Source organism: Pseudomonas sp. FBCC-B1667 (genome assembly GCF_059133255.1).
This window is the reverse complement of sequence record NZ_CP101437.1, coordinates 4421076-4477120: the sequence shown is the minus strand read 5'-3', so window position 1 is coordinate 4477120 and position 56045 is coordinate 4421076. Positions and strand designations below refer to the sequence as shown.

53 protein-coding genes, 4 tRNA genes and 2 pseudogenes (2 of these 59 cut by a window edge) are annotated in these 56045 nt (G+C 57.7%); 34 read left to right on the top strand and 25 right to left on the bottom strand.

Annotated elements, in window-relative coordinates; genetic code table 11:
- On the bottom strand, positions 1 to 1233 hold the 5' portion of the coding sequence (locus NL116_RS20700; RefSeq protein ID WP_494373812.1) for an FAD-dependent oxidoreductase. It extends 303 nt beyond the left edge of the window; the window shows 1233 of its 1536 coding nt (coding positions 1-1233); its start codon is at positions 1231 to 1233; the stop codon falls past the left edge of the window.
- Positions 1234 to 1418: 185 nt separating this feature from the next.
- Between NL116_RS20700 and NL116_RS20695 the strand changes: the two genes are divergently transcribed.
- Complete coding sequence (locus NL116_RS20695; RefSeq protein ID WP_494373811.1) at positions 1419 to 2513, top strand: DUF1615 domain-containing protein; 1095 nt, start codon at positions 1419 to 1421, stop codon at positions 2511 to 2513.
- Between the two features lie 83 nt (positions 2514 to 2596).
- Here the strand turns inward: NL116_RS20695 and NL116_RS20690 are convergent.
- Positions 2597 to 2878, bottom strand: a pseudogene (locus NL116_RS20690) (hypothetical protein); the annotation flags it as partial.
- A 261-nt stretch (positions 2879 to 3139) separates the two neighbouring features.
- Between NL116_RS20690 and NL116_RS20685 the strand changes: the two are divergent.
- Positions 3140 to 3763, top strand: coding sequence for a glutathione S-transferase N-terminal domain-containing protein (locus NL116_RS20685; protein ID WP_494373810.1), 624 nt, complete (start codon positions 3140 to 3142; stop codon positions 3761 to 3763).
- 140 nt (positions 3764 to 3903) lie between these two features.
- Here the strand turns inward: NL116_RS20685 and NL116_RS20680 are convergent, their stop codons facing one another.
- Complete coding sequence (locus NL116_RS20680) at positions 3904 to 4344, bottom strand: CBS domain-containing protein (protein ID WP_494373809.1); 441 nt, start codon at positions 4342 to 4344, stop codon at positions 3904 to 3906.
- Positions 4345 to 4566: 222 nt separating this feature from the next.
- Between NL116_RS20680 and NL116_RS20675 the strand changes: the two genes are divergently transcribed.
- Positions 4567 to 6927, top strand: a complete 2361-nt coding sequence (locus NL116_RS20675; protein ID WP_494373808.1) for a DNA polymerase II — start codon at positions 4567 to 4569, stop codon at positions 6925 to 6927.
- Here NL116_RS20675 and NL116_RS20670 read toward each other — a convergent pair.
- Both NL116_RS20670 and NL116_RS20665 read right to left on the bottom strand, forming a co-directional pair.
- Positions 6892 to 7362 carry a DUF1810 domain-containing protein gene (locus NL116_RS20670; RefSeq protein ID WP_494373807.1) on the bottom strand — a complete coding sequence of 157 codons (471 nt, stop codon included), beginning with the start codon at positions 7360 to 7362 and terminating at the stop codon, positions 6892 to 6894. The two genes, NL116_RS20675 and NL116_RS20670, sit on opposite strands and share 36 nt — an antisense overlap.
- A 30-nt stretch (positions 7363 to 7392) precedes the next feature.
- Positions 7393 to 8214: an aldo/keto reductase gene (locus NL116_RS20665; RefSeq protein ID WP_494373806.1), complete on the bottom strand. Its 822-nt coding sequence runs from the start codon at positions 8212 to 8214 to the stop codon at positions 7393 to 7395.
- A 233-nt stretch (positions 8215 to 8447) separates the two neighbouring features.
- On the opposite strand from NL116_RS20665, the gene NL116_RS20660 reads away from it, so the two are divergent.
- Together NL116_RS20660 and NL116_RS20655 are read left to right on the top strand one after the other, a co-directional pair.
- On the top strand, positions 8448 to 9197 hold the full coding sequence (locus tag NL116_RS20660) for a hypothetical protein (RefSeq protein WP_494373805.1): 750 nt from the start codon (positions 8448 to 8450) through the stop codon (positions 9195 to 9197).
- Between the two features lie 225 nt (positions 9198 to 9422).
- Positions 9423 to 10208, top strand: a complete 786-nt coding sequence (locus NL116_RS20655) for a sulfite exporter TauE/SafE family protein (protein WP_494373804.1) — start codon at positions 9423 to 9425, stop codon at positions 10206 to 10208.
- Between the two features lie 20 nt (positions 10209 to 10228).
- Here the strand turns inward: NL116_RS20655 and NL116_RS20650 are convergent, their stop codons facing one another.
- Positions 10229 to 10597: a VOC family protein gene (locus NL116_RS20650; RefSeq protein WP_494373803.1), complete on the bottom strand. Its 369-nt coding sequence runs from the start codon at positions 10595 to 10597 to the stop codon at positions 10229 to 10231.
- A 180-nt stretch (positions 10598 to 10777) separates the two neighbouring features.
- Here NL116_RS20650 and NL116_RS20645 point away from each other — a divergent pair, with 180 nt between their 5' ends.
- Both NL116_RS20645 and NL116_RS20640 read left to right on the top strand, forming a co-directional pair.
- Complete coding sequence (locus tag NL116_RS20645) at positions 10778 to 11350, top strand: DUF4174 domain-containing protein (RefSeq protein WP_494373802.1); 573 nt, start codon at positions 10778 to 10780, stop codon at positions 11348 to 11350.
- Between the two features lie 377 nt (positions 11351 to 11727).
- Positions 11728 to 12096, top strand: a complete 369-nt coding sequence (locus tag NL116_RS20640; RefSeq protein ID WP_494373801.1) for a DUF6124 family protein — start codon at positions 11728 to 11730, stop codon at positions 12094 to 12096.
- A gap of 85 nt (positions 12097 to 12181) precedes the next feature.
- Here NL116_RS20640 and ampC read toward each other — a convergent pair whose 3' ends face one another.
- A complete protein-coding gene (ampC, locus tag NL116_RS20635) occupies positions 12182 to 13348 on the bottom strand; it encodes a class C beta-lactamase (RefSeq protein ID WP_494373800.1) in 1167 nt (388 codons plus the stop codon).
- Positions 13349 to 13510: 162 nt separating this feature from the next.
- On the opposite strand from ampC, the gene NL116_RS20630 reads away from it, so the two are divergent.
- The gene (locus tag NL116_RS20630) at positions 13511 to 14401 is read left to right on the top strand and encodes a LysR family transcriptional regulator (protein ID WP_494373799.1); all 891 of its coding nucleotides are present in this window, start codon (positions 13511 to 13513) and stop codon (positions 14399 to 14401) included.
- A 94-nt stretch (positions 14402 to 14495) separates the two neighbouring features.
- Here the strand turns inward: NL116_RS20630 and gudD are convergent, their stop codons facing one another.
- On the bottom strand, positions 14496 to 15839 hold the full coding sequence (gudD, locus tag NL116_RS20625) for a glucarate dehydratase (protein WP_494373798.1): 1344 nt from the start codon (positions 15837 to 15839) through the stop codon (positions 14496 to 14498).
- 24 nt (positions 15840 to 15863) lie between these two features.
- A complete protein-coding gene (locus NL116_RS20620; RefSeq protein WP_494373797.1) occupies positions 15864 to 17210 on the bottom strand; it encodes an MFS transporter in 1347 nt (448 codons plus the stop codon).
- 270 nt (positions 17211 to 17480) lie between these two features.
- Here NL116_RS20620 and NL116_RS20615 point away from each other — a divergent pair, with 270 nt between their 5' ends.
- Positions 17481 to 18197 carry a FadR/GntR family transcriptional regulator gene (locus tag NL116_RS20615; RefSeq protein WP_494373796.1) on the top strand — a complete coding sequence of 239 codons (717 nt, stop codon included), beginning with the start codon at positions 17481 to 17483 and terminating at the stop codon, positions 18195 to 18197.
- Between the two features lie 3 nt (positions 18198 to 18200).
- On the opposite strand, the gene NL116_RS20610 is transcribed toward NL116_RS20615, so the two are convergent.
- Complete coding sequence (locus NL116_RS20610) at positions 18201 to 18428, bottom strand: hypothetical protein (protein WP_494373795.1); 228 nt, start codon at positions 18426 to 18428, stop codon at positions 18201 to 18203.
- Positions 18429 to 18555: 127 nt separating this feature from the next.
- Positions 18556 to 19881 (bottom strand): prephenate-dependent tRNA uridine(34) hydroxylase TrhP, encoded by a 1326-nt coding sequence (gene trhP / locus NL116_RS20605; protein WP_494373794.1) that lies wholly within the window; start codon positions 19879 to 19881, stop codon positions 18556 to 18558.
- Between the two features lie 177 nt (positions 19882 to 20058).
- On the opposite strand from trhP, the gene NL116_RS20600 reads away from it, so the two are divergent.
- On the top strand, positions 20059 to 21120 hold the full coding sequence (locus NL116_RS20600; protein WP_494373793.1) for an AI-2E family transporter: 1062 nt from the start codon (positions 20059 to 20061) through the stop codon (positions 21118 to 21120).
- On the opposite strand, the gene NL116_RS20595 is transcribed toward NL116_RS20600, so the two are convergent.
- The 3 genes from NL116_RS20595 to NL116_RS20585 form a co-directional block, all read right to left on the bottom strand.
- Positions 21117 to 21299, bottom strand: coding sequence for a hypothetical protein (locus NL116_RS20595; protein WP_483842681.1), 183 nt, complete (start codon positions 21297 to 21299; stop codon positions 21117 to 21119). The two genes, NL116_RS20600 and NL116_RS20595, sit on opposite strands and share 4 nt — an antisense overlap.
- Before the next feature lie 101 nt (positions 21300 to 21400).
- The gene (locus tag NL116_RS20590; protein WP_494373792.1) at positions 21401 to 21595 is read right to left on the bottom strand and encodes a hypothetical protein; all 195 of its coding nucleotides are present in this window, start codon (positions 21593 to 21595) and stop codon (positions 21401 to 21403) included.
- A gap of 230 nt (positions 21596 to 21825) precedes the next feature.
- Entirely contained in the window at positions 21826 to 22203 is a 378-nt protein-coding gene (locus NL116_RS20585) for a hypothetical protein (RefSeq protein WP_494373791.1), read from the bottom strand.
- 245 nt (positions 22204 to 22448) lie between these two features.
- Here NL116_RS20585 and NL116_RS20580 point away from each other — a divergent pair, with 245 nt between their 5' ends.
- Positions 22449 to 23267, top strand: a complete 819-nt coding sequence (locus tag NL116_RS20580; protein ID WP_494373790.1) for a shikimate 5-dehydrogenase — start codon at positions 22449 to 22451, stop codon at positions 23265 to 23267.
- A gap of 11 nt (positions 23268 to 23278) precedes the next feature.
- Complete coding sequence (locus NL116_RS20575) at positions 23279 to 23797, top strand: cupin domain-containing protein (RefSeq protein WP_494373789.1); 519 nt, start codon at positions 23279 to 23281, stop codon at positions 23795 to 23797.
- A 123-nt stretch (positions 23798 to 23920) separates the two neighbouring features.
- Here NL116_RS20575 and NL116_RS20570 read toward each other — a convergent pair whose 3' ends face one another.
- On the bottom strand, positions 23921 to 24568 hold the full coding sequence (locus NL116_RS20570) for a YceH family protein (protein ID WP_494373788.1): 648 nt from the start codon (positions 24566 to 24568) through the stop codon (positions 23921 to 23923).
- Between the two features lie 311 nt (positions 24569 to 24879).
- On the opposite strand from NL116_RS20570, the gene NL116_RS20565 reads away from it, so the two are divergent.
- From NL116_RS20565 to NL116_RS20545, 5 genes are all read left to right on the top strand, one after another.
- Positions 24880 to 25620 (top strand): glycosyltransferase family 2 protein, encoded by a 741-nt coding sequence (locus NL116_RS20565; RefSeq protein ID WP_494373787.1) that lies wholly within the window; start codon positions 24880 to 24882, stop codon positions 25618 to 25620.
- A complete protein-coding gene (locus NL116_RS20560; RefSeq protein ID WP_123432412.1) occupies positions 25617 to 25895 on the top strand; it encodes a lipid-A-disaccharide synthase N-terminal domain-containing protein in 279 nt (92 codons plus the stop codon). The genes NL116_RS20565 and NL116_RS20560 overlap by 4 nt, the downstream gene beginning before the upstream one ends.
- 3 nt (positions 25896 to 25898) lie before the next feature.
- Entirely contained in the window at positions 25899 to 27308 is a 1410-nt protein-coding gene (locus NL116_RS20555) for an ArnT family glycosyltransferase (protein ID WP_494373786.1), read from the top strand.
- 117 nt (positions 27309 to 27425) lie between these two features.
- On the top strand, positions 27426 to 28631 hold the full coding sequence (locus NL116_RS20550) for an ISL3 family transposase (protein WP_494373785.1): 1206 nt from the start codon (positions 27426 to 27428) through the stop codon (positions 28629 to 28631).
- A gap of 86 nt (positions 28632 to 28717) precedes the next feature.
- Positions 28718 to 29227 (top strand): DUF1993 domain-containing protein, encoded by a 510-nt coding sequence (locus NL116_RS20545; RefSeq protein WP_027925391.1) that lies wholly within the window; start codon positions 28718 to 28720, stop codon positions 29225 to 29227.
- Between the two features lie 60 nt (positions 29228 to 29287).
- On the opposite strand, the gene NL116_RS20540 is transcribed toward NL116_RS20545, so the two are convergent.
- Positions 29288 to 30493 (bottom strand): ISL3 family transposase, encoded by a 1206-nt coding sequence (locus NL116_RS20540; RefSeq protein ID WP_494373355.1) that lies wholly within the window; start codon positions 30491 to 30493, stop codon positions 29288 to 29290.
- A 135-nt stretch (positions 30494 to 30628) separates the two neighbouring features.
- Positions 30629 to 31861 carry a serine/threonine transporter SstT gene (gene sstT, locus NL116_RS20535; protein WP_494373784.1) on the bottom strand — a complete coding sequence of 411 codons (1233 nt, stop codon included), beginning with the start codon at positions 31859 to 31861 and terminating at the stop codon, positions 30629 to 30631.
- A 301-nt stretch (positions 31862 to 32162) separates the two neighbouring features.
- Here sstT and NL116_RS20530 point away from each other — a divergent pair, with 301 nt between their 5' ends.
- Positions 32163 to 33317 carry an MFS transporter gene (locus tag NL116_RS20530; protein ID WP_027925389.1) on the top strand — a complete coding sequence of 385 codons (1155 nt, stop codon included), beginning with the start codon at positions 32163 to 32165 and terminating at the stop codon, positions 33315 to 33317.
- A 4-nt stretch (positions 33318 to 33321) separates the two neighbouring features.
- On the opposite strand, the gene nhaR is transcribed toward NL116_RS20530, so the two are convergent.
- The gene (gene nhaR / locus NL116_RS20525) at positions 33322 to 34221 is read right to left on the bottom strand and encodes a transcriptional activator NhaR (protein ID WP_494373783.1); all 900 of its coding nucleotides are present in this window, start codon (positions 34219 to 34221) and stop codon (positions 33322 to 33324) included.
- 135 nt (positions 34222 to 34356) lie between these two features.
- Between nhaR and NL116_RS20520 the strand changes: the two genes are divergently transcribed.
- On the top strand, positions 34357 to 34599 hold the full coding sequence (locus tag NL116_RS20520) for a hypothetical protein (RefSeq protein ID WP_123432408.1): 243 nt from the start codon (positions 34357 to 34359) through the stop codon (positions 34597 to 34599).
- Positions 34600 to 34625: 26 nt separating this feature from the next.
- Positions 34626 to 35375: a TerC family protein gene (locus NL116_RS20515; RefSeq protein ID WP_494373782.1), complete on the top strand. Its 750-nt coding sequence runs from the start codon at positions 34626 to 34628 to the stop codon at positions 35373 to 35375.
- Between the two features lie 76 nt (positions 35376 to 35451).
- On the opposite strand, the gene NL116_RS20510 is transcribed toward NL116_RS20515, so the two are convergent.
- A complete protein-coding gene (locus NL116_RS20510; protein ID WP_494378170.1) occupies positions 35452 to 35610 on the bottom strand; it encodes a hypothetical protein in 159 nt (52 codons plus the stop codon).
- A gap of 178 nt (positions 35611 to 35788) precedes the next feature.
- On the opposite strand from NL116_RS20510, the pseudogene NL116_RS20505 reads away from it, so the two are divergent.
- The 3 genes and pseudogenes from NL116_RS20505 to NL116_RS20495 all read left to right on the top strand — a co-directional run bounded on the left by NL116_RS20505 (position 35789) and on the right by NL116_RS20495 (position 37050).
- Positions 35789 to 36516 (top strand): annotated as a pseudogene (locus tag NL116_RS20505) (cysteine peptidase family C39 domain-containing protein).
- A gap of 94 nt (positions 36517 to 36610) precedes the next feature.
- Entirely contained in the window at positions 36611 to 36817 is a 207-nt protein-coding gene (locus tag NL116_RS20500; RefSeq protein ID WP_494373781.1) for a DUF6021 family protein, read from the top strand.
- A 17-nt stretch (positions 36818 to 36834) separates the two neighbouring features.
- Complete coding sequence (locus tag NL116_RS20495) at positions 36835 to 37050, top strand: hypothetical protein (RefSeq protein ID WP_494373780.1); 216 nt, start codon at positions 36835 to 36837, stop codon at positions 37048 to 37050.
- Positions 37051 to 37326: 276 nt separating this feature from the next.
- On the opposite strand, the gene NL116_RS20490 is transcribed toward NL116_RS20495, so the two are convergent.
- The 3 genes from NL116_RS20490 to folD form a co-directional block, all read right to left on the bottom strand.
- Positions 37327 to 38352 carry an IS110 family RNA-guided transposase gene (locus tag NL116_RS20490; RefSeq protein ID WP_494373779.1) on the bottom strand — a complete coding sequence of 342 codons (1026 nt, stop codon included), beginning with the start codon at positions 38350 to 38352 and terminating at the stop codon, positions 37327 to 37329.
- Positions 38353 to 38462: 110 nt separating this feature from the next.
- Positions 38463 to 39401: a D-alanyl-D-alanine endopeptidase gene (gene pbpG / locus NL116_RS20485; protein ID WP_494373778.1), complete on the bottom strand. Its 939-nt coding sequence runs from the start codon at positions 39399 to 39401 to the stop codon at positions 38463 to 38465.
- Between the two features lie 225 nt (positions 39402 to 39626).
- Entirely contained in the window at positions 39627 to 40481 is an 855-nt protein-coding gene (gene folD / locus NL116_RS20480; RefSeq protein ID WP_494373777.1) for a bifunctional methylenetetrahydrofolate dehydrogenase/methenyltetrahydrofolate cyclohydrolase FolD, read from the bottom strand.
- A 274-nt stretch (positions 40482 to 40755) separates the two neighbouring features.
- Here folD and NL116_RS20475 point away from each other — a divergent pair.
- The 4 genes from NL116_RS20475 (at position 40756) to NL116_RS20460 (ending at position 41234) form a co-directional block, all read left to right on the top strand.
- Positions 40756 to 40832, top strand: a tRNA-Arg gene (locus NL116_RS20475).
- Positions 40833 to 40864: 32 nt separating this feature from the next.
- Positions 40865 to 40940, top strand: a tRNA-His gene (locus NL116_RS20470).
- Between the two features lie 56 nt (positions 40941 to 40996).
- Positions 40997 to 41081, top strand: a tRNA-Leu gene (locus NL116_RS20465).
- Positions 41082 to 41158: 77 nt separating this feature from the next.
- Positions 41159 to 41234 (top strand) — tRNA-His (locus NL116_RS20460).
- A gap of 273 nt (positions 41235 to 41507) precedes the next feature.
- Here NL116_RS20460 and NL116_RS20455 read toward each other — a convergent pair.
- Entirely contained in the window at positions 41508 to 43046 is a 1539-nt protein-coding gene (locus NL116_RS20455) for an alginate O-acetyltransferase AlgX-related protein (RefSeq protein ID WP_494373776.1), read from the bottom strand.
- Between the two features lie 8 nt (positions 43047 to 43054).
- Entirely contained in the window at positions 43055 to 44554 is a 1500-nt protein-coding gene (locus NL116_RS20450) for an MBOAT family O-acyltransferase (RefSeq protein ID WP_494373775.1), read from the bottom strand.
- Between the two features lie 1016 nt (positions 44555 to 45570).
- Here NL116_RS20450 and tig point away from each other — a divergent pair.
- From tig to NL116_RS20415, 7 genes are all read left to right on the top strand, one after another.
- Positions 45571 to 46881, top strand: coding sequence for a trigger factor (tig, locus tag NL116_RS20445; protein WP_494373774.1), 1311 nt, complete (start codon positions 45571 to 45573; stop codon positions 46879 to 46881).
- A gap of 93 nt (positions 46882 to 46974) precedes the next feature.
- A complete protein-coding gene (gene clpP / locus NL116_RS20440) occupies positions 46975 to 47610 on the top strand; it encodes an ATP-dependent Clp endopeptidase proteolytic subunit ClpP (RefSeq protein WP_027926070.1) in 636 nt (211 codons plus the stop codon).
- A 112-nt stretch (positions 47611 to 47722) separates the two neighbouring features.
- Positions 47723 to 49006 (top strand): ATP-dependent Clp protease ATP-binding subunit ClpX, encoded by a 1284-nt coding sequence (clpX, locus tag NL116_RS20435; protein ID WP_150749057.1) that lies wholly within the window; start codon positions 47723 to 47725, stop codon positions 49004 to 49006.
- Between the two features lie 161 nt (positions 49007 to 49167).
- Positions 49168 to 51564 carry an endopeptidase La gene (gene lon / locus NL116_RS20430; protein WP_494373773.1) on the top strand — a complete coding sequence of 799 codons (2397 nt, stop codon included), beginning with the start codon at positions 49168 to 49170 and terminating at the stop codon, positions 51562 to 51564.
- Between the two features lie 149 nt (positions 51565 to 51713).
- Positions 51714 to 51986, top strand: coding sequence for an HU family DNA-binding protein (locus tag NL116_RS20425; RefSeq protein WP_027926068.1), 273 nt, complete (start codon positions 51714 to 51716; stop codon positions 51984 to 51986).
- 233 nt (positions 51987 to 52219) lie between these two features.
- A complete protein-coding gene (locus NL116_RS20420) occupies positions 52220 to 54091 on the top strand; it encodes a SurA N-terminal domain-containing protein (protein WP_494373772.1) in 1872 nt (623 codons plus the stop codon).
- A gap of 228 nt (positions 54092 to 54319) precedes the next feature.
- The gene (locus tag NL116_RS20415; RefSeq protein WP_494373771.1) at positions 54320 to 55159 is read left to right on the top strand and encodes a DUF2242 domain-containing protein; all 840 of its coding nucleotides are present in this window, start codon (positions 54320 to 54322) and stop codon (positions 55157 to 55159) included.
- Positions 55160 to 55501: 342 nt separating this feature from the next.
- On the opposite strand, the gene NL116_RS20410 is transcribed toward NL116_RS20415, so the two are convergent.
- Positions 55502 to 56045 carry the 3' portion of an AraC family transcriptional regulator gene (locus NL116_RS20410; protein ID WP_494373770.1) on the bottom strand. Its footprint extends 497 nt past the window's final position, so 544 of the gene's 1041 nt are visible here — the last part of the coding sequence; the start codon falls outside the window, past its right edge — the gene reads right to left on this strand; its stop codon occupies positions 55502 to 55504.

Genomic DNA, 56045 nt, shown 5'->3' with positions numbered 1-56045 from the left:
ATCGCCGCCGTGTACGTGCCCGGCAACGCCGGTGCTCAACGGCATGCCGCGATAGTTCAGGGTGATCTGCGAGACCGTGCGAAACAGGAACTCGCGAGACGTTTCAAACGAGGCCATTTTGGGGATCACGAAGGGCGCTAGCCGTGTTCGCAGCACATCGGCCAAGCGTCCCTCTGCGGTGGCGAAACTGAATACGCGGTCGGTGGTGGCGACGAGTTTGCGCGCAAAGGCGATGCGCTCGGTTTCATAGGTATCGAGCAGTTTGGCCTCGGCTGCACCACCCAACACCGCTGCGAATTTCCACGCCAGGTTGATCGCGTCGCCAATCCCGGTGTTCATGCCCTGGCCCCCGGCCGGGCTGTGCACGTGGGCCGCGTCACCCAACAAAAACGCGCGCCCGGTGCGAAAGTGATCGGCCACCCGGTGATGCACCCGGTAAGTCGAGAACCAGTTGACGTGTCCGATCTGCACCTTCATGTGTTCGATGGCCCGGCTGCTGACGTCTTCAAAGTGCAAGGTGTCCGCCCGTTCGGCACGCTCGTCACGCACCGTGCCGATCAGCCGGGCTCGACCTTCTCCGGCCAGTGGGAACACCGCGAGGAAATCCGCTTCATCAAGGTCCACGTGCAGTTCGCCGTTGAGTGCCGGCCCGCTGGCCTGCACATCCGCCACGTAGAAAATCTGTTGGTAGGTGCCACCGGGAAACCCGGTGTCCAGCTTTTTACGCACTATCGAACGGGCGCCGTCGCAACCGGCCAGATAACACGCCTGGCAGGTTTCCTGTTGGCCATCGGGCAGGTGTAAGTGGGCGGTGATGCCATCGCCGGTTTCCTCGAAGTCCTCCAGTTCGGTGCCGCGTTCCACTTTGATGCCGAAGGTTTCAAGCCGCTCGATCAGTAGTCGTTCGTGCTGGTCTTGTGGAAAGATTTCCATGAAGGAATAGGGTGTCAGCCCTGCGCCGATGTTGCTCAGTGGCAATCGTGCAACCGATTCACCGCTGACCCAGAAATTGGCGCCTGCCACGCGATGACCCTTTTGCACCACGGCCTCGCTGAGGTCGAGCTGGCGATAAAGCTCCAGCGTCCGCGCCTGGACCGCCAGCGCACGCGACGTGGTACCGGGCGCCGACGTCTTGTCGATAATCCGCACGCGGATCCCCAGTTTGCTCAACCATAACGCCAGGACCAACCCGGTCGGGCCGGCGCCGACGATCAGTACGTCGCTACGATGCATGAGCCTGTCCTCCTCGGTGACTGGCTCAAGTATGGTTCAGGCGCAGCCGGCCGGAAGGCTGACCGCCCAACGGAAAAAGGCTCCGCAGACATGACGATGGAACAGGGCGCGGCCGCAGGAGTCATAGCCTGCGCCATGCCATTGGTCGTATGGTTAACCCGACTCAACGGATTTGATGGAGCACCATGCTAGCCAGTCGATTGATCATGGGGGGCGCGGCGCTATTGCTGCTGGCCGGTTGCGGCACGCAGCGCCCGCAGGAACCACCCGCGCGCCCGCCCGCCGAGGTCAAGGCCGAAATCGTGCGCCTGCTGCCGGCCAACACCACGGATCGCCAAGGTTGGGCCACCGACATTTATGCCGCCTTCGCCGCCCAGAAAATCTATCCGTCCACGCAGAACCTGTGTTCGGTGTTCGCCGTGACCGAGCAGGAATCCAACTTCCAGGTCGACCCGCCTGTGCCGGGCCTGGGCAAAATCGCTCGGGACGAAATCGACCGTCGCGCCGCTAAAGCCCACATTCCCGGCCTGTTGATCAGTGGCGCGCTGCAGATCAAATCACCCAACGGCAAAAGCTACAGCGACCGTCTAAACGCGGCGCGCAGTGAAAAGGAACTCAGCGCGATTTTCGATGATTTCATTGGCATGGTGCCCATGGGCAAGACCCTGTTCGGTGGCTTCAATCCGGTACACACCGCCGGACCGATGCAGGTCAGTATCGAGTTCGCCGAACAGCAGACGCAAAACTATCCGTACCCGGTGGAAGGCTCGATTCGCCATGAGGTGTTCACTCGGCGCGGCGGCATGTACTTCGGCATCGCCCACTTGCTGGGGTACCCGGTGAGCTACACACAACCGCTGTATCGCTTCGCTGATTTCAACGCCGGTTGGTACGCCAGCCGCAATGCGGCGTTTCAGAACGCCTTGAGTCGGGTGTCAGGCATCCCGTTGGCGCTGGATGGCGATCTGGTCCGCTATGACTCGATCATGCCCGGTACCACGGAAGTGGCGGTGCGCAGCATCGGCAAGCAGTTGGGTATGCGCAATACGACGATTCGTAATCAGTTGGAGGAGGGCAACAGTCTTAAATTCGAAGAGACGGAACTCTACCGGCGAGTGTTCGCGCTGGCCGATCAGGCCGAGGGCAGGGCATTGCCTCGTGCGGTGTTGCCGGGGATCGAGCTGCAAAGCCCGAAAATCACACGAAAGCTCACCACTGCATGGTTTGCCAAGCGGGTCGATGAGCGTTATCAGCGTTGCATGACGCGGGCTGGCCAGTAATCCGGCACAAAACACAGGCGTAAAAAAACCCGGCGGGTCAGGCCGGGTTTTTCATTGAGTACTGCGGTAAAACCCTGCATTTATGCGGCGCGGCTTTCGATGAGACGGTCAGAGCCACCTTCGGCAACGCGGTTCTGCATCAGGCGATCGGAACCATCAGCGGCTACGCGGTTTTCGATCAGATGGTCGGAACCATCTGCGGCTACGCGGTTTTCGATCAAACGATCCGAACCCCCTTCAGCCACACGGCTTTCAATCAGGCGATCCGAGCCGCCTTCAGCGACCACAGGTTGAGCAGAGGTTGCGGCAAAAGCGTTGACTGCAAAGACCGAGAAAGCGATAGCGAGGAGAGTTTGGCGTTTCATGATGGTGTGCTCCGGGGTATTTATTGGTTGGTATGGAGCGGATGTTACGCCGAGGATTTTTTATGAGAACTTCATTGATGTGATGGTGAACATTGACCGCATTGATAGTCTCTGTGAGATGCCCCACGCGGGCGTAATGGTTCAGTCGTCGGATGGTGCGGGTAGGGGGGGGCGACGCTTCTACACTGATGAACTGGATCACCACGACCGACAGGTGACGCCTCTAATGATCACATTCTCGTCTCGCCAGGAGGCCGCACCATGTATCAACTCTATGGACACCAGAACTCAGGCGCGGCGGCGATAGAAGCGGCGCTGGAGTTGTGCGAAATTCCTTATCGCTTCATCGACGTCGAATTGTCCTCGGAGGCCGCCCAGGCGCTGGAGAAGCTCAATCGGCTCAAGCAGATTCCGACACTGCAATTGCCCGATGGCAGCATCCTGACCGAAAGTGCAGCGATCCTGATTCATCTCGGGCTGACATTCCCTGTGTCGAACCTGTTGCCGTCACTGGCTGCTGACCGCGATCAGGCGATCCGCGGCCTTACGTACATCGTCAGCAATTGCTACGCGGCCATCGGGATTATCGATTACCCCGAACGCTGGTTGGCCGAGACGGATGAGACGTCCAGGCAAAACCTCATGGCCGGTGCCCGCGCGCGATTGCACTGGAGCTGGGAGGTGTTTGCCGATCAGTTTTCCGGCGAGCTGTACCTGGGCGATGAGACGCCGGGGGCGCTGGATGTGCTGGCAGCCGTGGTGTCGAGGTGGGGTGGGAGTCGGGAGCATTTACGCAACGCCCGGCCCGGTTTTTTCGCGTGGCTGGAGCGCATCGACCGGCACCCGACATTGGCCCCGGTCTTCGCCCGGCATTGGCCCGTCTGAACACCGAATATTTACGGTGGGCACGGGCTTTTGTGGGAGCCGGGCTTGCCCGCGATGCAGACGACTCGGTGTGACGGCAAACCGGGTTGATCCCATCGCGGGCAAGCCCGGCTCCTACAGGGTTTTGTGGTGGGTTCGGGTTACTCGCCGCGAATGTACTGCTCCAGCTGGCGAATCAGCTCCGCCTGTTCGGCAATCGCTTCCTTCACCAGGTCACCGATCGACAGCAATCCAATCAACTTGCCGTTTTCCACTACCGGCAGGTGGCGCAGGCGTCGGTCGGACATGATGCCCAGGCACGTATCGACGGTTTGATGGGTGTCCACGGTGATCACATTGGAAACCATGATGTCGCGCACCGGCGTGCCTACCGAAGAACGGCCATGCAGCACCAGTTTGCGTGCGTAATCACGCTCACTGATGATGCCCACCACCTTGTCATTTTCCACCACCAGCAAGGCGCCGACGTTTTTCTCGGCCATCTTCATCAGCGCTTCCAGCACCATGTGATCAGGTTTGATCTGGTGCACTTCCTGATTCTTCTGATCTTTGAGCTTGAGCAGTTGGGCGACGGTTTTCATGGTGGCTTCTCGGGTGTTGTCGTTGTTCTTGAAGAATCGTAGACCCAAGCGCTGAGGGCAAGAGAGAAAGCGGCAGATAACACTCAAAAAACGCCATTCAGCGGTTTTTCTTCGGTAAACCCTGGGGAAACCGCGTGGAAAAGTCGAAAGTATCGTGCATGACCCGCTGCCCCTTGATGACGCGTAGAATTGCCGCCTGAATCAAAACGTGAGGTTGCAGCGGTGGATTTACAGCAGGGTTTCGTCCTGACCCGGCATTGGCGCGACACCCCGGCCGGCACGGAAGTCGAGTTCTGGCTGGCGACCGACAGCGGCCCCCGGCGCATCCGCCTGCCTCATCAGCCTTCGGTGGCATTCATTCCAGCAGGCCAGCGCGAGCAAGCGGAGCAGGTACTGCGCGGCGAGAAGAGCGTCGAACTCAAGCCTTTGGACCTGCTGGATTTCGAGCACCGCCCGGTGCTCGGCCTGTATTGCCAGCAGCACGGTCAGTTGATGCGCCTGGAAACCGCACTGCGCAAGGCCGGTGTCGAGATGTTCGAGGGTGATGTTCGCCCGCCCGAGCGCTACATGATGGAGCGGTTCATCACGGCGCCGGTGATCTTTGGCGGCACACCCGATACCGATGGCCTGCTGCTCGACGCGCAGATGAAACCCGACCCGAAATACCGGCCCAACCTGCGGCTTGTCTCGCTGGACATCGAAACCACTGAACAGGGCGAATTGTATTCGATTGCCCTGGAAGGCTGCGGCGAGCGTCAGGTGTACATGCTCGGGCCACCCAATGGCGACGCCAGCGCCGTGGATTTCCAGCTCGAATACTGCGACTCGCGAACTGTTCTGCTGAAAAAGCTCAACGAATGGTTTGCCCGCCACGACCCGGACGCGATTATTGGCTGGAACGTTGTGCAGTTCGACTTGCGTGTCCTCCATGAACACGCCCGACGCCTGGGCGTACCGCTCAAGCTTGGGCGTGGAGGCGAAGAAATGCAGTGGCGCGAACACGGCAGCCGCCACCATTTTTTCGCAGCCGCCGCCGGGCGCCTGATCATCGACGGCATCGAATCGCTGCGCTCGGCAACCTGGAACTTTCCCTCGTTCAGCCTGGAAAACGTCGCGCAAACCTTGCTGGGCGAGGGCAAGGCGATCAGCACACCGTATCAGCGCATGGACGAAATCAACCGCATGTTCGCCGAGGACAAACCGGCCCTCGCCACGTACAACCTCAAGGACTGCGAACTGGTCACACGGATTTTCGCCAAGACCGAACTGCTGACCTTCTTGCTGGAGCGCGCCAGCGTCACCGGTTTGCCCGCGGACCGCAGCGGTGGGTCGGTGGCAGCATTCACGCACCTGTACATGCCGCTGATGCACCGCCAGGGCTTTGTGGCGCCGAACCTGGGCGGCAAGTCACCGCAGGCCAGCCCCGGCGGTTTTGTCATGGCCTCGCAACCGGGCCTGTACGAATCGGTGCTGGTGCTTGACTACAAGAGCCTCTATCCGTCAATCATCCGCACCTTCCTGATCGACCCCGTCGGCCTGATCGAAGGCCTGCAGCATCCCGATGACAGCGACTCCGTTCCGGGGTTTCGCGGGGCGCGTTTTTCCAGAACCCGGCATTGCCTGCCGGCCATCGTCGCCCGGGTCGCCGAGGGCCGTGAAACCGCCAAGCGCGAACACAACGCGCCGCTGTCCCAGGCGCTGAAGATCATCATGAATGCCTTCTATGGTGTACTTGGTTCCAGCGGCTGCCGCTTCTTCGATACGCGCCTGGCCTCGTCGATTACCTTACGCGGCCACGAAATCATGCTGCGCACCCGACAGCTGATCGAAGCTCAGGGCCACACGGTCATTTACGGCGACACCGACTCCACCTTCGTCTGGCTGCGCCGCGCCCACGGTCAGGAGGAGGCCGCGCAGATCGGCCGCGCGCTGGTGGATCACGTCAACCAGTGGTGGCGCGAACATGTGTCAGAGGAGTACGGGCTGGACAGTGCCTTGGAATTGCAGTTCGAAACTCACTACAAACGCTTTCTGATGCCAACCATCCGTGGTGCGGAGGAGGGCAGCAAGAAGCGCTACGCCGGGCTGGTTACCCGCGCCGATGGCACGGATGAAATGGTCTACAAAGGCCTGGAAACTGTGCGTACCGACTGGTCACCGCTGGCCCGGCAATTCCAGCAAGAGCTGTACTCGCGGATCTTCCACCGCAAGCCGTATCAGAATTACGTGCGCGATTACGTGCAGAAGACTCTGGCTGGCGAGTTCGACGACCGCCTGATCTACCGAAAACGACTGCGACGCGCGCTCGACGACTACGAGCGCAATGTGCCGCCCCATGTGCGTGCCGCGCGCATCGCCGATGACTTCAACGATCGCCAGGGCCGTCCGCGTCAGTACCAGAACGGTGGCTGGATCAGCTATGTGATCAGCGTCGCCGGGCCCGAGCCGCTGGAAATTCGCAGCGCCCCCATCGATTACGACCATTACGTCACGCGGCAATTGCAACCGGTGGCGGACGCGATCCTGCCGTTTGTCGACGACGACTTCTCAACCCTGATTGGTGGGCAAATGGGCCTGTTTTAGGTCCAGCAACGACAGCGTCCAGTCATCCCGTATGCCGTGGAAATATTGTTCAAGTGCCCGGCCAAAGAGGTTTTTGTCCGGGGCGACCTGGGCAAACAGCGTCATCGAGGAGTGAAACTTGAGGTCATCGGGATGACCGAAAATCTCGGCGATGGAGCGCTGTTCGATGTTCAGGACCAGTTGCGTACATGTTCGCAACCGTGGACCCAGCAATGGATGCTCCAGATACGCCACGGCTTCCTCTTCGGAGCAAATGGCAAAATATCGAGACATCTCGCTGCCGCCCAACCCGGCGAGCTGCGGAAAAATGAACCACATCCAGTGACGGCGTTTTTTTCCGGCATTCAGTTCTTCCTGAACCCACTCAAAGACCGGGTCTTGAGCCTGGACGAAACGTTGCAGGTTAAAAGCATCGAGCTGATCGGTGCTTCGCATGCAGAAACCCTCTGACCATACGGCGATAGCTCAGACCATGGCCAATCGCTGTTTGTGTTGTGGCGCGTGAAACGCGTGGTCCAGCACCTCCAGATCCCCGGGTTCAAGCCGCACTTGCGCGGCTTGTGCATTCAATTGCACGTGTTCAGGTTTGACCGCTTTGGGGATGGCGATCACACCGGGCTGCCGCAGGATCCATGCCAGCGCCACCTGAGCCGGTGTCACCCCGTGACAGGCGGCAATTTTTACCAGCGTCGGATGCGTCAGCATTTCACCGCCCTGACCGATAGGACAGTACGCCATCAATGGCAGTTGGTGCTGTTGGCTCCAAGGCAGCAAGTCGAATTCGATGCCGCGCTCCTCCAGGTTGTAGAGCACCTGATTGGTAGCGCAGGCCGATGAGTTCAGTTCATGCAGATCGTCCACATCGAAATTGGACACGCCCCAACGGCCAATCTTGCCGTCTTCACGCAGGCGTTCGAAGGCTTCGACGGTTTCCTCCAAGGGATACTGGCCGCGCCAGTGCAGCAGGTACAAATCAATGTAATCGGTTTTCAGGCGCCGCAGGCTGCGCTCGCACGCTTGGGGAATGCCTTGGCAGCTGGCGTTGTGCGGGTAGACCTTGCTGACCACGAAGACCTGATCACGCAGACCGCTGATGGCTTGCGCGACCACTTCCTCGGCACCGCCTTCAGCGTACATTTCCGCCGTATCGATCAGCGTCATGCCCAGCTCGATGCCCTGGCGCAGGGCCGAGATTTCTCTGGCACGCGCCGAATGATCTTCACCCATGTGCCAAGTGCCCTGGCCAATGACGGGTACGGTAACGCCGGCCAGTTCAAGGAACCGCATGAAAACCTCCTGCATGCAACGCGGTGGATACCTAGTTGGCAGCAAAATAACCCGGTGGTTCCATCCAGCGCCATCTTCCCGGTAAATGCGAACACGACGAAACATCACCTTTGGACAGGCAGGCGGCTTCGCTCACAGACCACCGGCACTGCACTTTTTTGGCATTGGCGGCTCTATCCTTGGGCAGCCGGCGGCGATCCCCACCGTTGGCCCATGCCCAAGTTCAAGAACCCATGGCTCGAGTGTTACCCCGCATCACCCCACCCATCCGCCACCATTGCTTGTTTCTGGCTGGCTTGGCGATGTTCGTTGTCAGCGGTTGCAGCCAGCAACAGGGCAATGACATCGTCAGCCAGTTCCGCGAAGGCCGTCCCCAGGAATTTCTGCAGACCAGCGTCGACCGCATGGCCACGCTGACGATGCGCGACAACCTCGACAGCCTCTATTTGCTGATGAGCAAGCTTTACCTGCGTAACCCCGAGGAGCTGAAAAAATCCGGCTTCCTCGATGCCCGAACCGCTGGAAAGCAAGTGCGCATGGCCATCGAGCAGCAACAGCCACTGCCCACCCTCGGCGGTAAAAAAGATCTCGCGGCGCTCAGGTATGCCATGAGCCCGGAGTTTCTGGGTGACCGGGTCGGCGCCTTCATCTATGCCATCGGCAGCATGCTGGTAACCGCTCACGGCAATCGCCTGGAGTTCTACATGACGGATGCGATCAACCCGACGTTCGTCAGCAATGCCGCGCGCAACATCGAGATCGCCACGTGGATTCTCAGCCAGCGGCAAAACAAACAAGGCGAACCCTTGTTGTTTTCCAATGAGATCTCGGAGGAGGGCAGCAACCTGAGTTTTGCCGTGGAGTTTGGCAAGATCGTTGCGCGGCTGGACTTGCTGACGCAGATGCTCGACGAACGTTACCGGCGCATCGGCTTGAACTACGCACAAAGCCTGCTGTTTCTGAATTTTCTGCCGGTGCAATAGATCCGACACAGCTCCCCCTGTAGGAGTGAGCCTGCTCGCGATGGCGATTTAACGTTCAACACAAGGGATGGCTGATAGTCCCCTGTCACGAGCAGGCTCACTCGCACATGGGAATGGGGTATTGTTATGTCCTGATATAACGATAGTCCGCATCGATATAAGTGGTTATAAGAAAAATCGCTATGCTGCGGGCCAGATTTCTTTGCGGTCTTTGTGGACGTATCAATGGATTTAGTGAACATCGGGTTGATCGTTGCCGGTTTGGTGGTTGGCTTTATTGTCGGCATGACTGGCGTCGGTGGAGGGTCGTTGATGACCCCGATTTTGCTGTGGTTCGGCATCAACCCCGCAACGGCGGTCGGCACCGATTTGCTGTACGCGGCGATCACCAAATCCAGCGGCGTGCTGGTCCACAGGAAAAACAACAACATCGACTGGTCGATTACCGGCTGGCTCACCCTTGGCAGCGTGCCGGCGGTGGCATTGACGCTGTGGTTCCTGAGCAGCTTGCATACCGCACCTGAAACCATGAACGCCATCATCAAACAGGCGCTGGGGTTCGTTCTGTTCGCCACGGCATTGGCGATTCTCTTCAAGAAACGCCTGCTCGATTTCGCTCACAAACGAGCCGGTGGCAACTACAACCCTAGTGGCAAGCGCCTCAACGGGATGACGGTGATCACCGGCCTGGTGCTGGGCACCATGGTTGCACTGACGTCCATCGGTGCTGGCGCCCTGGGCACCGTGGCGCTGTTCATTCTGTATCCGCTGTTGCCCACCCGTCGCCTCGTCGGTACCGAAATCGCCCACGCCGTGCCGTTGACCCTGGTCGCCGGGCTTGGCCACGCGAGCATGGGCAATATGGACTGGCACGTGCTGGGCTTCTTGTTGATCGGTTCGCTGCCCGGGATCTGGCTGGGCAGTCATTTGACCGGCAAGATCTCCGATGAGGTGTTGCGTCCTTGCCTGGCGACGATGTTGGTCCTGATTGGCTACAAACTGGCGTTCTGATTCCGACTGAATCACCCCTGTCACTCGCGAGTGAAAATCTCCAGCAGGTGCCCGTCCGGGTCATCGAAATATACCCGCCGTCCGCCTGCGTAATCATTGATTTCCTTCGACCGCTGCTTTCCCGGGTCCGCCCACCACGGCTGGCCGCGAGCTTGCAGGCGCGCGAAGGCATCGTCGAAGTCGTCGTTACCGATCAAAAAGGCATAGTGCTGCGATGCAATCGGTGGTTCGGTGTTGTAGAAATCCAGGGACACGCCGTTGTCGAATTTGACGATCAGCATCGGGCCGAAAGGCTCGGGGGCGGGCAGGCCGAGAAGCTCGGTCAGGAAAGTCGCGGAAAGCTGCTTGTCGCGGCACCAGACGATGGTGTGGTTCAACTGAGCGCTCATGGAGTCGTCCTCACGGCGGTTCAGGTAGATCGTTATAGGCGATGAGATTAGCTCAGTCTGTTGCGCAATGACCGCCCTGACCTAAGCTTGGGTCAAGGCGAAACACAATTGCGGTGCGTCACCCGGAACGAACGCCGCGATGCGCAATCATTAGAGCGTGGTTATCAAAAGGAGATGCGCATGCTCATCAGGTTTTTGACCCTGACAACCTTGCTGGCTTTCGCCGGTCCCGTGTTCGCAGTCGACAGCGATTCACCCTTGGATATCGACAAAGGCAGGTCCCGGCCTTTGATTATCATTGCACCCAGTACTGTCGATCCGGTCTGGGTAGGGTTGAAAAAGTCACTGGACGATCCAGCTAACAAAGAGGGCATCGCCCAGCGCAATATCCGGGTGTATAGCGTTCTGAACATGTTCGGCCAGCTCGACGGCAAGGACCTCGGTCAGCAGGACACCATGGCGCTGATCCGCTCGCTGAAACTCGGTGCTGGGGCGTTGCCCAAAGTGATCCTTATCGGCAAGGACGGCGAAAAGAAGCTTGAGAGTTCGGGGGATGAATCCAGGTCGGTCGATTTGAAGAAAGTGTTCGACACCATCGACGCCCTGCCAGCAGCCGAGAAAGAAGCCACCGCACCGGCGGTAGTGACCCCGCCAGCGGAGGCTGAACCGGTCAAAGGTGCAAAAAGCGCCAAGGGAACCAAGAATGGCAAACCCGCCAAACCGACCAAGCCCCCTGAAATGCCGGATGACTGACACCCCGCCGAACCCCTGTTGGCCTGCCATGGGTGTAGCCCGCTTCTACGAAGAAGCTCACTTATTGAAAAAGATCACGCCAAATCTTCCGAAACTTCGACAGATGCCGGCAGAACGCGGTCATTGCCGAGTTGTGGGTGACCCAGGCGTGATCGGACGACGGTTGCAGCCGCAGTGACAACAATGGGCGATCCAAGCGATCACCCATTTTTTTTGCGTGTGAAGTATCCGCCTTCACGGGCTTCGGAAATTTCCTTCAAGTTGTGTAGCACTTGATGAACTGGTGTCTGTCAGCACGCACCGCTAGCCTTCATGGGAGTCCGCGACATCGAGGGACCCAAGGATGAAAACACCCGTGGAACCAAGGAGCCTCGCCTGTGAAAAAGATCTGCAAGCCTCAATCAGAAAACCCTGACGACTCCGAGCATCCCACGCCTGTGAAGCTGTGTGGGACCACCGACGTGGCGGTCATTCAACGCCCCAGGCGTATGCGCTCGCCCCAGCCTATATTCACCATTGCCCCCGGAGTCGATACGCGGACGCTACTGAAACAAGCTTGCGACACCCTCGCGTCGCTGACAGCCCTGCTTGAGAACTTTGCCGCCAAACTGGAAGGGCCGAACCGCGGTGAAATATTCTCGATTCAGCAGCTGGCGATGGTCGCAGAGTTGTTGGTGACTCAGGTGCGGGACAACCTTGCGGCGGATAGGGAAGTGTCTGGCGCTGACCCAGAGACCCGGCATTAAACAGGTATAAGAACGAAAATGGGTGACCTCAACGGGTCACCCATTTTTCGTCTCGCCTTTCAGCAGGGGATTGTGTTTTTTCGGGTTATTTGCTCAGGGCACTCAGTATTGTGTGGGCGATTTTGATCCGCTCCGGGTTCGGGTAGTTTTTGTTGGCCAGGATCACGATGCCGATGTCCTTCGACGGCACAAACGCGACGTAGGCGCCGAAGCCGCCCGTGGAGCCGGTTTTGTTGAGCAATACGTTCTCCGGTTGCTGCTGCGGTGGGTTCAACCACTTGACCTCGTGAGCTTCCATTGCCATCTCGGTCGAGTTGCCGGCGAGCAGCCGGTCCAGCGTGACCGGGTAGGGGTAGAGCTCCCAGCCCAGCCCCTGTGTCATCTCACCTGCCGTGTAATAACCGGTGTGGGTGGTGGCGATGGCTTGCTGCAATGGCTTGTCCAGTCCTGCCGGTTTCATGTTCGCTTCAACATATCGAATCAGGTCCGAGGCACTGGTTTTCACGCCGTAGGCTTCCGAATCCAGCGCGCCCGGTCCGACACGCACCGGCTTGTCGTCCTTGTTGTAACCCTGAGCGTAAAGCCCCATCTGCGCTTGCGGGACCTTGAGGTACGTGTGCTTGAGGCCCAGTTTTGGCAACAAGGTTTTTTCCATCAGGTCATCGAACGGCTGGCCCATGCTGTGGGCGGCAAGATAACCGAACAACCCGATGCTTGGGTTCGAATACAGGCGATGGGAGCCAGGAGGGTAGACCGGTGTCCACCGTTTGAAGTAGTCGAGCATCGTGTCGGCATGGTCAGCGTCGTCGGGGAATTGCAGCGGCAACCCGCCAGCGGTGTAAGTGCCCAATTGCAACACACTGATGCGATCGAATGCACTGCCTCGCAATGCCGGCAAAACGGTGCTGGCCGTTTCGGACAGGGACAATTTGCCGCTGGCCTGCGCATAGCCGGCCAGCGTGGCGGCGAAGGTTTTACTGACTGAGCCGATTTCGAACAAGGTGTCCTGACTGACCGGTTTGCGATTCTCTTTAGAGGCCACGCCGTAATTAAAGTAATGCTGCTGACCGTTCTGGGTGATCGCGACGGCAAGACCGGTGATGTTCTGTTGCTGAATCACGGGGCCTACGGCTGCGTTGACCAGGGTTTCAAGTTGCTGGTGGGACGGGGTCGCGGCGATACAGGGTGCCGCGCCGAGGATAAGGGCGAAAGCACCACAGGACGCAATCCTTGGCAATTTGTTTGTGTACATGTCTGATCCACTCTTCATGAGTTGTGATGAAGTTAACCCGCTACACTCCATGCGCTCTTGCAAATCGGGCTACCTGATAGGCGAGCCAAATCTAGGCAGTCCGCCGAGCGTCGACAAACGACGATATTTCGGATGAGCCATTAGAAAAACTATGGAGTTCGCATGATTCGTCCGCACTTGCCGCTGAATGCGTTGCGCGCCTTCGAGGCTTCCGCGCGCCATTTGAGTTTTACTCGGGCCGCGGTGGAGTTGTTCGTTACGCCTGCGGCGGTGAGTCATCAAGTCAAAAGTCTCGAAGCCCAACTCAACGTAACACTGTTCAAACGCTTGCCACGCGGGTTGATGCTGACCAGTGAGGGTGAAACGTTGCTGCCGGTCCTGCGCGAATCCTTTGACCGTATCGCCGAAACGCTTGAGCGGTTCGAAGGCGGGCACTATCGGGATGTGTTGACAGTGGGGGCCGTGGGGACGTTCGCGGTCGGGTGGTTGTTGCCGCGACTGGCGGACTTCCAGGAGAAACATCCGTTCATAGATTTACGGCTGTCGACCCATAACAATCGGGTGGACGTGGCGGCTGAGGGGCTGGATTACGCCATTCGTTTTGGCGCTGGCGCCTGGCACGGGATTGAAGCGTTGCGGCTGATAGAAGCGCCGCTGTCGGTATTGTGCGTACCTGAACTCGCCCGGCAGTTGCGCTCGCCTGAGGACCTGTTGAAACAAACGTTGTTACGTTCCTACCGTACGGACGAGTGGCTTGAATGGTTTCTGGCCTGCGGGTTGCCGCCCAACCCGGCACCCACCAGGACTATTGTGTTCGACTCTTCGCTGGCGATGATGGAGGCCGCACTTCAAGGTACTGGCATTGCATTGGCGCCGCCGCTGATGTTCGCCCGTCAACTGGCGGCCGGTGCCATTGAGCAACCGTTCGCCATCGGCATCACCACCGGAAGCTACTGGCTCACCCGCTTGCAGTCTCGCCCCGAAACGGCGGCCATGACCGCGTTCAAGGAGTGGCTACTGCAAGCGTCTGAAACGCCAATCTTGCAGGAGTGAGCCTGCTCGCGATGGCGGAGTGTCACGCGGCATCATGCTGACTGTGCCGACGTCTTCGCGAGCAGGTTCACTCAGGTATAACGGCGGTAGAAAGTCAGCGCACCAGACACGGCCGTTTGTTATCGAATGTCCAGCCCGGGATCAGAAACTGCATCGCCACGCTGTCATCCCGCGCCCCCAGCCCCATGCCTTTGTACAGTTCATGAGCCTTGGCCAACTGGTCCATGTCCAGCTCAACCCCTAACCCTGGTTTCTTCGGCACCTGCACACAACCGCCGACGATTTGCAGCGGGGCTTTGGTCAAGCGCTGGCCGTCCTGCCAGATCCAGTGGGTGTCGATAGCGGTGATGTCGCCCGGTGCAGCTGCCGCGACGTGGGTGAACATGGCCAGTGAAATATCGAAATGGTTGTTGGAGTGCGAACCCCAGGTCAGACCCCATTCATGGCACATCTGCGCCACGCGAACCGAGCCCTGCATGGTCCAGAAATGCGGGTCAGCCAGGGGAATGTCCACCGATTGCAACTGAATGGCGTGGCCCATTTCTCGCCAGTCGGTGACGATCATGTTGGTTGCGGTTTTCAGCCCGGTGGCACGGCGGAACTCGGCCATGACCTCGCGCCCCGAGTAACCGTTTTCTGCGCCACACGGGTCTTCGGCGTAGGCCAGGACGCGGTGCTGATCGCGGCACAAGCGAATAGCTTCCTTGAGTGACCACGCGCCATTCGGATCGAGCGTAATGCGCGCCTCCGGAAAGCGTTCGGCCAGTGCGGTCACGGCTTCGATTTCTTCATCGCCACTGAGCACGCCGCCCTTGAGCTTGAAGTCCTTGAAACCGTAGCGAGCGTGAGCGGCTTCAGCCAGACGAACCACCGCGTCAGCGGTCATGGCTTGCTCGTGGCGTACACGGAACCAGTCGTTATCGGCGTCCGGTTCGCTGCGGTAGGCCAGATCTGTCTGCTGCCGATCACCCACGTAAAACAGGTAACCGAGCATCTTCACTTCGTCACGTTGCTGGCCTTCGCCGAGCAGGGCGGCGACCGGTACGTCCAGATGCTGGCCGAGCAAGTCGAGCAGGGCGGCCTCAAGCCCCGTCACGGCGTGAATGGTGATCCGCAGGTCGAACGTCTGCAAACCGCGCCCGCCCGCATCGCGATCGGCAAAAATCTGGCGCACCTGGTTGAGGATCTTCTGATACGTGCCGATCGGACTGCCAACCACCAGCGCGCGGGCGTCTTCCAGTGTCTGGCGAATACGCTCGCCACCCGGTACTTCACCGACCCCGGTGTGACCGGCGTTGTCCTTGAGGATCACGATATTGCGGGTGAAAAACGGACCATGGGCGCCGCTGAGGTTGAGCAGCATGCCATCGTGGCCGGCCACCGGAACCACCTGCATGCTGGTGATGATCGGGGCTTTTGCGGAATCTTGTGGGTTCATTTTTTTGTCCTTATAAACAACGGATCAGGCGTGGTTGGGCGTTGGTTTGCCCAGCGCAACGGCTGGTGCGGTTTTCGGTGTATTACGTGCGGCAAAGACAATGATCGCGGCGATGATCGACGTCGCGGCCAACCCGTACAGCCCGCCCTGAATTGAACCGGTATGTTCTTCCAGCAGACCGAAAGTGGTCGGCGCCACGAAACCGCCGAGGTTGCCCACCGAGTTGATCAACGCGATCACACCAGCGGCGATCCGTGCATCCAGATAGGCCTGGGGGATCGGCCAGAACAGCGACGAAGCGGATTTGAAACCCAGCGCCGCAAAGCAGATCGCAACAAAGGCAAAAACCGGCCCGCCCGTGGTCGACATGAACATCCCGGCAGCGGCAATCAACAGCGCAGCCGCCACCCATGCTTGCTGGTGTTTCCATTTGGCGGACAGAGAAGCGAAGGCATACATGCCGATAATCGACAGCAACCACGGAATCGAGTTGAACAGCCCGACCTGAATGTCGCTGAGGTCGCCCATCTTCTTGATGATGCTCGGCAGCCAGAAGGTCGCGGCATAGATGGTCAGCTGGATGAAGAAGTAGATCAGGCAGAACAGGATGATCTGGCGATCCTTGAGCAGTTTGCCCAACGACGGTTTGATCGGCGTTGCGGCTTCGCGGGCCAGTTGTTCGTCCTCGATGGCGTTGACCAGCGCGTCCTGTTCTTCGCGGCTCAGCCATTTGGCGTCGTGGGGTTTGGAGTCCAGCCAGAACCAGACGAACACGCACAGCCCGACCGAAAACATCCCTTCAATGAAGTACATCCATTGCCAGCCGTGCAACCCGAAACCGTTGAGTTGCAGGAGCAACCCGGACAGCGGGCCGGAGATCAGCGAGGCTACCGCCGAGCCGCTGAGAAAGATCGCAATCGCCTTGCCGCGCTCAGCGCCTGGCAACCAGCGAGTGAAGTAATAAATCACCCCCGGAAAGAACCCGGCTTCGGCCACGCCCAGCAGGAATCGCAGGATGTAGAAGTGGGTTTCGTTCTGGATGAACGCCATGCCGGCCGCCACCAGACCCCAGGTCAGCATGATGCGGGTCAGCCAGAGGCGTGCGCCGACTTTTTGCAGGAGGATGTTGGAGGGGACTTCGAACAGTGCGTAACCGATGAAGAACAGTCCGGCACCGAGGCCGTAGGCGGCAGCGCCGACTCCCAGGTCGTGTTCCATGTGGGCGCGGACGAAGCCGATGTTCACACGGTCGATGTAATTGACGATGAACATGATGACGAACAGCGGCAGGACGTGGCGTTTCACTTTCGAGATGGCGGACTTCAGGACCGAATCGGCACCGTCGTGCATCCCTGATACGGATGTATTCACTTGGTTTCTCCCACTGATTATTTTTATGCGGGGTGTCGCGTTGTTGATAGACATCATACAACTGCATTTTTTTAATGTGCAAGCGGTTGTGTCCAACAAAATGGTGAGATAAAAGCGATTTTTTATGCCTTCCCAGTGTTGTTCTGGAGGCTGCATACGCCAAATCGGCGAAGTTGTTGAGTGTTGTCATACAAGTTGGGCGCTGTTTTCTAGAGAACCCGATCCAGCGTGGTGCTACGATTCCGTCAGCCCTGTTTCCGGATCATCGCCATGCAACCTGACCGCGACGCGCCAGCCCCCAAGCGCAGCCATAACCTTGCTCACGACCTGGTCGCCAAGCTGACCCAGAGCATCCTGCTTGGCCAGATGCTGCCGGGGGACAAGTTGCCATCGGAGAACTCTATCGTTCAGGCACACGGCGTCAGTCGCACCGTGGTGCGTGAGGCGATTTCGAAATTGCAGGCGTCGGGGTTGGTGGAAACCCGACACGGCATCGGCACGTTTGTCATCGAACGCGCGCCGGAGCAGGGCCTGCGGCTGAATGTCGATACCGCGCTGGGGGTGCGCAGCATTCTGGAGCTGCGCATGGGCCTGGAAACCCAGGCCGCGGCGCTGGCGGCGACGCGTCGTACAGAGCTGCAACTGGTGCAGATGCGTGACGCGCTGGACGATTATCAAAGCTCGCTGGCCAATAACGACAGTTGCGTCGAGGCCGACAAGCGTTTCCATCTGTTGATCGCCGAAGCCACCGGGAATGTGTGTTTCACCGACATCATGCAGCACTTGGGCAGTGCCATGATCCCGCGAACCCGGGTCAATGCCGCTGAGCGCGGTGCGGCGGATTTGAGCAAGTTGGGGCAGCTCGCGAACCTCGAACACGAGGCAATTCTCAATGCCATCAAGCGTCAGGACCCGGACGCGGCGCGGGCGGCGATGTGGTTGCACCTGACCAACAGCCGCGATCGCTTTTCGGGGGGTAGCGCCTGAGTTTTATTCCTCGACCTCGACCTCGACCCATTCGTCGCGCCGCTTGGGCCATGACCGCGCGGGTCTCGCCGAGCGCACCGCAGGCCGGCGCGCCAGATTCAGAGGGCTCCGACGCCAACCGCTGACCAGTCCCGGCAGGTAGATCGGTAACAGCGCCGTGCCCGACCAGGCTCTGTAACACACCAGTGCCAGGCCGTCGTAACGTCCGGTTTTTCCGGAGCTGGCGGCCATCGACCACCTGTTTTACTGGCATGAAAACGCCGAGGTTCACTCGACGCGCGAAGCGGTTTTGACGATGCTGTGCGCAAAGTTCGCATACTGACCGGAGCACCACAGGGGCGTCGCAGGCTCATTTCGTTCAACCTGCGCTGATATCCCGCATCAATAACCCGAACTTCAGATCCACCGCATCCGGAATCGGCACATACACCGTGTGCCCATCCCCCGGTGCCACTTCAATCGGCTCGCCTCTGACGTTGTGCATTTGATGCAAATCGAAATGGAAGTTGCCCTTGGGCGTCATCAATTCGAGGTGATCCCCCAAGCCAAAACGGTTCTTTACCTTGACCTCCGCCAGTCGCTCACGGCGCTCACCGGTCAACTCCCCGACAAACTGCTGTCGCTCCGATACCGAGCTGCCGTGCTGATAACTCTGGTATTCATCATGCACGTGCCGACGTAAAAAACCTTCCGTATAGCCGCGTTGCGCCAGGGACTCCAGGTCGGTCATCAGGCTGCGGTCGAACTCACGCCCGGCGACGGCATCGTCGATGGCTCGGCGATACACCTGCGTGGTGCGCGCGCAATAGAAGTGGGATTTGGTACGGCCTTCGATCTTCAGCGAATGCACGCCCATGTGCGTCAGACGCTCGACATGCTGCACTGCGCGCAGGTCTTTGGCATTCATGATGTAAGTGCCGTGCTCGTCCTCAAAGGCTGGCATCAGCTCATCCGGCCGATTGGCCTCCTGCAACAGGAACACCTGGTCGGTGGGCGCGCCAATGCCCAAAGTCGGTTCGGGCTGATACTGCTGCACGATCTCGCCCAGCTGATTTTCCGTGGCCGCTTGCGCCGAATATTTCCAGCGACAGGCGTTGGTGCAACTGCCTTGGTTGGCATCGCGCTTGTTCATGTAGCCCGACAGCAGGCAGCGCCCGGAATACGCCATGCACAACGCGCCGTGGACAAACACTTCCAGCTCCATCGCCGGCACTTGCTGGCGAATTTCACCGATTTCTTCCAGGGACAGCTCCCGCGACAGAATGATCCGGCTCAAACCCTGTTGTTGCCAGAACTCAACACTCGCCCAGTTCACGGTGTTGGCCTGCACCGACAGATGAATCGGCATCTGCGGGAAGTGCCGGCGCACCAGCATGATCAAACCCGGATCGGACATGATCAGCGCGTCCGGCGCCATGGCGATCACCGGTGCCAGGTCCTTGAGGAAGGTCTTGAGCTTGGCGTTGTGCGGCGCGATGTTCACCACCACGTAAAAACGCTTGCCCTGGGCCTGGGCTTCCTGGATGCCGAGGGCGAGGTTGGCGTGATCGAACTCGTTATTGCGCACCCGCAAGCTGTAGCGCGGTTGGCCGGCGTACACCGCATCGGCGCCATAAGCGAAGGCATAACGCATGTTTTTCAGGGTGCCGGCGGGGGCGAGCAGTTCGGGGGCTAGGAGAGTCATGGCAGGGTCGGTCGCAAAAGCGGTGGAGCGTAACTGTCCTGGCCATGGCATTCATTGATCTGGATCTATGCTTGATGAACAAACGGATGGCACTCGCGCGAACCGTGGCGGACTAAGCAGTAGGGACGGCTCCTCATTTCAGGAGTCTGAGTCCCCGCGCACTGACACGGATCGGACATGAACGAAGAAACCGTAAAAAACAAATCACTGGTAATTTTGCTGGGGCTGGTGACTGCCGCGTTTATCTGGATTTTGTTGCCGTTTTACGGCGCGGTGTTCTGGGCGGTGATCCTCGGCATCCTCTTTGCGCCGATGCAACGTCGATTGCAATTGAAGCTGGGGTGGGAACGCAACCTGACGTCGCTGCTGACGCTGAGTATCAGCCTGTTGATTGCGATCCTGCCGGTGATCGTCCTCAGTTTCTTTCTCGTTCAGGAAGGGGCGACGCTGTACAAAAACATCGAAAGCGGTGAGTTGGACATTGCGGGGTATGTGTCGCACTTCAAGCACAGCCTGCCGCCGTACTTCCAGCACTTGCTTGACCGGTTTGGCGTGGGCGAACTGAACGGGCTACGGGAGAAAATCATCAAGAGTGCGGTGACGGGCAATGAGTATTTCGCCACTCAGGTGTTCAGTTTCGGCCAGGGCACGTTTGATTTTGTCGTGAGCTTTTTCATCATGCTCTACCTGCTGTATTTCTTTCTGCGTGACGGCGCCGAGTTGGCACGCAAAGTTCGTGCGGCCGTGCCGTTGGAGGAGCACCAGAAACGTCGGTTGCAACTCAAGTTCAATCGGGTGGTGCGCGCGACGGTGAAGGGCAACCTGTTGGTGGCGATGACGCAGGGCGCCTTGGGTGGTTTGATTTTCTGGTTTCTGGACATCCCGAGCGCATTGCTCTGGGCGGTGCTGATGGCGTTTCTGTCGCTGTTGCCAGCGGTGGGAGCGGGGATCATCTGGGCGCCGGTGGCGGCGTTTTTCCTGCTCAGCGGGGCGATGTGGCAGGGTGTGGTGCTGGGGTTATACGGGATTTTTGTGATCGGCCTGGTGGATAACGTGCTGCGCCCGATCCTCGTGGGCAAGGACACCAAGATGCCCGACTATCTGATCCTCATCTCGACCCTGGGCGGTCTGGCGATCTTTGGCCTCAACGGCTTCGTCATCGGGCCGCTGATTGCGGCCCTGTTCATGTCGAGCTGGGCCATCTTCATTGAAACCAAACCGAAGGTACAGTTGCCTTAGGCGCTGAGTCGACCCTGGCCGATACGTTGCGACAAGGCTTGGGCGGCGGGCAGCGAAGTGAGCGGACCGCTGATCGCTTCACCGTCCTGCATCAGGTACCAACAGGCGAGCAATCCCAGCTCTCTGAGCGGTGCGGGAACGGCGCTGCCAACAACGGACATGATCTGAACCTGGGACATAAGTACCTCCATCAATCGATGGGGGTTACCTTACGGACCCGGCGCTGAAACGGACAATCAACGCTTTCGATAGTCGTCATTGACGCCGATGAGTGTTTGCCTCAGTCAACGACCAGATCCAGCATATGAACGACTTCCTGTTCATTGAGCAGGCCTTTGCGCACCAGGTTTTCGGCCAGCAGCGAAAGGAACTTGGCGCTGCGATGGCCTTCCAGGTGCTTGAGTTCGGTCAAGGTGTTGTACACCTTGCTGGACGTGCACAAATCGATATTACGGTGCGGGTTTTGCGTGGGCATGAGGTCGTCCTTGTTGTTATCAACCTGTTATTTGCGGACAGATCCCAGCTTGCGGACCTGACATGACATAAATATGACCGTTTGGTGCAAGGCGAGAGCGGGTCATGTCAATCTTGCCAAATTGAGCCGCCGATGCTGTCCCCACAGCGACCTTGACACGATTTATCGAGACGCTCGCCGACGAGCGGTCAGAAAAAGCCCCGCTGTTGAGACAGGGCCTGGTGAGGATGTTACCAGTGGCCATAACCGTGAGGTGGGCCGTAGTAACCGCGCGGGGCGTAATAACCACGTGGTGGGCCGTAGTAAATCGGTGGTGGCCCGTAATAGACCGGTTGCTGCACGTAGACCGGTGCCGGCTGGTAATAAACCGGTGGAGCTTGTTGTACATAAACTGGCGCCGGCTGGTAAACCGGTTGAGGTTGTACATAAACCGGCCGGTTGGCGTTGATCAGGGCCGAACCGACGATGGCCGTACCCACCAATGCGCCAAAGACCGCTGGACCTTGCCAGCAGTTACCACAACCACCGCCACCACCATGGGCTTCGGCCTGTCCTGCGACAGCGAGTGTGCCAATCAGCAAGGCAACTATGGGGAGTTTACGGATCATGATAATTCCTCGGTTCTTCGCCCCGCCGCTTGCGTCTGCAATAGACCCAGGCATTGTCGCGGGGATACTTCTAAGACAGCGTTTTTTTCAAAATCAGCACAGCAAATAGGTAAATTTTGTGTAAGGTCTGTACCGGTTTCCTGACGGTTCGCGCCAGTGCCCGCCGTCATGTCGTCATGATCGATCAGACCCGATGGAATGGCTAATCCCGTCCATCAGAAAGTGCTTCAGCAGGAGAAAGTTTCATGCAGATGAACCCCAACCGAGACACTCAACTGTGCATGTCGCTGTCCGGGCGCCCTGGCAACTTCGGCCTGCGCTTTCACAATCATCTGTACGAGCAATTGGGCCTGAATTTCTACTACAAGGCCTTCAGAAGCGAGGATCTGCCCGGCGCCGTGGGCGGTATCAGGGCATTGGGCATTCGTGGCTGTGGCGTGTCGATGCCCTTCAAGGAAGCATGCATTGCGCTGGTGGATGAACTGGATGCCTCGGCGGCGGCGATTCAGTCGATCAACACCATCGTCAACACCGATGGCCACTTAAAGGCTTACAACACCGATTACATCGCCGTCGAGCAACTGCTCAAAACCCACGAAGTCCCCAAGGACTCGACCTTTGCCCTGCGCGGTAGCGGTGGCATGGCTAAGGCCGTGGCCAGCGCATTGCGCGATGGCGATTACAAGAACGGCTTGATCGTCGCTCGCAATGAGCGCGCCGGTCGTGCCTTGGCGGAGTCGCTGGGTTATCAATGGCAAGCGGAACTGGGTGCTCAGCGCCCGCAAATGCTGATCAACGTCACGCCGATCGGCATGACGGGTGGCCCGGAGGCCGATCAACTGGCGTTTGATGCTGACATCATTGCCGCTGCCGAGACTGTCTTCGATGTGGTGGCGATTCCCTCGGAAACACCGCTGATCGTGCGCGGTCGTGCTGAAGGCAAACGGGTGATTACCGGTTTGGAAGTGGTTGCCATCCAGGCGCTGGAGCAATTCGTGCTGTATACCGGTGTCCGGCCGACCCATGAGCAGTTTCACAAAGCGGTGGAATTTGCCCGCAGCTAGGAGAAGTCCTCATGCATCCGCGCATTCTCAATCTGAACCAGGTCGACCTTGAACCGTTGCCCGAAGCCATGGCGCCCACCGGCGATACGGCGGGCCGTTACCAGCAGCGAATCGTCCGCGTCGGTCAGCAATTGGGGGCACAGAAGCTGGGGTATCGGCTGTACGTGCTGGAACCGGGCATGCGCGGCAGTCCGTTTCACAGCCATCGGGTCAATGAGGAGATGTTTTACGTCGTGGCCGGGGACGGGGAGGTGCGCCTCGGTGCCGAACGTTTCCCGATCCGCGCGGGCGACGTCATTGCCTGCCCGCCGGGTGGCCCGGAAGCGGCGCACCAGATCATCAACACCAGTGAGTCGGAGTTGCGCTATCTCGCGGTCAGCACCCAGCAATCGCCGGAGATTTGCGAGTATCCCGATTCCGGCAAATACGCAGTGATGGACGACTTCAAGGTGGATGCCGAGGGCAATGCCTCAGGCTTCGTCGCCATCGCCCGGCCGGCCGATGGCATAGATTACTGGGACGGCGAGTAGACGCCCAAACCGCTGTGGGAGCGAGCCTGCTCGCGGAGGCGGAGTGTCAGGCAGCATCAATCCTGAACGTCCTGGCCCCTTCGCGAGCAGGCTCGCTCCCACCCTTTGATCTGTGTTGAGAGGTTATTCGAGGCGGGCCAGGCGTTCTTCCAGTGCGGCGATTCGCGCTTCAAGCTCTTCGATCCGTTCGACCGATACTCCACCAGAAGCCCCTCGTTCCACCGGGTTTTGCCGCGCCGCCAGGATAACCTCGATATCCGCCGGGTCACCCAGTGCATGCATGTACCGGTCTTCCCGTTGCCCGGCCTGCTTCGGGATCAATAACGCCAACCCACGGGCAATCAAGCGCTCCAGCTGATGCACCACCTGTTCGGTGTCTTCAAATTCATGCATGCGCCCGCTGCGGGTCAGCAGTTCATTGACCGTCTGCGGACCGCGCAAGAACAACAACCCGGTCAGAATCACTTGCGCCGGCACCAGTTCCAGCGCCTTGTCGACCTTGTGCTCCCAGCGATCCGCGCGGCTGCCCATCACCAGTTTGGCGAAGCCGCGTCCTTCCAGCGCCCGCAGGCTCTGGCCGACCTGGCCCTGGGTCAGGTTCATCACCGGTTCGCGGCTGGTTTTCTGATTGCAGGCAATCACCAGCGCATTGAGGGTCAGGGGATAGGTTTCCGGGCTGGTAGCCTGTTTCTCGATCAACGAGCCCAGAATGCGGATTTCCGTGCTATTAAGCCGTGGCTCGTCGAAGGTCGTCTCTTGCTCAGTGCTCATGGTCTGCATCCTTACCCGATTCATGTTTTTCGCGTGCGTGGATGCACTTTAGATTGGCGAGCGCCAATGGCAACTGAATTCGTCGTTCCCATGATGCAGCGTTGACGAAACATGAATGAAATATTAACGCCATTTTTACAATTTGACGGGCACCGTAGGCGTTCTCGCGCGACCACCTGCGCAAGCCCTGAAAGGCACAGTAACCGCGGGCTGCCGCGCTTCGAATCACTGATCCATGCATCGAGTCAATCGGTGTGCCCCACCTTTATTCGCCCCTGATAACCGAAAACAAAAAGGGCGAGAGAGACTCCATGAGCCAAGACATTTTTGTATCTGTACTGATCCCCGCCAAAAACGAAGCCAACAATCTCAAGCCGCTACTTGAGGAAATCCGTGTGGCCTTGGCCGGCGAGGCCTACGAAATCATCGTTGTCGACGATGGCAGCACCGACGCCACCCTGCACGAACTGCGGCAAATCCGGCACAACGGCCTGAGCGCCTTGCGCATCCTGCACCATGAGCGTTCGCTGGGGCAGAGCACGTCGCTCTACCACGCGGCGCTTGAGGCGCGCGGCCAATGGCTGGCCACCCTCGATGGCGACGGGCAAAACGACCCGGCGGACATTCCCGGCATGCTGGCGCTGGTGCGCGGCGAGCCGGGCTCCGGCGATGTGCAATTGGTCGCCGGGCATCGGGTCAATCGCCGGGATACCGCGAGCAAACGCTGGGCCTCGCGGTTCGCCAACGGCCTGCGCAGCCGCTTGCTCAAGGACGCCACTCCGGACACCGGGTGCGGCTTGAAGCTGATCGAACGCGCGGCGTTTTTGCGCCTGCCGTACTTCGACCACATGCACCGTTTCATCCCTGCGCTGATCCAGCGCCATAACGGCCGAATGATCGTCCACCCGGTCAACCACCGCCCGCGCACCGCCGGGGTGTCCAAGTACGGAAACCTCGACCGCGCCCTGGTGGGCATCCTCGATCTGGTCGGGGTCTGGTGGCTGATCAAGCGCACTCGCCTGAACACCCATGCGCAGGAGATTGAAGGATGAACATGTCCCGCGAAGCCTTGTGGCTGGTAGTCGGTTTTGTCGGCCAGATCGCCTTTACCGGGCGCTTTATCCTGCAGTGGCTGTACAGCGAATACAAAAAACGCAGCGTGATCCCGACGAGCTTCTGGTACCTGAGCATCGTTGGCAGCACGCTGCTGCTCGCGTACGCCATTTACCGGCAAGACCCGGTGTTCATCGCCGGCCAGGCCTTTGGCACCCTCGTGTATTTCCGCAATTTACAGTTGATCGCCAAAAGCAAAAACCTGAAGGAGTAGGTCATGCGCGGATCGTTATCGACCCGAAATATCACGTTGCTCGCGGCGGTCGCCATAGCGCTGCTGTTTTTCTGGGGATTGGGCAGTGTGCCGTTTCTCAGCGTCAACGAGGCGCGTCGCGCCGTCACCGTGCGCGAAATGCGCGAAGCCGGGAGCTGGCTGCTGCCCTACATGAACGGCGATTTGTACCTGTCCAAGCCGCCGTTTTTCTATTGGGCGGGACTGGTGTCGACAGCGGTGCTGGGCAGTGTGTCCGAGTGGAGCGTGCGCCTGCCTTCGGCGCTGGCCGCGACCTTGTGCTGCATCGGCACGTACTGGTACGGCGTTCGACAGGCTGGGCGCCAAGTGGGTTTGTTCGCCGTGGTGTTCCTGGCCGCAAACGGCGCCTTCAGCCTGTTCGCCCGCCGCTCGGAAATCGAAATGCTGTTGACCCTGCTGTGCTTCGGCGCGTTGCTGGCGGCATGGCAGTTCATGTTCCAGCAAGGCCGGGTGCTGTGGAGCCGGCTCAGCTATCTGCTGTTAGGTTGCGCGCTGCTGACCAAAGGGCCGGTGTGCCTGTTGTGGGTCACAGCGCCGATCCTGACGTACGCCTTGATCTACCGCGATGCCCGCGCCAAATCCTACCTGTGCGACGGTTGGGGCTGGCTGATTGCCTTGGTGTTGGGCAGCTCGTGGTACGTGGCGGTGTCGTTGAGCCAGGGTTGGGGCATCTGGTCGTCGATTATCAGTGAAGACATCGTGAGGAAGATTGACGGGCAGGGCGCTGAAGCCTGGTACGCGTACTTGTTATACCTGGCAGGTGACTTCTTCCCGTTCTGGCTGATTGTGTTTGTGCAGCCGCGCAAGTTCTGGGCAATGATCCGTTCGCGCCGCGAGGCGGCCATGCTGCTGTGTTGCACGCTGTTGCCGCTGGTGATTTTCTCCCTGTTCACCGAAAAACACGGCAAGTACCTGTTGCCGGTTTATCCGTCCATGGCGTTGCTGCTGGCCATGCACTGGGCCGCGGTGCTCGAAGACATGAAAGGCCGCTGGCGTACCTGTCTGGCAACGGTTCCCTACGTGATGCTGGCCGGGTTTCTGGTGTTTTATGTGTTCGTCGAATCACGGGTGCTGGCGCATCGCGTCGTTGGTCTGCAACAGGTTGCAACGTTGTCCGCCGGGCAACCGGGCCAGAGGGCCTACAGCGTCGGTGAGCCGGATATCCGTCTCGTCTATTACATGGGGCGGCCGGTGGCGCCGCTGACCCTTGCTCAGCTGCAAGGGCATGAACGCCCGGCAGGGATGCTGTTTGTGCAAGCACCCCTCGACCCGCAATTGCAGAACCTGGCGTCATGCAAAGTCGGCGAAGTCGAGTCTTATCTGAAACCACACCGTGCCGCGCTGCTGGTGCGCATGGGGGGTGAGTGCCATTAAGGTCTGTGGCGGCTGAAAAAGGGTTCTTCACGGAATCCCGGGAAACACAGAAACAAGAACGCCGATTTGATTGATGATGTTCGTGCGAGCAAACACATCTAACAAACCGGCGTTCTTATGCGCGATATTAATACTTTCCTTCCTTTTTGGGAGGGCTTTTCTGTCGTCACGATCAAGCCTGATGGTGACGCCCTCCAGATTGATCTGACACCCCACACCACCCGATTTCCTTCCTGTGGCGGGTGCCAAAAACCCTGTTCAACCACGCATGAGTATTGCGAGCGAGTCATTCGTGATTTACCCATTCTGGGTCGTGCGGTGCGCCTGAGCGTTTTGCTCCGGCGCGTTGATTGCCGCGATTGCGGCAAACGCATGGAGGCCGTCAGTTGGCTGGATCGCTATGCCCGTATGACACGTCGTCTGGCAGAGGCGGTCATTCAAGCCTGTGAACGCCTTCCCACGTTGCACGTGGCGCAGATGTTTGGTCTGCATTGGGAGACCGTTCGGTTGCTGGAGCGTCGAGCCTTGCAAGCAGCATTGAGCATTTTGCCAAAGGCGCAACCGAGACGTTTGGTGATGGACGAGTTCGCACTGTTCAAAGGTCATCGTTATGCCAGCGTCGTCCTGGATGCGGATACACGGCGGGTGCTGTGGATCGGCGAAGGCCGCAGCCGGGCGGCGGTCAGGCCATTTTTCGAAGAGCTGGGGCCAGAGGGTTGCGCTCGCATCGAAGCGGTGGCGATGGACATGAATACCGCTTTTGATCTGGAGGTTCGTCAGCACTGCCCGCAAGCACGCGTGGTCTACGACCTGTTCCATGTGGTGGCCAAATATGGCCGAGAGGTGATTGATCGGGTGCGCGTCGACGAAGCCAATCGACTGCGTCATGACAAACCGGCCCGAAAGGTCATCAAGCAGGCGCGATGGCTGCTTCTGCGTAATCCGCAGAACCTGAAAACACCGGAACAACAGGTTCGCCTGGGGGATCTGCTGGCGGCTAACCAGGCATTGATGACGGTCTATTTAATGAAGGCCGAACTCAAAACGCTCTGGACGCCGAGTACTGCCTGGAGCTGGAGATCGGCATGGAAGCAATGGCTGCGCCATGCTCATGAAAGCGAAATACCTGCTCTGATCCAGTTTGCCAAACGGCTAAAGGCTTACTGGCGGGGCATCGTGAGCCGGGTTCGCTGGCCGATGCACACTGGTCAGTTGGAAGGAATAAACAATCGAATAAAGGTGATCAAGCGGATGGCGTACGGTTACCGGGATAGCGAGTTCTTCTTTATGAAGATCAAGAGCGTCTTTCCCGGTAATCCGTGATGAACCTGAAAAAGACCCATGGCAGGAGGGGCGGGCATGGCTATAATCGGCCGACGTTTACCCTCCTGTTACCACACGAGACTGCCATGACCATTTCCCTGTATGACGCTTCCGTCCCTGTTTTCAAGCAAATGCTCACCGCTCTCAGCGATGTGCTGAACAAGGCCGAAGCCCACGCCACCGCCAAGAACATCGACCCGAACGCGTTCCTGCAAGCCCGCCTGTTCCCGGACATGTTCCCGCTGGTGCGTCAGGTGCAGATCGCAGTTGATTTCGCCAAAGGCGTTTCTTCGCGTCTGGCCGAAGTTGAAGTGCCGAAGTACGAAGACACCGAAACCACCTTCGCCGAGCTGCAAGCGCTGCTGACCAAAGTTCTGGCCTATATTGCCGAGATCAAGCCCGAGCAAATCAACGGCAAGGAAGGCATCGAAATCGTGACCCGTCCGGGCACCCCTAAAGAGAAGCGCTTCAGTGGCCAGGCTTACCTGCTGAGCTACGGTTTGCCGCAGTTCTTCTTCCACGTCACCACTGCCTACGCATTGCTGCGCCACAACGGCGTGGAAGTGGGCAAGCGCGATTACATGGGCGCGTTCTAAACCGTCCAGCTACAAAAAAGCCCCCGCAGCCATGGGTTGCGGGGGCTTTTTTATGGTTCATCACGGATTACCGGGAAAGACGCTCTTGATCTTCATAAAGAAGAACTCGCTATCCCGGTAACCGTAAGCCATCCGCTTTATGACCTTTATTCGATTGTTTATTCCTTCCAACTGACCGGTGTGCATCGGCCAGCGAACCCGGCTCACGATGCCCCGCCAGTAAGCCTTTAGCCGTTTGGCAAACTGGATCAGAGCAGGTATTTCGCTTTCATGAGCATGGCGCAGCCATTGCTTCCATGCCGATCTCCAGCTCCAGGCAGTACTCGGCGTCCAGAGCGTTTTGAGTTCGGCCTTCATTAAATAGACCGTCATCAATGCCTGGTTAGCCGCCAGCAGATCCCCCAGGCGAACCTGTTGTTCCGGTGTTTTCAGGTTCTGCGGATTACGCAGAAGCAGCCATCGCGCCTGCTTGATGACCTTTCGGGCCGGTTTGTCATGACGCAGTCGATTGGCTTCGTCGACGCGCACCCGATCAATCACCTCTCGGCCATATTTGGCCACCACATGGAACAGGTCGTAGACCACGCGTGCTTGCGGGCAGTGCTGACGAACCTCCAGATCAAAAGCGGTATTCATGTCCATCGCCACCGCTTCGATGCGAGCGCAACCCTCTGGCCCCAGCTCTTCGAAAAATGGCCTGACCGCCGCCCGGCTGCGGCCTTCGCCGATCCACAGCACCCGCCGTGTATCCGCATCCAGGACAACGCTGGCATAACGATGACCTTTGAACAGTGCGAACTCGTCCATCACCAAACGTCTCGGTTGCGCCTTTGGCAAAATGCTCAATGCTGCTTGCAAGGCTCGACGCTCCAGCAACCGAACGGTCTCCCAATGCAGCCCAAACATCTGCGCCACGTGCAACGTGGGAAGGCGTTCACAGGCTTGAATGACCGCCTCTGCCAGACGACGTGTCATACGGGCATAGCGATCCAGCCAACTGACGGCCTCCATGCGTTTGCCGCAATCGCGGCAATCAACGCGCCGGAGCAAAACGCTCAGGCGCACCGCACGACCGAGAATGGGCAAATCACGAATGACTCGCTCGCAATACTCATGCGTGGTTGAACAGATTTTTTGGCAGCCGCCACAGGAAGGAAATCGAGTGGCGTGAGGAGTCAGATCGATCTGTAGGGCATCGCCATCAGGCTTGATGGTGACGACAGAAAAGCCCTCCCAAAAAGGAAGGAAAGTATTAATATCGCGCATAAGAACGCCGGTTTGTTAGATGTGTTTGCTCGCACGAACATCATCAATCAAATCGGCGTTCTTGTTTCTGTGTTTCCCGGGATTCCGTGAAGAACCTTTTTTATATGCCAGTGTTGTTAACCAGCACCACTGGGGTCAGGCCAGGCGTTCGGCTTTGCGCTCTTCACCCAGGCAAGCCGCCGCCGTGAACAGCACATCGGTGGAAGAGTTCAGCGCCGTCTCCGCCGAGTCCTGCAACACACCAATGATAAAACCGACCGCCACCACCTGCATGGCGATCTCGCTCGGTATGCCGAACAGGCTGCACGCCAGCGGAATCAGCAACAACGAACCCCCCGCCACACCTGAAGCGCCACAGGCGCAAATCGCCGCGACGACGCTCAGCAGGATCGCGGTCGGAATGTCCACGGCGATGCCCAAGGTATGCACCGCCGCCAGGCTCAGCACCGTGATGGTGATCGCCGCGCCGGCCATGTTGATGGTCGCCCCCAACGGGATCGACACCGAATAGGTGTCTTCATGCAGACCCAGGCGCTTGCTCAATTCCAGATTGACCGGAATGTTCGCCGCCGAACTGCGGGTAAAGAATGCAGTGATGCCGCTCTCGCGCAGGCACATCAGCACCAGCGGATACGGGTTGCGGCGTAATTTCCAGAACACGATGATCGGGTTCATCACCAGCGCCACGAACAGCATGCAGCCGAGCAGCACGGCCAGCAAATGCGCGTAGCCGATCAAGGCACCGAAACCGGAGGTGGCAAGGGTCGAGGCCACCAGGCCGAAAATCCCCAGAGGGGCAAAACGGATCACCAGGCGCACGATCACGGTCACACCGTTGGACAGGTCCCCCAGCACCTCACGGGTGGTGTCGCCGGCATGGCGAATGGCGATGCCCATGCCGATGGCCCAGGCGAGGATGCCGATGAAGTTGGCGTTCATCAGTGCATTCACCGGGTTGTCGACCACGCTCAGCAGCAGGCTCTGCAAGACTTCGCCGATACCGCCCGGCGCGGTGACCGCGACGTCTTGTGTGGACAGCACCAGATTCGACGGGAACGTCATGCTGGCCACCACGGCGACCACCGCCGCCGCGAATGTACCAAGCAAATACAAAAACAGAATCGGCCGGATATGGGTTTCCTGGCCATGCTTGTGGTTGGCGATCGACGCCATGACCAGCACGAACACCAGAATCGGCGCGACGGCTTTCAGCGCCGAGACGAACACCTTGCCGATAAACGCAGTGGACCTCGCCACTTCAGGTGCAAACAGGGCCAAGGCGATACCGGCGATCAAGCCGATGATGATTTGCGTGACCAGGGTGGTGCGTTTCAGGCGTTGCAAGAGAGAAGGGGATGAAGCAGTCATAAACAGCATCTCTGATTTTTATAGGAGCAGGGTTTTGCAGGTATGCAGCAACAAACAGGGCAGGCCGCAGGTTTAGTGTCTCGGCTTAACAGGGTGTAAATTTTTCAGGGCGCGGACTTTATCACAGCGCAGGATCGATCCTTCAGACCTGTGACGATCTGCCGCCCGCGCAATCCACCCGATAAGCAGGTTCGTGCAACCCGTTTTGGAAACACTCTGTTAAGATTCGCCATCCTCATTTTCAAATCTGCCAGTGGGCCTTCGGGCTATTCGCTGGTGTCGTCGTTTTCTGGAGTTGTGCATGCTGTTGCCCATTCTTCTGTTGTCTGCCGCCGGTTTCACGGTGCTGACCACGGAATTCGTCATCGTCGGCCTGTTGCCGGCCATCGCCCGCGACCTTGAAGTCAGCATCCCGCAAGCGGGTTTGCTGGTGACGTTGTTCGCCTTTACCGTGGCCGCTTTCGGGCCGTTCCTGACCGCGTATTTCGCCCGCTTTGAACGCCGCAAGCTGTTCATCTCGGTGCTGATCATGTTCGGTCTGGCCAACACCCTCGCGGCGTTCGCGCCGAATATCTGGGTGATGGCTTTCGCCCGGTTGATTCCTGCACTCGGCTTGCCGGTGTTCTGGGCGCTGGCCAGCGAGACGGCGGTGGACATCGTCGGGCCGGACTACGCCGGGCGTGCCATCGCCAAGATTGGTTTCGGCATTGTCTGCGCCACGGTGTTCGGCATTCCGGTGGGCACGCTGATTTCCGATGCGTTCGGCTGGCGCAGCGCCTTCGGCATTCTGGCGGTCATCGCCTTTGCCAAGGCCTTGCTGCTGTTTATCTACCTGCCGAAAACCAACCTGCACCAGCATCAGGTCAGTTTTCGCTCGCAGTTCAAGATCCTGCGCAGCCCGCTCATGATCGGCCATGTGCTGCTGTCGATTGTGGTCTTCAGCGGCATGTTCACCGCGTACACCTACCTGGCGGACATCCTTGAGCGTCTGGCCGGTTTCAACGGCACAGTGGTCGGCTGGTGCCTGATGGGCTTCGGCGCGGTCGGGCTGATCGGCAATTCGCTAGGCGGTCGCGCGGTGGACCGTCATCCGTTGATTGCTTCGGTAATGTTCTGCGCCTTCATGATTGCCGGCCTGGTGGCGCTGGTGCCGAACATTCATTCGCCCCTTGGTCTGGCGGCGGCGATGGGCATCTGGGGCGTGACGCAGGCAGCGTTGTTCCTGGTCAGCCATGTGCGCCTGATGAAAGCGGCGCCCGAAGCGCCGGCGTTCGCCGCGTCGCTGAACATTGCCGGGGCCAACCTCGGCATCGGCCTGGGCGCGATGGTCGGCGGTCGGGTGATTGACAACTTCGGGCTGCAAGGCCTTGGGTTCGCGGCGGCCGCTTTTATCCTCGCCTCGATTCTGCTGGCGATTGCGCTGATGACTTTCAAGCCGCGTGAAATCTGCGCCTGAGGTTTTACAGTTCGGTAAACAGCTCGCGTCGGGCACCTTCGGTAATGGCGACAATGCCGGGGTGCTTGACCTTGCGTTCCACTGAAATGGCGTAGAACGACTCGGTCACGGCGTCGGTCTGGCCAATTACCTCCACGCCATATTGGCGTTTCACTTCATCGGCAATCACGCTAGGGCCGATGAAGATCCCGCTGCCGGACTGACCAAACGCCTGCATCAAGGCGCTGTCATCGAACTCGCCAACAATGCGCGGCTGGATCTGCTGCTCGGCGAACCAGCGCTGCAAGCGGTTACGCACCACAGTTTCCGGTCCCGGAATCAACAGCGGTGCACCGTGCAGGCTGCGAGGGAAATCCTGGCCGTACCGCGCGGCCAGTTCCGCCGTGGCGAAGAAGCTGATCCCGCATTCCCCGAGTTTCTGGCTATAACCCTTGATGTCGAGGTGCGAGGGCATCGGGCTGTCGGAAATCACCATGTCCAGGCGCTGGATCGCCAAGTCGGCGAGCAATCGTTCCAGTTTGTCTTCGCGACAGGTGATGCGCAGCGGCTCGCTCAATTCCATGGTCGGCGCGATCAGCCGATAAACGATGGACTTGGGTACGACGTCCGCGACACCGACTCGAAACTGGATCTGCTGTTCGTTGGGCTGCGCTCGCAACATCAATTCGAGTTCGCCGCCTAGCTGAAACATCTGCTCGGCGTAGGGCAGGGCCTGTCGGCCTGCTTCGGTGAGTTCCAGTTGCCGGCCCACCCGTTGAAACAGTTCGATGCCGAAGGTTTGCTCAAGCAGGGAAATCTGCCCGCTGATGGTCTGCGGTGTCAGGTTTAGTTGCTCGCAGGCACGCACGATGCTGCCGGTCTTGGCCACCACCCAGAAGTAATGCAATTGCCGATAATTGAGCATGATGTTCTACAGTTCGTAAAAATCGAAGTATAACCGCTAAAAATACGAATTTTCCTGAAGTGTTTGGCTCCCTAGAATGCGTCGCTATCAACGGGCCGCTGTATTGGTGCCGTTTGTTCTAACGAGGGAAGCATCATGAAGATCACCACCACGGCTGTGCTGTTCGCGTCTTTACTGGTATTGGCCGGTTGCGACCAGGCCGAAAAAAGTGCCCAGCAACTGATGGGCAAGGCCGCCGAAAGCGCCAAACAGGCGATTGACGACACCCACAAAGCGGCCGAACAAGCACTCAGCGACGCCACTGGCGGTCTGATCAGCAAGAAAGAATCAGCGGGCGAAGACAAAGACAAAACCGAAGCTTCGTCCCAGGAAATCTAACGTCTAATACGAGTCAGGACTGACCCATGGAATACCTTTTAGAACTTGCTGCAAGCCCCACCGCCTGGGTCGCCTTGGCCACGCTGATTGTCATGGAGATCGTGCTCGGCATCGATAACCTGATCTTCATCTCGATCCTGACCAACAAGCTGCCTGAGCAACACCGGCAGAAAGCCCGCCGCATCGGTATCGGCATGGCGCTGATCCTGCGCCTGGGTCTGCTGAGCACCATCGCGTTTATCGTCCAGTTGACGGCGCCTGTGATCGAAATCCTCGGCCACGCGTTCTCCTGGAAGGACATGATTCTGATTGCCGGCGGCCTGTTCCTGTTGTGGAAAGCCACCACCGAGATCCATCACAGCATGGACCCGGCACCTGAAGATCCAAAGTCGGCGACGTCGACCGTGACCTTGGGCTTTGCCGCTGCAATCGGGCAGATCCTGATGCTGGACATGGTGTTCTCCATCGACAGCATCATCACCGCAGTCGGCATGACCGAGCATTTGCCGATCATGATCATCGCGGTGGTGGTGTCGGTACTGGTGATGTTGCTGGCAGCTGATCCGTTGGCCAAGTTCATTAATGACAACCCGACGGTGGTGATGCTGGCGCTGGGCTTCCTGATCATGATCGGCATGACGCTGATCGCCGAAGGCTTCGGCGCCCACGTACCGAAAGGCTACGTCTACGCGGCCATGGCGTTCTCGGCAACGATCGAGTGCTTGAACATGATGTCGCGAAGGGCCAAGCAGAAGCGCGTTGCTGCTGACGCTTGATCGACGATAACTGAAAAGGGCCGCCTGAATACGAAAGTGTTCAGGCGGCCCTTTTTTTGAAGGCGGAAAATGCCGGTCAGTGCACGGCGGCATGACGGGCGGCGGACTTCTCGGTGGTCGCTTCAGGCGGTGATTGAATCGGGTGGTGATGGTGCCGCCGGGTAATGCGCAGGACTCCCCACAACATGGCGGCGGCAACGGCCAGCCAGCCGGAAATCAACATCACGATCGTCATTGTCAGGCTCATCGTGCCTCCTCTTTGCCCTGCATCGGGCACACACGCTATGCAATGGACAGTCTAGTCGGTGCTGTGTGTCAGGCAATTGACCAAAGGTCGCCTGTCACTAACCGGTTCGCTCTATCGAATGCAGGTAACTGCCGGTTAAGGCTATACCGCCGTCGCGCGGCATCCTATGATCGACGGCCTAGCCGGGAGCCTGTTGCCCGGCGTCTGAACAAGAGAGTGAAGATGGAGCGGGTATTTTCTCGAATTCGCACGGCGGCGCTGATTGTGGGCTGTGTGGCCGGGTTGGCCGGGTGCGCCGGGAGCGTTGCGCCCGAGATCAAGCGCCTGCCGGAGCGGGTGGAACTCAGCGGTACGTTCTATCGCGGGCAGGCCTTTCAAAGCGGACCGCAAGTGCTGGCCAGCCTGTTGGCGCAACAGGGCATCGTCATTACCCCAGGCTTGCTGGAAAAACCCCTGCACTTGCCGGGTGCCGAGGACAAGTTGCAGGAAAACATGCAGAACCTGGCTCGCGACTACGGAATGGTGGTGTATCCCCTCGACAGCACGTTGCCTGCGCTGCTGACTCAGGTCGCCGCCGGCTATCCGGTGATGGTGCGCTTCACCGAAGGCACCGCGCTCTGGGCTAAACCGCGCTACGCCATTCTCGCCGGGTACAACCGCAAGAAGCAGACCGTGCTGTTGCGCGCAGGTATGAATCATCGGGACATGATGAGTTTCAGTTCGTTTGAATCGTCGTTCAAGGACGCAGGCGGCTGGGCCGTGCTGATCCAGAAGCCGAACCAGATTCCCGTCAACGTTGATCAGCAGCGTTGGCTCAAGGCAGCGAAAGATCTGGGGCAGGCTGGCCAGGAGCAAGCGGCGGCGCGAGCCGTTAAGGCCCTGACCACGCAGTAAACGTCCGTTCGTCATTCTGCAGGCACTGCTGCGTTTGCTGACTCTCTAAGGTAAAGAGCCCGGATTTGTCCGGGCCGCATCCAAGGAGGCGCCCATGCCACATTCCACTACCCCTGTCGGCCCGCATTCGTCTGAGCACTCTTCGGACGATGAGTTGGGGTTCGATCCAGATTCGCCGGACCTCGCCGACCCCCAGGTCGACCCCATCGGTCCGGCCAAGGCGCCCAGGGACGTGAAACCGGGCGACCACCGCAAGGCGCCAGCGAAGCCTTACGACCCCCTCGCTGACCTGAAACCCTGAGCCCTGATGAGGTGCCTATGTCTACCGATTCGAGTTTCGATGACAAACGTCCGGACAGCGTGCCTACCATGCCCGAAGAAGACATCGATCCGGTGATGGATCCGGACAGCCCGCTGCGCGATCCTCTGGCCAGGCCTGTGGTGGTGCCGACAGAACATCCCCACGGTTGGAGAGATCCGAGCAAGGGAGATGGCATTCCGGATGATGACCAGATGCCGTTGCCGAACGACTGACCAATGCCAGGCGAAAAAATCTATGGTCACCCCATTTTTTGCAATACTGATTAACGGGTGAAGTGGTTGGCTTGCTTAAATCTATCCGGCGTCTGTTGGGGCAAACCCCGCGCCACGATGAGAGTCGCGCCTGACGATCCTTGAAAAAGCCCACGGCTTTATTAAGCCAAATTTTTCGTCAGGATCTTCGTCAGGCCGGTCGGCCGTTCACGTCATCTGTTGTTCAGCTATCGCAAAACCTGAAGGGTGAGTCGTGGTACTGCAACAACCGCAGGGTCAAGCAGCCATGCTGATTGGCCCTGCTTCAAACTCGGTATGGTTGGCCGCTATCGCCCAAGCGATACGGGCCAGCTTGTTGGCCAAGGCGCAGGCCACTACATTGGAGTGGCGTCGCATCAGCAGCGAGCGTACCCAGTCCGCCAGGGGGCCTTTCTGGTACTCCAGATGCTGCAGGTAAACCCTAGCGCACTGCACCAGTAGGCGTCGCAAGTTCTTGTCGCCGCGCTTGCTGATCCCCAGCAAATTGGCCTTGCCACCGGTACTGTATTGTCTGGGCACCAAGCCAACGGAGGCCGCAAAGTCACGGCTACAGCCGTATTGCTTACCGTCGCCCATTTCCACAGCCAGCAGGCTGGCGGTGATCGGACCGACACACGGCAGGCTCAGTAAGCGAGTGCCCAGATCATCGTCAGCCAGTTGGCCTGCCAGCTCTTTATCCAATGCCTTGATTTGTTCATCCAGGTAGACGAAGTGATCGTGCAGGCGCTGCAACAGAACTGTCAGCCGAACGGGTAATTCATATTCCGCCAGGATGCTGGCCAAGCGTTTCATCATGACCAGTCCTGGTGGAAGGCTGATGCCGAACTCCAGCAGAAAACCATGCATTTGATTAACGGCCTTGGTGCGATCATGAATCAGCGATTCGCGCAGGCGATGCAAAACGGAAAGGGTTTGCTGAGCCTCAGTCTTTGGCGAAACAAAGCGCATCGATGGCCGCGAAGCGGCTTCACAAATGGCTTCGGCATCGACGAAATCGTTTTTGTTGCCTTTGACGAAGGGCTTAACGAATTGCGGGGAAATCAGCCTGGCTTGATGCCCCATGGCCATCAGCTCGCGAGCAACGAAATGCGCCCCGGCGCAGGCCTCCATCACCACCGTGCAGGCTGGCAGGTTGCCGAAGAAGCACATCATCTGCTGACGTGAACACTTCTTGCGAAACAGCTCTCGCCCCGACTTTTCCTGGCCGTGCAGGTGGAAGGTATGTTTGCCGAGGTCAATACCGACCAGCGCTAAATCGCTCATGGTGATGGTCTCCAAAATAAAACACCCTGCGAAAGCGTAGCCCTCGCAGGGTGTGGGGGTGACCATCTCATTAAGCCCCGACGGTTCGGGGCTTTTTTGTGAGCGCCTGTTTATTTCGAGGCTTCAACCACGCCGCTCTGGCGGTGCTTGAGGTTCTTGTCGGATTTGTACTGCAAGGCAACGGATGGCACTTCTGCGCCCTTGCCGGTTTCGACCCAGTTGCGGATACGGGTGGCGTCGGCAAAGTGGGTGTACTTGCCATAGGCATCGAGGATGACCAGCGCAACCTGGCGATTACCCATGCTGGTCACCAGCACCAGGCAGTGACCCGCTTCGTTGGTGAAGCCGGTTTTCGTAAGCTGGATGTCCCAGTCCGCTTTGCGCACCAAGTGGTCGGTATTGCGGAAACCCAAGCTGTAGTTGGGTTTACGGAACGACACGGTTTTTTCCTTGGTGGTGCTCAATTCAGTCAACAGCGGATATTTGTGCGCAGCCACTAGCAGTTTGCTCAGGTCACGGGCAGTAGATACGTTACGCGGGGACAGGCCGGTCGGCTCGACGAAGTGGGTGTTGACCATGCCCAGCGCCTTGGCCTTGGCGTTCATCGCGGCGATGAATGCCGCATAGCCGCCCGGATAGTGATGGGCCAGACTCGCTGCTGCGCGGTTTTCCGAAGACATCAGGGCAATCAACAGCATTTCCCGGCGGGGCATTTCACTGTTGAGTTTGACTCGGGAAAAAACACCCTTCATTTCCGGAGTGTCACTGATGTTGATGTTGATGTATTCGTCCATGTTCTGGCGGGCTTCTACAATGACCAGGCCGGTCATCAGTTTGCTGACAGACGCAATCGGCACAACCACGTCAGGGTTGCTGGCGTAGATGATTTTGTTGGTCTGCATATCCATGACTAATGAGCTGCCTGACGCAAGCTTGAGATGTTGCGCATCTCGAGGCGCCGCGGTGGTATCGCCAGCGCTGGCGATTGGCGTGATGAAAGTCCCTGTAACTGCAAAAACTAGGCTCAGGATGGAAAGACGGATTTTCACGCTGGCAGACTCATTATGTGTTGATAAGCCGTTTTGTAACGGGCTATTTCGTAAAAGCGCGACATTCTGGAGTATGGCTGAATAACTGTCGATGGTTGTTCAAGTAACAGGCGAAAGTCCTGTGAAACATGAAAAAAATGTCATTTTCAGGCGGGTGGTAGGGCGTTTTCTTCGGGCAAAAAGAACCCCGCCGTGGGCGGGGTCGTTTTACTTCTGCTTTGAAACTCAGCTGTGCAGGGTTTCCGCCGCGTACAGTGTGTTTTCCAGCAGGCAGGCACGGGTCATCGGGCCGACGCCGCCAGGGACCGGAGTGATCCAGCCAGCGCGGGGCAGTGCGGTTTCATAGACCACGTCGCCGACCAGTTTGCCGTCTTCCTGGCGGTTGATCCCAACGTCGATCACGATTGCGCCTTCCTTGATCCACTCACCCTTGACCAGGCCAGGTTTGCCAGCGGCCACCACCACCAGATCGGCACGGCCCACGTGGCCGGCCAGGTCCTTGGTGAAGCGGTGGGTGACGGTCACAGTGCAACCGGCCAGCAACAACTCCATCGCCATCGGGCGGCCGACAATGTTGGACGCCCCGACAATCACTGCATCCAGCCCGTAAAGATCGACACCGGTACTTTCCAGCAGGGTCATGATGCCTTTAGGGGTGCAAGGGCGCAGCAGCGGAATACGCTGGGCCAGGCGACCGACGTTATAAGGATGGAAACCGTCGACGTCTTTGTCCGGACGAATGCGCTCCAGCAATTTGGAGGCGTCCAGGTGTTCAGGTAGCGGAAGCTGAAGCAGGACGCCGTCGATTGCCGGGTCGTCGTTCAGACGATCGATCAGGTCGGTCAGCGCTTCTTGAGTGGTTTCGGAAGGCAGGTCATAGGCTTGGGAGATAAAGCCGACCTCTTCACAGTCTTTACGCTTGTGCGAGACATAAACCTGAGAGGCGGGATCGCTGCCGACCAGGATCACGGCGAGGCCAGGTGTACGCAAGCCTTGCTCGCGACGCTCGGCAACTCGTTTGGCGATCTGCTGGCGCAGGCTGGCGGCGATCGATTTGCCGTCGATTAGTTGTGCAGTCATTGCGCGTGATTAACCATCGAGAGGGGAAAAAAAGAGAACGCATTCTCGCATGTCATGAGGTGAGGGCAAAGGCGCTTGGTCTGCAAATTCCCCTAACTCCTTTAATTAAATGAATTTTTTTTAAAAAGGATTTGACGACCTTCAGGGGGCTCTATACTATTCGTCGCACTTGTCGGGCACAGCCTAGCACTGGTTAAGAAGGTCGAGCGGGACTTAGGTTTCGCAAGACTGGAAAGCACTTAGTTTGTAGTCCTCCAAGAGTACAAATTACAAGGCGCCCGTAGCTCAGCTGGATAGAGCATCCGCCTTCTAAGCGGATGGTCGCAGGTTCGAGTCCTGCCGGGTGCGCCATTAGGCAGCTTTGGCACAAGTAGCGCAATATGGTGGGCGTAGCTCAGTTGGTAGAGCACGGGATTGTGACTCCCGTTGTCGAGGGTTCGATCCCCTTCGTCCACCCCATATTTCGAAAGGCGCCAGATTAACAGTCTGGCGCCTTTGCTTTAACAGCTTCAACCGCGGATGTGGTGGAATTGGTAGACACACTGGATTTAGGTTCCAGCGCCGCGAGGCGTAAGAGTTCGAGTCTCTTCATCCGCACCAAATAAAGCTTCACTCATGCCGATAGGCTTGGTTGGGGTCAGCAGGGGAGTTTTATTACTTCTTTGTCACGCAATATGGTGGGCGTAGCTCAGTTGGTAGAGCACGGGATTGTGACTCCCGTTGTCGAGGGTTCGATCCCCTTCGTCCACCCCATATTCGAAAGGCGCCAGACTTAACAGTCTGGCGCTTTTTTTTGGTTTAAAAGCGACGCAGGTCCCGAAGGGGTTGCGTCTTTTTTTTTGTCCATGCTTTTGCGTCACTGCACCCCGCCGGTATCGTTCAGTGTTTGGCGAGGCGTAGGGTGACTGAGGAGTTGTAGTGGGGTTGTTTGGCGGGGGATGGTCGTTGCCTTGGTCGCATCCAGGGGCAGCGCTCAATCTTGTGCCGCCCTTCGGGAAGAAGGGCGGGCTTGTGCTGTAGCGCTGTCTATCGAGCGCCAGGGGCTTTCAGATCGAAGCTTGGGTTGTTCAGCTTGAAGTGAGAGCAGACGTTTTGTGCGTCGATATCAATGCGAACCCGGTTAATAGTCGCGTCGGTATTCCATTTTGGTATCGTGCGAAGATCAATCTGATGTTGCCCTGACGGGGCTGAGAATCTCGCGCTGTGTGCCTCATCGTATGAGGCTTGTCCAGCTTCAAGCCAAAATAGCTGTAGCGGAATTGATGCTGTGTTGTCAGAGCAGGTCAGGTCGATGTTCAGGTGCTGCGGGTTTGCTTGTGTGGCCGTATTTGAGAGGGCGAAATCAACAAAGGCATCCGTTCCGTTGATTTGGTAATCGTTCTTGGACGGACCTTGTAGCAGATCGTGCACGCCTACTGGCGTCGACGTTTTGGCGACTTTGAATTCACTGCTGTCAGCATTGAAGGCCGGAGGTGGGTAAATGGCAAACCACGGTGTTCTCGCGGCGCGTTCGACAACAGTAACGAACACATAATCCGGCTTCCATTTTTCAACGAGTTCGGCAAAGCGGCCGCCGGGCTTGATAGCCTCGCTCCAGTGAAGTTGGAGTACCTCGCTAAACGTCGCGTCCATCAGCGGTGACAGGGCGTTGCCATATGAATCTCTCAGCCACAGTACCTTTTTATTGTTAAGTGCCCCTGCAGAAGTGACCAGCAACGGTGTCATCGGCGAGGCAATCACTGGATTGCCACCTTTGGCGAGTATCTGTTTGGTGTCGAAATCGGTTTGAGTGGTTTCTACCGCTGGCATGGATCCGTTCAAGATTGGATTGCGTTCGGAAAAGCTTCCTTGGAGTCGAAGAAATTTCGCCAGATCGCCGCCAATCCCTGGGTCGACTCTAAGTAACTCATACGCCATCTCGGGTGGCCATCTCAGTTCGGGTGTGCTTTTTCCGATCTGTTGGGAAAAAGCACGGAACGCGACTCCGGCGCCCAGGGCATTCCAATGGGTATCGGTTTTGAAATAAAGAACTTCTTCCTGCGTCTCTTTGGCGCTTAGTAATGCTGGCCTGAGATCAACAAAATGTTCTCCGTTCGTTTGTGCGAACAGAGTGTCAGTGGGGTTGGAGGGCGCGGGCTTGGCCCAGTTCGGCATGTGTTCCGGGTAAATCGTGCCTTTGTTCGGTCCGACCAAAATTCGGAAGGCCTTTACTCCTTTGCTGGAAAGGTAAGCGTCCCACGCTTCGGTGGCAGCTCCGATTTCCTTGGCGAGTTGGATATCGCTCTCAGTCGCGGGACGCCTGTCATCGGACAGGGTCGCTTGATAAAGGTCGCCTAGATAAAGCCAGCCATCCTTTCCGATAATCACTTGCTTCGGATCTGTGCTGATCCCGAATGGGTACAGCGCAGACGCTGTCCAGCGGGATGCGAAGTCCATGTTGTAAAGGAAGGCCTTTTCCTGCAAGTGAATGGCGTCCCGATTCGGTGCGATCAATATGTTGATAGCTGGAACTGCAAGCAGTACCACGGCAGCCGATAGTAAAAAAGCGAATACGCTACGTTTCATAGAGGGCATCAAAAGTTGAAGTAAAGAAAGACTGAGCTAGTGGCCGCCAACGTAAAACACATCGCCACTGAGAACAGGGCGGCGCCGTAGGTCACCTTCCATCGGCCGATCGTCCCGGTTGCCATTTCCATCGAGTTCTTTTGGGTGATGATCGTAAAAGCGATGATGATTGCCGCGAAAGTGGGTAGTTGGCCGACAAGGCTTGCGGGTGTTACCTGTAATGCCAGGTCTGACAACCATCCGCCCCAGGACAGGTCTGATGTCGGAACGGATGCGCTGGTGTGGTCAAGAGCAGAGCGGAGGTCGACCATTCCGCTGAGTACTCGCCACGCATCATCCAGTGTTTTGGCGCGGAAAAAGACCCATGTGATGTTGACGAACATGAAGGTGACGAACCAGGCCAGTGCCGGTGTCATCGGGCGGCGCAAGCGCGCCCAGAAACGATGGATTACAAGGGCTGCGCCATGCATGGCTCCCCAGATCACGAACATCCAGGTGGCGCCATGCCATAGGCCGCCCAGAACGAATGTGGCAAAGAGGTTGAAATAAGTTCGATATTCTCCAGAGCGATTTCCGCCCAAAGGAATATAAAGATAATCGCGGAGAAAGTTGCTGAGCGTGATATGCCAGCGCCGCCAGAAGTCCTGGATGCTCAGGGCTTTGTAGGGTGAGTTGAAGTTTATCGGTAGCCAGACATTGAACAGCAGGGATGCCCCAATGGCCATGTCGCAATAGCCACTGAAGTCAAAATAAAGCTGGAAGGTATAGGAAAGGCTTGTAGCCCAGGCAGCAAAGAAGCCAAGCGTCTGGCCGCCATCAAATCCTGCTGTTGCCCAGACCGCAAAATTATCGGCGATGACTACTTTCTTGAAAAGCCCGATCGAAAAAATAAACAGGCCTCTAAGGATGTTCGGGTATCTGCGGGCCAGCGTCCAGCGTGATGAGAACTGCGGCATTATCTGGCGGTGATGAACGATCGGGCCGGCAATCAGGTGCGGGAAAAATGTTACAAACAGCGAGTAATTCAGCAGGTCATACTCGGCCGTTTCGCCTCGGTAGCTGTCCACCAGGTAAACAATTTGAGTGAAGGTGAAGAAGCTGATAGCCAGTGGCAGCAGGATATGAGGGAGTGGGAGATTTGTGCCGGCGATAATATTAATATTACTAAGTAAAAAGTCGGTGTATTTGAAGTAGCCCAGTAGCAGTAAGTTGGCGGCGATACCGGTCGTCAGAACTATTTTTCTGTTTACTCCGTGGTGTGGCTTTTTAGTCTCTCGGAGGGATTGTTCATGCGCTTGGGCGAGTCCGGTACCGATTGCGAAATTCAAAAATATGGAACCCAGGATAAGGGGCAGATACTGGATATCCCAATACGCATAAAAGAACAGGCTTGCCGCAACCAACCAGACCTTTCCGGCAGTAATCAGGCGTCGATGATTTAGCCAAAAGTATACAAAAAACGAAATCGGCAGAAAAATCAGAATGAACTGCCATGAGCTAAAAATCATGTGGGATGAGGCCGGCTAGGGTTTATGAGTTCGGTAGGCATATATCGAGGGCCGCTCAGCAATAAAAGGAGAGGGTTGTACTACCGATATGAAGGTCTGGGTGTTGCATCCAAGCGGGAGCGAGTGGTAAAGCCCGACCCGTTTCGCAGCCCGATTACAGTCAATTTTGGACGGGGCGCATGGTATCGTCGCCTTAGGGGGAAGTCCACTCATGCGGGGGTGGTTTCGCTTGTAGGGTATCTGTGGTTTACGGGCAGTATTGCTGGTGTGATGTTCCGCCGTTTTGCCTTGGTGTTGCCTGCTACTTGAGCATGGCAACTCCTAACTTGATGACGGAAGTACTGTCCGGAAACAGGCCGGTTGTTCTCTTTTGTCTTTGCTTAGGGGGACATCTCGTCTCTGTCGCGCGTGGGGGCGGCTCAAAAATGCAGTGCGTCCAAACGTGCGATTTGTAAAGTCATAACGTGTACAATGCGTAGCTTTTAGGGGCGCTTGGTTTCTGGCGATCGGCTTATGCTGTTGATTTTTTTGGCGTTTCTGTAGCCTAATAGCGCTTTGGTCCGCAGCGAGGGAGATTTCTGGTCTTCCCGACTATCCAAGCAAACAGCTGAGCTACTAGCAGATTGCGGCGTGGCACCTGAAGAGGGCTGCGCCGTTTTTGTTTTCAGGTCAAAATTTTGCGGCCGCGGTTTCCGGGGGTGAAAAGGGTGGAACGGGTTGTCGTATTTGTGTTGCTCGATGATGCCGATTCGCCCGTCGGTCTCCTTGTGAGGTCGACTGTCAGGGACTGGATTGCCGATTCCTTCTATATAGAAGGATTGGTGCAGAGCCCTGGCGTGACTGGCTGTATTTGCAAACAGGGCGAGGCACAACCGTTTGTCCCCGCCTATTAACTGCCTGCTGCGTTTTTACCCGTTTTCAGTAGGGTGACTTCTTGAGTTTGACCCACTAGAATGCATGCCCTTGATTCTGGGGTCGGAAACGGCCGGCTAACGTCTGTGCAACGAGGAATATCCATGCAAGTTTCTGTTGAAAATACTTCTGCTCTTGAGCGCCGCATGAGCATCACCGTGCCGGCTGAGCGCATCGAGACTCAGGTCAACAAGCGTCTGCAGCAGACTGCCCAAAAGGCCAAGATTGCTGGCTTCCGTCCAGGCAAAGTGCCAATGAGCGAAATCAAGCGCCGTTTCGGTGCTGATGCGCGTCAAGAAGCCGTGGGCGATGTGATCCAGTCTTCTTTCTACGAAGCTGTTGTTGAGCAAAAGCTGAACCCGGCTGGCGCACCTTCGATCGAGCCTAAGTCGATTGAAGCGGGCAAGGACCTTGAATACGTCGCTATTTTCGAAGTGTTCCCTGAGTTCACCGTTGCCGGCTTTGACGGTATCACCGTAGAGCGCCTGAGCGCTGATGTGGCTGATGCCGATCTGGACAAAATGCTGGACATCCTGCGCAAGCAGAACACTCGTTTCGAAGTGGCCGATCGCGCTGCTCAGAACGAAGACCAGCTGAACATCGATTTCGTTGGCAAGGTTGACGGTGAAGTGTTCGCTGGCGGCTCCGCCAAAGGCACTCAGCTGGTGCTGGGCTCCGGTCGCATGATCCCCGGCTTCGAAGACGGTCTGGTTGGCGCTAAAGCCGGCGAAGAGCGTGTTCTGAACCTGACTTTCCCGGCTGACTACCAGAACCTGGATCTGGCTGGCAAAACTGCCGAGTTCACTGTCACCGTGAACACTGTTTCCGAGCCAAAACTGCCAGAGCTGAACGAAGAATTCTTCGCTCAATTCGGCATCAAGGAAACTGGCCTGGAAGGCTTCCGCACCGAAGTTCGCAAGAACATGGAGCGCGAACTGCGTCAGGCGATCAAATCCAAGGTCAAGAATCAGGTCATGGACGGCCTGCTGGCCACCAACCCGATCGAAGTGCCTAAGGCTCTGTTGTCCAACGAAGTTGACCGTCTGCGCGTGCAGGCTGTCCAGCAGTTCGGCGGCAACATCAAGCCTGACCAACTGCCGGCCGAGCTGTTCGAAGAACAAGCCAAGCGTCGCGTTGTGCTGGGTCTGATCGTGGCTGAAGTGGTCAAGCAATTCGACCTCAAGCCTGACGAAACCCGCGTTCGCGAAATGATTCAGGAAATGGCCTCGGCTTACCAAGAGCCTGAGCAGGTTGTGTCTTGGTACTACAAGAACGACCAGCAACTGAACGAAGTCCGTTCGGTTGTGCTGGAAGAACAAGTTGTGGATACTGTTCTGCAGAAAGCTAGCGTGACCGACAAATCGGTCTCTTACGAAGAAGCAGTCAAGCCGGTAGAAGCTCCACAAGCCGACTGATCGTTTTTGCGGTAAGAAGCACACACCATAAGCCAGCCTTCGTGCTGGCTTATGCGTATTCAAGACATAACTATTTGGGAGTGACTGCAGAGCATGTTCCGTAATTCGTATATTCAGCAGAACTCTGATATCCAGGCCGCAGGCGGCCTGGTCCCGATGGTTGTCGAGCAGTCAGCTCGTGGCGAGCGCGCCTATGACATCTACTCGCGACTTCTGAAGGAGCGAGTGATCTTTCTGGTTGGTCCGGTAGAGGACTACATGGCCAACCTGATCTGTGCGCAATTGCTGTTCCTTGAAGCGGAAAACCCGGACAAGGACATCCATCTCTACATCAACTCGCCGGGCGGTTCGGTGACTGCGGGTATGTCGATCTACGACACCATGCAGTTCATCAAGCCAAACGTATCGACCACCTGTATCGGTCAAGCGTGCAGCATGGGTGCGTTTCTGTTGACCGCCGGTGCACAGGGCAAGCGTTACTGCCTGCCAAACTCGCGTGTGATGATTCACCAGCCTCTGGGCGGTTTCCAGGGCCAGGCTTCGGATATTGAAATCCATGCCAAGGAAATCCTCTTCATTCGTGAGCGTCTGAACACGCTGATGGCCAAGCATAGCGGGCGCACTCTTGAAGAAATCGAGCGCGACACCAACCGCGATAATTTCATGAGTGCAGAAGCGGCGCGTGATTACGGCTTGATCGATGAAGTGATCAGCCAGCGCCCCGCTTAAAATAAGCAGCTCAAAATAAGGTTGGTCGGCGGGTCCGATCACCTGCGGGCTTGAAAAAGCCCGCAATAGCCTTCATCTTGTGTTGCAAGCCTATCGGATTTGGATCGAACGAATGACTGACACCCGCAACGGCGAGGACAACGGCAAGCTGCTCTATTGCTCCTTCTGTGGCAAAAGCCAGCATGAAGTACGCAAGTTGATTGCCGGCCCCTCGGTCTTTATCTGCGACGAGTGCGTCGACCTGTGCAATGACATCATCCGAGAGGAGGTGCAGGAAGCCCAGGCCGAAAGCAGCGCGCATAAATTGCCTTCGCCTAAAGAAATCAGCGGCATCCTTGATCAGTACGTGATTGGTCAGGAGCGTGCGAAAAAGGTTCTGGCCGTAGCGGTGTACAACCACTACAAACGCCTGAATCAGCGTGACAAGAAAAATGACGACGTCGAACTCGGCAAGAGCAACATCTTGCTGATCGGCCCGACAGGCTCGGGTAAAACCCTGCTTGCCGAAACACTGGCTCGTTTGCTGAACGTTCCGTTCACCATTGCCGACGCAACCACCCTCACTGAGGCGGGTTATGTGGGTGAAGATGTCGAGAACATCATTCAGAAGCTGCTGCAGAAGTGCGATTACGACGTGGAAAAAGCCCAGATGGGCATTGTCTACATCGACGAAATCGACAAGATTTCGCGCAAGTCTGACAACCCGTCGATCACTCGGGATGTTTCCGGTGAAGGCGTGCAGCAGGCCCTGCTCAAGTTGATCGAAGGCACGGTCGCTTCCGTTCCGCCTCAAGGTGGTCGAAAGCATCCGCAGCAGGAATTCCTTCAGGTCGACACCCGTAACATCCTGTTCATCTGCGGTGGTGCGTTCTCTGGTCTGGAAAAGGTTATTCAAAACCGTTCCACCAAGGGCGGCATCGGTTTCAACGCAGAAGTGCGCAGCAAGGAAGAAGGCAAGAAAGTCGGTGAGTCCCTGCGTGAAGTCGAGCCTGACGATCTGGTCAAGTTCGGTCTGATCCCGGAATTCGTCGGTCGTCTGCCGGTACTTGCGACGCTGGACGAGCTTGATGAGGCTGCGCTGATGCAGATTCTCACCGAGCCGAAAAATGCTCTGACCAAGCAATATGCCAAGTTGTTCGAGATGGAAGGCGTGGACCTGGAATTCCGGGCCGACGCACTGAAATCGGTCGCCAAACGTGCCCTGGAACGCAAGACCGGTGCCCGTGGACTGCGTTCGATTCTCGAGGGTGTATTGCTCGACACTATGTATGAAATCCCCTCGCAGTCCGAGGTGAGTAAAGTAGTGATCGACGAAAGCGTTATAGAGGGCAAGTCCAAGCCGCTGTATATCTACGAAAACAGTGAGCCTGCTGCCAAGGCCGTGCCAGACGCTTAAGCGTCACACAGCTGGTACAAAGAAGGGGCCTTCGGGCCCCTTTGCTTTTACTGCGTTTTATCACTGTCTTTGCGCTTGTTTTTTTTGAAGGCAGCCCCCATCTTGGTTTCAAGCTTACTTCCATCTGTTTCCGGCCTTATGGCCGCCGTAGAGGCGAAATCATGAAGACAACCATCGAATTGCCTCTCCTGCCATTGCGTGATGTTGTGGTTTATCCGCACATGGTTATCCCGCTGTTCGTGGGGCGCGAGAAATCCATCGAAGCCCTCGAGGCTGCGATGACGGGCGACAAGCAGATCCTTCTGCTGGCTCAGAGAAACCCTGCTGACGATGATCCCGGTGAAGATGCACTTTATCGCGTAGGTACGATCGCGACCGTTCTGCAGCTGCTCAAGCTGCCTGACGGCACTGTAAAGGTTCTGGTCGAAGGCGAGCAGCGGGGCGCCGTGGAGCGCTTCAGCGAAGTGGACGGCCACTGCCGTGCCGAAGTCTCGTTGATCGACGAAGTCGACGCGCCAGAGCGTGAGTCGGAAGTATTCGTGCGCAGCCTGCTGGCTCAGTTCGAACAATATGTGCAGCTGGGCAAGAAAGTCCCGGCTGAAGTGCTGTCGTCGCTCAACAGTATCGACGAGCCAGGCCGTCTGGTCGACACCATGGCCGCGCACATGGCCCTGAAGATCGAACAGAAGCAGGAAATCCTCGAAATCATCGATTTGTCGGCCCGGGTCGAGCACGTTCTGGCGTTGCTGGATGCCGAGATCGATCTGCTGCAAGTCGAAAAACGCATTCGCGGTCGCGTCAAAAAACAAATGGAGCGCAGCCAGCGCGAGTACTACCTGAATGAGCAGATGAAGGCCATTCAGAAGGAGCTCGGCGACAGCGACGAAGGCCACAACGAAATCGAAGAGCTGAAAAAGCGCATCGATGCTGCCGGCCTGCCGAAAGATGCCTTGGCCAAAGCCCAGGGTGAGCTGAACAAGCTGAAACAGATGTCGCCAATGTCTGCAGAAGCGACCGTGGTGCGTTCGTACATCGACTGGCTGGTTCAGGTTCCTTGGAAGGCTCAGAGCAAAGTGCGCCTGGATCTTGCGCGCGCTGAAGACATTCTCGATGCAGACCACTACGGTCTGGAAGAAGTCAAAGAGCGGATCCTCGAATACCTCGCCGTGCAAAAGCGCGTGAAGAAAATTCGTGGCCCGGTGTTGTGCCTGGTAGGTCCTCCTGGCGTAGGTAAAACCTCGCTGGCGGAGTCGATTGCCCACGCCACTAACCGCAAATTCGTGCGTATGGCCCTCGGTGGCGTGCGTGACGAAGCCGAAATCCGTGGTCATCGCCGTACTTACATCGGTTCGATGCCAGGAAGATTGATTCAAAAAATGACAAAGGTGGGCGTTCGCAACCCGCTGTTCCTGCTCGATGAAATCGACAAGATGGGCAGCGACATGCGTGGCGATCCGGCGTCGGCGTTGCTGGAAGTGCTCGATCCCGAGCAGAACCACAACTTCAACGATCACTACCTGGAAGTCGACTACGACCTGTCCGATGTGATGTTCCTGTGCACCTCGAACTCCATGAACATTCCGCCGGCATTGCTGGACCGGATGGAAGTGATTCGCCTGCCGGGCTACACCGAAGACGAGAAAATCAACATCGCCGTGAAATACCTCTCGCCGAAGCAGATCACTGCCAATGGCCTGAAGAAAGGCGAGCTGGAATTCGACGCCGAGGCGATCCGCGACATCATCCGCTACTACACCCGTGAAGCCGGCGTACGTGGGCTGGAGCGCCAGATTGCAAAGGTCTGCCGCAAAGCGGTCAAAGAACATGCAATGGAAAAACGCTTCTCGGTAAAAGTGACTGCCGAGATGCTCGAACACTTCCTGGGCGTGCGTAAATTCCGCTACGGCCTCGCTGAGTCGCAGGACCAGATCGGTCAGGTGACCGGGTTGGCGTGGACGCAAGTGGGCGGCGAATTGCTGACTATCGAAGCCGCGGTCGTACCGGGCAAGGGTCAGTTGATCAAGACCGGTTCTCTGGGCGATGTGATGGTCGAATCGATCACCGCAGCGCTGACCGTGGTCCGCAGCCGTGCGAAAAGCCTGGGAATCCCCTTGGACTTTCACGAGAAGCGCGACACGCATATTCACATGCCGGAAGGGGCGACCCCTAAGGACGGCCCTAGCGCCGGTGTGGGCATGTGCACGGCCCTGGTGTCGGCACTGACCGGGATTCCGGTGCGCGCAGACGTCGCGATGACGGGTGAAATTACCCTGCGTGGCCAAGTGCTGGCGATTGGCGGTTTGAAAGAAAAACTGCTTGCTGCACACCGTGGCGGGATCAAGACAGTGATCATTCCTGAAGAGAACGTTCGCGATTTGAAGGAAATTCCTGACAATATCAAGCAAGATCTGCAGATTAAACCGGTTAAATGGATTGACGAGGTCCTGCAAATTGCGCTGCAATACGCGCCGGAGCCCCTGCCTGATGTGGCTCCAGAGATTGTTGCAAAGGATGAAAAACGCGAGTCTGACCCTAAGGAAAGAATTAGCACGCATTAGTACGCATTTGGCTGGGTGGCTTCCTTGACAGCTTTTTAGAGCCCTTGTTATAAAGCGGCTCTTAAGTGTCTGTAGGCCATTCAGCACTCGTTTTTGTTTTCACCAAAAAAACTTAGAATCATACTCAAATAGATATAAGGGGACTTAGAGTGAACAAGTCGGAACTGATTGATGCTATCGCCGTATCTGCGGACATCTCCAAAGCCAGCGCTGGTAAAGCCCTGGATGCAGTAATCGAATCCGTCACTGGCGCTCTCAAGGCTGGCGACTCCGTTGTTCTGGTTGGTTTCGGTACTTTCTCCGTCACTGATCGTCCAGCTCGCATTGGTCGTAACCCACAAACCGGTAAGACGCTGGAAATCGCAGCAGCCAAAAAACCAGGTTTCAAAGCCGGTAAAGCCCTGAAAGAAGCTGTCAACTAAGTTCGATTCAGGTTTTTGCCTATCCGGGTCGGGGTCATGCCTGACCTGGCAGCGGAGCGGTAGTCCAGTCGGCAAGTTGCCGGTCCGAGACACCGAGGGTCGCTTGTTCGAACCCTCGGTCCGCTCCGCCAGTTACGAGAAGGCGCATCCCCGGATGCGCCTTTCTTCTATCCGGATTCTACCCACGCTCCACGGTTGCCTAATTTTGAAGTTCAACCGTTTCTGGGGGACGCATGCTGCAGAATATCAGGGACAATTCACAAGGCTGGATTGCCAAGACCATTATCGGGGTCATCGTTGCATTGATGGCTTTGACCGGTTTCGATGCCATTTTCAAGGCCACTACGCACAGCAATGATGCGGCCAAGGTCAATGGCGAAGAAATCAGCCAGAACGAGCTGAGCCAGGCGGTTGATATGCAACGCCGTCAGCTCATGCAACAGCTGGGCAAGGATTTCGATGCTTCCTTGCTCGACGAAAAAATGCTGCGCGAGTCAGCCCTCAAAGGCTTGATCGATCGCAAATTGCTGCTGCAAGGCGCACAGAACTCGAAGTTCGCTTTCTCTGAAGCGGCCCTGGACCAAGTGATCCTGCAGACGCCTGAATTCCAGGTTGACGGCAAGTTCAGCCCGGAGCGTTTCGACCAGGTGATCCGTCAGCTCGGCTATAGCCGTATGCAGTTCCGCCAGATGCTGGCTCAGGAAATGCTGATCGGTCAGCTGCGCGCTGGCCTGGCCGGTAGCGGTTTCGTCACTGACGCTCAGGTGTTGGCCTTCGCTCGTCTGGAAAAACAGACCCGCGATTTCGCTTCGCTGAACGTCAAGGCTGACCCGGCGGCTGTGAAGCTGACCGACGAAGAAGTCAAAGCCTACTACGACGAACACGCCAAGGAGTTCATGACGCCGGATCAGGTGGTCATCGACTACCTGGAATTGAAGAAGGCTTCCTTCTTTGATCAGGTCGCCGTCAAGGACGAAGACCTGCAAGCGGCGTATCAGAAAGAAACCGCGAACCTGTCCGAACAACGTCGGGCTGCGCACATTCTGATCGAAGTGAACGACAAAGTGACCGAGGCGCAAGCCAAGGCCAAGATCGAAGACGTGCAGGCACGCCTGGCCAAAGGCGAGAAATTCGAGGCCCTGGCCAAAGAGTTCTCCCAGGACCCGGGTTCGGCCAACAATGGTGGTGACCTCGGTTACGCAGGTCCTGGCGTCTACGACCCGGCCTTTGAAAAAGCCCTGTATTCGCTGACCAAGGATCAAGTCTCGGAACCGGTTCGTACCGACTTCGGTTTCCACTTGATCAAACTGTTGGGTGTGGAAGCACCTGAAGTGCCGACGTTTGCCAGCCTGAAAGACAAGCTGACCCGCGAGCTGAAAACCCAGCAAGTCGAGCAGCGTTTCGTCGAGGCAACCAAGCAACTGGAAGACGCCTCGTTCGAAGCGTCCGACTTGGCCCAGCCGGCGCAAGACCTGAAGCTGACCATCCACACTTCCAAGCCATTTGGTCGTGAAGGCGGTGAGGGCATTGCGGCCAATCGTGCAGTAGTAACCGCAGCGTTCAGTCCTGAAGTGCTGGATGAAGGTGCCAACAGCACCGCCATCGAACTCGATCCGGAAACCGTGATTGTGTTGCGCGCCAAGGAACACCTGAAACCAGCACAGCTGCCGCTGGAAGCCGTTAACACGGCCATCCGCACGCAATTGGCCAAGGAGCACGCCAGCTCAGCTGCCAAGACCAAGGCTGAGCAGCTGATTGTCAGCCTGCGCGACGGCAAGACCCCGCTGGATAAGGCGATCGACGGCCAGAGCTGGAAAGTGACCGAAGCGGCTACCCGCGCTCAGGAAGGGGTTGACCCAACTGTGTTGCAGGCGCTGTTCCGGATGCCCAAGCCTGCCGCCAAGGACAAGCCGACCTTCAGCAACGTGACCCTGGCCGATGGTAGCCTGGTGATCGTGCGTCTGAACAACGTGAACGAAGCGGCCGCGCCGACCGAAGAAGAGAAGGCTCAATACCGCCGCTTCCTCGCCTCGCGCATTGGCCAGCAAGACTTCGCGGCTTACCGTAAGCAGCTGGAAAGCGAAGCAGACATCAAGCGTTATTGATGCCGGATTGAGCTCTCGCTATACAAAGACCCTGGCCGAAAGGCTGGGGTTTTTTATGGGTGGAGGGCAACTGAAACGGTTATCCGTCGCCGGAGGCAAGAGTGGGGCGACCTTTTCCGGTCATTGGGAGTCTTTACACGTGTATCTGTTTTAAGACACTAATCGATACTCCGCTAAGCATCGATCTGTAGCACAATACGCCCCGGACCGTTTTCCTCAGGATGTTCAATGTTTAAATCAATTCCCATGCGTCTCGTCGGCTTGGCACTGGTGCTCGCTGCTGCTGCCGGCTGCTCCTCCAAGAAAGCCGCGATCTATGAGCATGAGAACTTCTCCGACTCCGGCACCTTTTCGCGCAATTACCCGGTGAGCGATGCGCAGACCTGCGAAGCCGCCCGCCGTGCCTTGCTCAGCCAGGGTTACATCATTACCAGCAGCGACCCCAAGCTGATCAGCGGCCATAAGAGTTTCCAGCAGACCGGCGACACGCACATGGAGATCAGCTTCAGTGTGGTCTGTGCCGATGACGGCAGCGAAGGGCACCATGCGACCATGTTTGCCAACGCCTTGCAGGACCGCTATGCGCTGAAGAAAACCAACAACTCCGCCAGCCTGGGTGTCGGTGTGTTGGGCTCGGTGTCGATGCCGATTGGCTCGTCCGACGACTCGATGGTCAAGGTCGCCAGCGAAACCGTTTCGTCGGCCAAGTTCTACGAGCGTTTTTTCACCTTGGTCGAATTATTCCTGCCACCGGAAGCCAAGAAAGCCGCACATATCGTCGAGAAGCCGAAAACCGACCTGGGCGTGCCTGAAGCCAAAGCGGCGCCTGCGGCGTTGGCACCGACGCCTGCGGAACCGACGCCAGCGCCAGCGCCAGCACCGGTTGCTGAGCCTGCACCGGCCCCAACGGATTCTGAACCGGTTGCACCGCCGGCTGAAACCGCTCCGATTACCCCGGCACAAAACAGCGAATCGGCACCCGCCACAGAAGCGGTCACGCCGCCACCACCGTCGAGTTTGCCGCCTCCAAGCGAGCCGATTCCGCAGATGCCTATCTCTGGTCAGTAAACGTTTCTCTACGGGATCGGGTCAGATGCAACGATCCCGTAGGCGCTTAACGTTGATCTGCGTCAGCCAGGCCTTAGTCCTACAGCCTGTATCGAAAAAATCCTGTGATAAATTCCTGACCGGCTGCTACGTTTTATTAAGTAGCCGCTGAGCGGTGCGCCTGCGTCATTTTTCTTTCACAGGGGCACTTTATGCTCAAGGCGCTGGTCATTTATTCAGGCATTTTTTAAACGAGCGTTGGGGGATTCAAAAATGGACGATTATCAAGAAGAACTGCTCGAGTACCAGGCGTTTGAACTGGACCCGTTGGAACCCGCCGAAGACGCTACCGAGCTGTAAGCGTCAAGCGGATTGGCGATGACTGCGGCGAAACTCGCCGGGTGTCTGGCCATTCCAGCGTTTGAAGGCCCGTTGGAAAGCTTCGGCTGAAGCGAAACCCAACAGGTAGGCGATTTCCCCGAACGCCAGTTCGGTATCGCGGATGTAGGTCATGGCCAGGTCGCGACGGGTGTCGTTGAGAATCGCGCGAAATTGCGTGCCCTCTTCGGCCAGTTTGCGGCGCAAGGTCCAGGTGGGCAGCTTCAGGCGTGCCGCCACTTCTTCCAGGTCGGGTTCTCGGCCACCATTGAGCAACGGCCCCAGTAACTGAGTGATGCGTTCACGCAGGCTGCGGGTGCGTGTCAGCTGTTCCAGTTCCCGTTCACAGAGTTGCAACAGATGCCGCCAAGTGCTCGGACAGTGTTCCGGGTTGCGTTGAGCGAGGCTGGCCAGGCTCAGGCGCAGTTGATTATGCTCGGCGCCAAACTGGATCGGGCAATCGCCCAGTAAGGCATAGGTCTCGCGGTAATCCGGCGCGGCGAACTCGATCTCGATGCGCTCAGCGCTT

Bases quoted from the DNA above. Each gene is read 5' to 3' on its own strand.
- NL116_RS20665 (WP_494373806.1), bottom strand. From the start codon at position 8,214: ATGCGGTTCCTTGAACTGGCCGGCGTTACCGTACCCGTCATTGGCCAG.
- NL116_RS20490 (WP_494373779.1), bottom strand. From the start codon at position 38,352: ATGAGCGATTTAGCGCTGGTCGGTATTGACCTCGGCAAACATACCTTC.
- NL116_RS20515 (WP_494373782.1), top strand. From the start codon at position 34,626: ATGGAATACCTTTTAGAACTTGCTGCAAGCCCCACCGCCTGGGTCGCC.
- NL116_RS20550 (WP_494373785.1), top strand. From the start codon at position 27,426: ATGCGCGATATTAATACTTTCCTTCCTTTTTGGGAGGGCTTTTCTGTC.
- NL116_RS20590 (WP_494373792.1), bottom strand. From the start codon at position 21,595: ATGCCCACGCAAAACCCGCACCGTAATATCGATTTGTGCACGTCCAGC.
- trhP (WP_494373794.1), bottom strand. From the start codon at position 19,881: ATGACTCTCCTAGCCCCCGAACTGCTCGCCCCCGCCGGCACCCTGAAA.
- NL116_RS20615 (WP_494373796.1), top strand. From the start codon at position 17,481: ATGCAACCTGACCGCGACGCGCCAGCCCCCAAGCGCAGCCATAACCTT.
- NL116_RS20585 (WP_494373791.1), bottom strand. From the start codon at position 22,203: ATGATCCGTAAACTCCCCATAGTTGCCTTGCTGATTGGCACACTCGCT.
- NL116_RS20520 (WP_123432408.1), top strand. From the start codon at position 34,357: ATGAAGATCACCACCACGGCTGTGCTGTTCGCGTCTTTACTGGTATTG.
- NL116_RS20565 (WP_494373787.1), top strand. From the start codon at position 24,880: ATGAGCCAAGACATTTTTGTATCTGTACTGATCCCCGCCAAAAACGAA.
- lon (WP_494373773.1), top strand. From the start codon at position 49,168: ATGAAGACAACCATCGAATTGCCTCTCCTGCCATTGCGTGATGTTGTG.
- NL116_RS20695 (WP_494373811.1), top strand. From the start codon at position 1,419: ATGCTAGCCAGTCGATTGATCATGGGGGGCGCGGCGCTATTGCTGCTG.
- NL116_RS20630 (WP_494373799.1), top strand. From the start codon at position 13,511: ATGATTCGTCCGCACTTGCCGCTGAATGCGTTGCGCGCCTTCGAGGCT.
- NL116_RS20655 (WP_494373804.1), top strand. From the start codon at position 9,423: ATGGATTTAGTGAACATCGGGTTGATCGTTGCCGGTTTGGTGGTTGGC.
- NL116_RS20560 (WP_123432412.1), top strand. From the start codon at position 25,617: ATGAACATGTCCCGCGAAGCCTTGTGGCTGGTAGTCGGTTTTGTCGGC.
- ampC (WP_494373800.1), bottom strand. From the start codon at position 13,348: ATGTACACAAACAAATTGCCAAGGATTGCGTCCTGTGGTGCTTTCGCC.
- NL116_RS20670 (WP_494373807.1), bottom strand. From the start codon at position 7,362: ATGCGAAGCACCGATCAGCTCGATGCTTTTAACCTGCAACGTTTCGTC.
- NL116_RS20575 (WP_494373789.1), top strand. From the start codon at position 23,279: ATGCATCCGCGCATTCTCAATCTGAACCAGGTCGACCTTGAACCGTTG.
- NL116_RS20500 (WP_494373781.1), top strand. From the start codon at position 36,611: ATGCCACATTCCACTACCCCTGTCGGCCCGCATTCGTCTGAGCACTCT.
- NL116_RS20455 (WP_494373776.1), bottom strand. From the start codon at position 43,046: ATGAAACGTAGCGTATTCGCTTTTTTACTATCGGCTGCCGTGGTACTG.
- NL116_RS20610 (WP_494373795.1), bottom strand. From the start codon at position 18,428: ATGGCCGCCAGCTCCGGAAAAACCGGACGTTACGACGGCCTGGCACTG.
- NL116_RS20540 (WP_494373355.1), bottom strand. From the start codon at position 30,493: ATGCGCGATATTAATACTTTCCTTCCTTTTTGGGAGGGCTTTTCTGTC.
- clpX (WP_150749057.1), top strand. From the start codon at position 47,723: ATGACTGACACCCGCAACGGCGAGGACAACGGCAAGCTGCTCTATTGC.
- NL116_RS20685 (WP_494373810.1), top strand. From the start codon at position 3,140: ATGTATCAACTCTATGGACACCAGAACTCAGGCGCGGCGGCGATAGAA.
- NL116_RS20660 (WP_494373805.1), top strand. From the start codon at position 8,448: ATGGCTCGAGTGTTACCCCGCATCACCCCACCCATCCGCCACCATTGC.
- nhaR (WP_494373783.1), bottom strand. From the start codon at position 34,221: ATGCTCAATTATCGGCAATTGCATTACTTCTGGGTGGTGGCCAAGACC.
- NL116_RS20650 (WP_494373803.1), bottom strand. From the start codon at position 10,597: ATGAGCGCTCAGTTGAACCACACCATCGTCTGGTGCCGCGACAAGCAG.
- NL116_RS20555 (WP_494373786.1), top strand. From the start codon at position 25,899: ATGCGCGGATCGTTATCGACCCGAAATATCACGTTGCTCGCGGCGGTC.
- NL116_RS20645 (WP_494373802.1), top strand. From the start codon at position 10,778: ATGCTCATCAGGTTTTTGACCCTGACAACCTTGCTGGCTTTCGCCGGT.
- gudD (WP_494373798.1), bottom strand. From the start codon at position 15,839: ATGAACCCACAAGATTCCGCAAAAGCCCCGATCATCACCAGCATGCAG.
- NL116_RS20420 (WP_494373772.1), top strand. From the start codon at position 52,220: ATGCTGCAGAATATCAGGGACAATTCACAAGGCTGGATTGCCAAGACC.
- sstT (WP_494373784.1), bottom strand. From the start codon at position 31,861: ATGACTGCTTCATCCCCTTCTCTCTTGCAACGCCTGAAACGCACCACC.
- folD (WP_494373777.1), bottom strand. From the start codon at position 40,481: ATGACTGCACAACTAATCGACGGCAAATCGATCGCCGCCAGCCTGCGC.
- NL116_RS20580 (WP_494373790.1), top strand. From the start codon at position 22,449: ATGCAGATGAACCCCAACCGAGACACTCAACTGTGCATGTCGCTGTCC.
- clpP (WP_027926070.1), top strand. From the start codon at position 46,975: ATGTTCCGTAATTCGTATATTCAGCAGAACTCTGATATCCAGGCCGCA.
- NL116_RS20450 (WP_494373775.1), bottom strand. From the start codon at position 44,554: ATGATTTTTAGCTCATGGCAGTTCATTCTGATTTTTCTGCCGATTTCG.
- NL116_RS20415 (WP_494373771.1), top strand. From the start codon at position 54,320: ATGTTTAAATCAATTCCCATGCGTCTCGTCGGCTTGGCACTGGTGCTC.
- NL116_RS20570 (WP_494373788.1), bottom strand. From the start codon at position 24,568: ATGAGCACTGAGCAAGAGACGACCTTCGACGAGCCACGGCTTAATAGC.
- NL116_RS20530 (WP_027925389.1), top strand. From the start codon at position 32,163: ATGCTGTTGCCCATTCTTCTGTTGTCTGCCGCCGGTTTCACGGTGCTG.
- NL116_RS20495 (WP_494373780.1), top strand. From the start codon at position 36,835: ATGTCTACCGATTCGAGTTTCGATGACAAACGTCCGGACAGCGTGCCT.
- NL116_RS20510 (WP_494378170.1), bottom strand. From the start codon at position 35,610: ATGACGATCGTGATGTTGATTTCCGGCTGGCTGGCCGTTGCCGCCGCC.
- NL116_RS20595 (WP_483842681.1), bottom strand. From the start codon at position 21,299: ATGTCCCAGGTTCAGATCATGTCCGTTGTTGGCAGCGCCGTTCCCGCA.
- NL116_RS20680 (WP_494373809.1), bottom strand. From the start codon at position 4,344: ATGAAAACCGTCGCCCAACTGCTCAAGCTCAAAGATCAGAAGAATCAG.
- NL116_RS20600 (WP_494373793.1), top strand. From the start codon at position 20,059: ATGAACGAAGAAACCGTAAAAAACAAATCACTGGTAATTTTGCTGGGG.
- tig (WP_494373774.1), top strand. From the start codon at position 45,571: ATGCAAGTTTCTGTTGAAAATACTTCTGCTCTTGAGCGCCGCATGAGC.
- NL116_RS20545 (WP_027925391.1), top strand. From the start codon at position 28,718: ATGACCATTTCCCTGTATGACGCTTCCGTCCCTGTTTTCAAGCAAATG.